General features: G+C 61.7%; 46 protein-coding genes, 1 tRNA gene, 1 pseudogene and 1 riboswitch (1 of these 49 running past the window's edge). Of the genes and pseudogenes, 26 read left to right on the forward strand and 22 right to left on the reverse strand.

The genetic code is table 11. The annotated features are described in order from the left end of the window. Window positions 1-357 precede the first annotated feature (357 nt). The 5 genes and pseudogenes from ACNKH3_RS02705 to ACNKH3_RS02725 all read left to right on the forward strand — a co-directional run bounded on the left by ACNKH3_RS02705 (window position 358) and on the right by ACNKH3_RS02725 (window position 2,866). On the forward strand, window positions 358-969 hold the full coding sequence (locus ACNKH3_RS02705; RefSeq protein ID WP_420208153.1) for a DNA cytosine methyltransferase: 612 nt from the start codon (window positions 358-360) through the stop codon (window positions 967-969). A 130-nt stretch (window positions 970-1,099) separates the two neighbouring features. Then, entirely contained in the window at window positions 1,100-1,279 is a 180-nt protein-coding gene (locus ACNKH3_RS02710; RefSeq protein WP_420208191.1) for a hypothetical protein, read from the forward strand. Continuing rightward, a pseudogene (locus ACNKH3_RS02715) lies at window positions 1,219-1,362 on the forward strand (DNA cytosine methyltransferase); the annotation flags it as partial. The gene ACNKH3_RS02710 and the pseudogene ACNKH3_RS02715, both read left to right, overlap by 61 nt. 3 nt (window positions 1,363-1,365) lie before the next feature. Further along, the gene (locus ACNKH3_RS02720; protein ID WP_420208192.1) at window positions 1,366-1,497 is read left to right on the forward strand and encodes a hypothetical protein; all 132 of its coding nucleotides are present in this window, start codon (window positions 1,366-1,368) and stop codon (window positions 1,495-1,497) included. Window positions 1,498-1,588: 91 nt separating this feature from the next. Beyond that, complete coding sequence (locus ACNKH3_RS02725; protein WP_420208154.1) at window positions 1,589-2,866, forward strand: MFS transporter; 1,278 nt, start codon at window positions 1,589-1,591, stop codon at window positions 2,864-2,866. A 20-nt stretch (window positions 2,867-2,886) separates the two neighbouring features. On the opposite strand, the gene ACNKH3_RS02730 is transcribed toward ACNKH3_RS02725, so the two are convergent. After that, window positions 2,887-4,692 (reverse strand): DEAD/DEAH box helicase, encoded by a 1,806-nt coding sequence (locus ACNKH3_RS02730; RefSeq protein WP_420208155.1) that lies wholly within the window; start codon window positions 4,690-4,692, stop codon window positions 2,887-2,889. A 388-nt stretch (window positions 4,693-5,080) separates the two neighbouring features. Between ACNKH3_RS02730 and ACNKH3_RS02735 the strand changes: the two genes are divergently transcribed. Further along, the gene (locus ACNKH3_RS02735) at window positions 5,081-5,635 is read left to right on the forward strand and encodes a YcbK family protein (protein WP_420208156.1); all 555 of its coding nucleotides are present in this window, start codon (window positions 5,081-5,083) and stop codon (window positions 5,633-5,635) included. A gap of 8 nt (window positions 5,636-5,643) precedes the next feature. Here the strand turns inward: ACNKH3_RS02735 and ACNKH3_RS02740 are convergent, their stop codons facing one another. The 7 genes from ACNKH3_RS02740 to ACNKH3_RS02770 all read right to left on the reverse strand — a co-directional run bounded on the left by ACNKH3_RS02740 (window position 5,644) and on the right by ACNKH3_RS02770 (window position 15,705). Then, a complete protein-coding gene (locus tag ACNKH3_RS02740) occupies window positions 5,644-6,465 on the reverse strand; it encodes a hypothetical protein (RefSeq protein ID WP_420208157.1) in 822 nt (273 codons plus the stop codon). A 150-nt stretch (window positions 6,466-6,615) separates the two neighbouring features. After that, a riboswitch (cobalamin riboswitch) is annotated at window positions 6,616-6,851 on the reverse strand. Window positions 6,852-6,927: 76 nt separating this feature from the next. Continuing rightward, window positions 6,928-8,658, reverse strand: a complete 1,731-nt coding sequence (locus ACNKH3_RS02745; RefSeq protein ID WP_417916055.1) for a diguanylate cyclase domain-containing protein — start codon at window positions 8,656-8,658, stop codon at window positions 6,928-6,930. Beyond that, window positions 8,645-9,337 carry a response regulator gene (locus ACNKH3_RS02750; protein ID WP_417916056.1) on the reverse strand — a complete coding sequence of 231 codons (693 nt, stop codon included), beginning with the start codon at window positions 9,335-9,337 and terminating at the stop codon, window positions 8,645-8,647. The genes ACNKH3_RS02745 and ACNKH3_RS02750 overlap by 14 nt, the downstream gene beginning before the upstream one ends. Window positions 9,338-9,376: 39 nt before the next feature. After that, a complete protein-coding gene (locus ACNKH3_RS02755; protein ID WP_417916057.1) occupies window positions 9,377-10,537 on the reverse strand; it encodes a response regulator in 1,161 nt (386 codons plus the stop codon). Between the two features lie 5 nt (window positions 10,538-10,542). After that, on the reverse strand, window positions 10,543-14,373 hold the full coding sequence (locus ACNKH3_RS02760) for a PAS domain S-box protein (RefSeq protein WP_417916058.1): 3,831 nt from the start codon (window positions 14,371-14,373) through the stop codon (window positions 10,543-10,545). Between the two features lie 25 nt (window positions 14,374-14,398). Beyond that, window positions 14,399-14,548 carry a hypothetical protein gene (locus ACNKH3_RS02765; RefSeq protein WP_417916059.1) on the reverse strand — a complete coding sequence of 50 codons (150 nt, stop codon included), beginning with the start codon at window positions 14,546-14,548 and terminating at the stop codon, window positions 14,399-14,401. Then, a complete protein-coding gene (locus tag ACNKH3_RS02770) occupies window positions 14,530-15,705 on the reverse strand; it encodes an iron-containing alcohol dehydrogenase (RefSeq protein WP_417916060.1) in 1,176 nt (391 codons plus the stop codon). Before ACNKH3_RS02770 ends, ACNKH3_RS02765 begins: the two co-directional genes overlap by 19 nt. A 226-nt stretch (window positions 15,706-15,931) precedes the next feature. On the opposite strand from ACNKH3_RS02770, the gene ACNKH3_RS02775 reads away from it, so the two are divergent. From ACNKH3_RS02775 to ACNKH3_RS02790, 4 genes are all read left to right on the forward strand, one after another. After that, window positions 15,932-17,653: a prephenate dehydratase domain-containing protein gene (locus ACNKH3_RS02775; RefSeq protein ID WP_420208158.1), complete on the forward strand. Its 1,722-nt coding sequence runs from the start codon at window positions 15,932-15,934 to the stop codon at window positions 17,651-17,653. Between the two features lie 162 nt (window positions 17,654-17,815). Further along, complete coding sequence (locus ACNKH3_RS02780; protein WP_420208159.1) at window positions 17,816-18,478, forward strand: zinc ribbon domain-containing protein; 663 nt, start codon at window positions 17,816-17,818, stop codon at window positions 18,476-18,478. 66 nt (window positions 18,479-18,544) lie between these two features. Beyond that, window positions 18,545-18,621: transfer RNA gene (locus ACNKH3_RS02785), tRNA-His, on the forward strand. A 212-nt stretch (window positions 18,622-18,833) separates the two neighbouring features. Then, window positions 18,834-19,808: a zinc-binding dehydrogenase gene (locus tag ACNKH3_RS02790; RefSeq protein ID WP_420208160.1), complete on the forward strand. Its 975-nt coding sequence runs from the start codon at window positions 18,834-18,836 to the stop codon at window positions 19,806-19,808. Here the strand turns inward: ACNKH3_RS02790 and ACNKH3_RS02795 are convergent. Beyond that, entirely contained in the window at window positions 19,805-22,870 is a 3,066-nt protein-coding gene (locus ACNKH3_RS02795) for a cache domain-containing protein (RefSeq protein ID WP_420208161.1), read from the reverse strand. The genes ACNKH3_RS02790 and ACNKH3_RS02795 overlap by 4 nt on opposite strands. 119 nt (window positions 22,871-22,989) lie before the next feature. Here ACNKH3_RS02795 and larB point away from each other — a divergent pair, with 119 nt between their 5' ends. From larB to ACNKH3_RS02835, 8 genes are all read left to right on the forward strand, one after another. Next, complete coding sequence (larB, locus tag ACNKH3_RS02800) at window positions 22,990-23,754, forward strand: nickel pincer cofactor biosynthesis protein LarB (protein ID WP_417916371.1); 765 nt, start codon at window positions 22,990-22,992, stop codon at window positions 23,752-23,754. A 143-nt stretch (window positions 23,755-23,897) separates the two neighbouring features. Further along, on the forward strand, window positions 23,898-26,474 hold the full coding sequence (gene secD / locus ACNKH3_RS02805; RefSeq protein ID WP_420208162.1) for a protein translocase subunit SecD: 2,577 nt from the start codon (window positions 23,898-23,900) through the stop codon (window positions 26,472-26,474). 7 nt (window positions 26,475-26,481) lie between these two features. Further along, entirely contained in the window at window positions 26,482-27,657 is a 1,176-nt protein-coding gene (locus ACNKH3_RS02810; protein WP_420208163.1) for a DNA cytosine methyltransferase, read from the forward strand. Beyond that, a complete protein-coding gene (locus ACNKH3_RS02815) occupies window positions 27,651-28,562 on the forward strand; it encodes a NotI family restriction endonuclease (protein WP_420208164.1) in 912 nt (303 codons plus the stop codon). The genes ACNKH3_RS02810 and ACNKH3_RS02815 overlap by 7 nt, the downstream gene beginning before the upstream one ends. 19 nt (window positions 28,563-28,581) lie before the next feature. Then, window positions 28,582-29,913 (forward strand): methylenetetrahydrofolate--tRNA-(uracil(54)-C(5))-methyltransferase (FADH(2)-oxidizing) TrmFO, encoded by a 1,332-nt coding sequence (gene trmFO / locus ACNKH3_RS02820; protein ID WP_417916346.1) that lies wholly within the window; start codon window positions 28,582-28,584, stop codon window positions 29,911-29,913. Then, a complete protein-coding gene (locus tag ACNKH3_RS02825; RefSeq protein WP_417916347.1) occupies window positions 29,910-30,530 on the forward strand; it encodes a hypothetical protein in 621 nt (206 codons plus the stop codon). The genes trmFO and ACNKH3_RS02825 overlap by 4 nt, the downstream gene beginning before the upstream one ends. 129 nt (window positions 30,531-30,659) lie before the next feature. After that, window positions 30,660-31,253, forward strand: coding sequence for a Maf family protein (locus ACNKH3_RS02830; RefSeq protein ID WP_417916348.1), 594 nt, complete (start codon window positions 30,660-30,662; stop codon window positions 31,251-31,253). A 119-nt stretch (window positions 31,254-31,372) separates the two neighbouring features. Continuing rightward, the gene (locus ACNKH3_RS02835; protein ID WP_420208165.1) at window positions 31,373-33,607 is read left to right on the forward strand and encodes a HEAT repeat domain-containing protein; all 2,235 of its coding nucleotides are present in this window, start codon (window positions 31,373-31,375) and stop codon (window positions 33,605-33,607) included. Here ACNKH3_RS02835 and tilS read toward each other — a convergent pair. The 8 genes from tilS to ACNKH3_RS02875 all read right to left on the reverse strand — a co-directional run bounded on the left by tilS (window position 33,549) and on the right by ACNKH3_RS02875 (window position 44,702). Then, the gene (gene tilS, locus ACNKH3_RS02840; protein ID WP_420208166.1) at window positions 33,549-34,622 is read right to left on the reverse strand and encodes a tRNA lysidine(34) synthetase TilS; all 1,074 of its coding nucleotides are present in this window, start codon (window positions 34,620-34,622) and stop codon (window positions 33,549-33,551) included. The genes ACNKH3_RS02835 and tilS overlap by 59 nt on opposite strands. Then, window positions 34,619-35,080 (reverse strand): response regulator, encoded by a 462-nt coding sequence (locus tag ACNKH3_RS02845; RefSeq protein WP_420208167.1) that lies wholly within the window; start codon window positions 35,078-35,080, stop codon window positions 34,619-34,621. Before ACNKH3_RS02845 ends, tilS begins: the two co-directional genes overlap by 4 nt. Then, entirely contained in the window at window positions 35,077-37,218 is a 2,142-nt protein-coding gene (locus ACNKH3_RS02850; protein ID WP_420208168.1) for a sensor histidine kinase, read from the reverse strand. Before ACNKH3_RS02850 ends, ACNKH3_RS02845 begins: the two co-directional genes overlap by 4 nt. 19 nt (window positions 37,219-37,237) lie before the next feature. Then, window positions 37,238-40,189, reverse strand: coding sequence for a CheR family methyltransferase (locus ACNKH3_RS02855; RefSeq protein ID WP_417916095.1), 2,952 nt, complete (start codon window positions 40,187-40,189; stop codon window positions 37,238-37,240). Between the two features lie 14 nt (window positions 40,190-40,203). Then, complete coding sequence (locus ACNKH3_RS02860) at window positions 40,204-42,453, reverse strand: response regulator (RefSeq protein ID WP_420208169.1); 2,250 nt, start codon at window positions 42,451-42,453, stop codon at window positions 40,204-40,206. Further along, window positions 42,450-44,033: an MASE3 domain-containing protein gene (locus ACNKH3_RS02865; protein ID WP_420208170.1), complete on the reverse strand. Its 1,584-nt coding sequence runs from the start codon at window positions 44,031-44,033 to the stop codon at window positions 42,450-42,452. The genes ACNKH3_RS02860 and ACNKH3_RS02865 overlap by 4 nt, the downstream gene beginning before the upstream one ends. Then, complete coding sequence (locus ACNKH3_RS02870) at window positions 44,030-44,419, reverse strand: response regulator (protein WP_417916092.1); 390 nt, start codon at window positions 44,417-44,419, stop codon at window positions 44,030-44,032. The genes ACNKH3_RS02865 and ACNKH3_RS02870 overlap by 4 nt, the downstream gene beginning before the upstream one ends. 118 nt (window positions 44,420-44,537) lie before the next feature. After that, window positions 44,538-44,702: a hypothetical protein gene (locus ACNKH3_RS02875; RefSeq protein ID WP_417916091.1), complete on the reverse strand. Its 165-nt coding sequence runs from the start codon at window positions 44,700-44,702 to the stop codon at window positions 44,538-44,540. 274 nt (window positions 44,703-44,976) lie between these two features. Between ACNKH3_RS02875 and ACNKH3_RS02880 the strand changes: the two genes are divergently transcribed. After that, window positions 44,977-46,002, forward strand: coding sequence for a ferritin-like domain-containing protein (locus tag ACNKH3_RS02880; RefSeq protein ID WP_417916736.1), 1,026 nt, complete (start codon window positions 44,977-44,979; stop codon window positions 46,000-46,002). A gap of 13 nt (window positions 46,003-46,015) precedes the next feature. On the opposite strand, the gene mfd is transcribed toward ACNKH3_RS02880, so the two are convergent. Further along, complete coding sequence (mfd, locus tag ACNKH3_RS02885) at window positions 46,016-49,534, reverse strand: transcription-repair coupling factor (RefSeq protein WP_420208171.1); 3,519 nt, start codon at window positions 49,532-49,534, stop codon at window positions 46,016-46,018. Window positions 49,535-49,672: 138 nt separating this feature from the next. Between mfd and ACNKH3_RS02890 the strand changes: the two genes are divergently transcribed. The 6 genes from ACNKH3_RS02890 (at window position 49,673) to yjgA (ending at window position 54,340) form a co-directional block, all read left to right on the forward strand. After that, the gene (locus ACNKH3_RS02890; RefSeq protein WP_420208172.1) at window positions 49,673-50,827 is read left to right on the forward strand and encodes a nucleotidyltransferase family protein; all 1,155 of its coding nucleotides are present in this window, start codon (window positions 49,673-49,675) and stop codon (window positions 50,825-50,827) included. A 93-nt stretch (window positions 50,828-50,920) separates the two neighbouring features. Next, the gene (locus tag ACNKH3_RS02895; protein ID WP_420208173.1) at window positions 50,921-51,445 is read left to right on the forward strand and encodes a nitroreductase family protein; all 525 of its coding nucleotides are present in this window, start codon (window positions 50,921-50,923) and stop codon (window positions 51,443-51,445) included. Then, window positions 51,442-51,990 (forward strand): hypothetical protein, encoded by a 549-nt coding sequence (locus ACNKH3_RS02900; RefSeq protein ID WP_420208174.1) that lies wholly within the window; start codon window positions 51,442-51,444, stop codon window positions 51,988-51,990. The genes ACNKH3_RS02895 and ACNKH3_RS02900 overlap by 4 nt, the downstream gene beginning before the upstream one ends. 2 nt (window positions 51,991-51,992) lie before the next feature. Continuing rightward, window positions 51,993-53,216, forward strand: a complete 1,224-nt coding sequence (coaBC, locus tag ACNKH3_RS02905; RefSeq protein ID WP_420208175.1) for a bifunctional phosphopantothenoylcysteine decarboxylase/phosphopantothenate--cysteine ligase CoaBC — start codon at window positions 51,993-51,995, stop codon at window positions 53,214-53,216. Continuing rightward, window positions 53,213-53,773 (forward strand): HPP family protein, encoded by a 561-nt coding sequence (locus tag ACNKH3_RS02910; RefSeq protein ID WP_420208176.1) that lies wholly within the window; start codon window positions 53,213-53,215, stop codon window positions 53,771-53,773. Before coaBC ends, ACNKH3_RS02910 begins: the two co-directional genes overlap by 4 nt. A gap of 3 nt (window positions 53,774-53,776) precedes the next feature. Next, window positions 53,777-54,340: a ribosome biogenesis factor YjgA gene (yjgA, locus tag ACNKH3_RS02915; protein WP_420208177.1), complete on the forward strand. Its 564-nt coding sequence runs from the start codon at window positions 53,777-53,779 to the stop codon at window positions 54,338-54,340. On the opposite strand, the gene galE is transcribed toward yjgA, so the two are convergent. Next, window positions 54,319-55,347 (reverse strand): UDP-glucose 4-epimerase GalE, encoded by a 1,029-nt coding sequence (gene galE / locus ACNKH3_RS02920; RefSeq protein ID WP_420208178.1) that lies wholly within the window; start codon window positions 55,345-55,347, stop codon window positions 54,319-54,321. The genes yjgA and galE overlap by 22 nt on opposite strands. A 63-nt stretch (window positions 55,348-55,410) precedes the next feature. Between galE and ACNKH3_RS02925 the strand changes: the two genes are divergently transcribed. Beyond that, window positions 55,411-55,752, forward strand: coding sequence for a hypothetical protein (locus ACNKH3_RS02925; RefSeq protein WP_420208179.1), 342 nt, complete (start codon window positions 55,411-55,413; stop codon window positions 55,750-55,752). A gap of 10 nt (window positions 55,753-55,762) precedes the next feature. Here ACNKH3_RS02925 and ACNKH3_RS02930 read toward each other — a convergent pair whose 3' ends face one another. The 3 genes in view from ACNKH3_RS02930 to ACNKH3_RS02940 are tightly spaced (at most 35 nt apart) and all read right to left on the reverse strand, a layout consistent with a single transcriptional unit that may run on beyond the window. Next, window positions 55,763-56,368: an acyltransferase gene (locus tag ACNKH3_RS02930; RefSeq protein WP_420208189.1), complete on the reverse strand. Its 606-nt coding sequence runs from the start codon at window positions 56,366-56,368 to the stop codon at window positions 55,763-55,765. A 35-nt stretch (window positions 56,369-56,403) separates the two neighbouring features. After that, complete coding sequence (locus ACNKH3_RS02935) at window positions 56,404-56,616, reverse strand: Gfo/Idh/MocA family oxidoreductase (protein ID WP_420208180.1); 213 nt, start codon at window positions 56,614-56,616, stop codon at window positions 56,404-56,406. Next, a protein-coding gene (locus tag ACNKH3_RS02940; protein WP_420208181.1) for a DMT family transporter crosses the window boundary here: on the reverse strand, window positions 56,617-56,660 show its final stretch. It continues 847 nt past the right edge of the window; 44 of the gene's 891 nt are visible here — the last part of the coding sequence; the start codon falls outside the window, past its right edge — the gene reads right to left on this strand; the stop codon is at window positions 56,617-56,619. It abuts the gene before it with no gap.

The following is a 56,660-nucleotide window of genomic DNA, read 5'->3' on the forward strand; positions in this document are numbered from 1 at the left end:
TTGAATATCATTGTTTTGTCAAAGGAATTTCTTGGTTCGAGGCAAAGACTGCCATCATCCGTGACGCTGTTCGGGCGTATTTGACGAAACCGATTTATACGCTTGAGCCTATCAATCTTTATGCAACTGCGTAACTCCTAAAAATAAACGACAAAAAATTTATAACGGAACAAATTGTCAGGACAGATAAGTATGGAAATACTTTTTATTACTATTTGAAAGATGAGTCTGCAAGAAAATCTCCTGTCATAACAGATATATTAGATAATATTGCTGATATATTTTTTGCCTGCAAACAGCGTCAGCCAAAACAACGAACGGTTTCCATTCCTGTTATTCCTCCGATGAACAAAACGAATGTTTCTGATACATAGAGAAAAAAGTTCCGACTACACATTTCTTGGTCTTTTTGCAGGTGCTGGAGGACTGGATTTAGGTTTTGAATTGGCAGGATTTATTCATTCAGAATCAAATGAGATTTTAGAATGCGCTGTTGACACGCTAAAGATAAACCGTCCAGATTGGAACGTGGTTCATGGCGATGTCAGAGAGTATGCTCCAAGCTACAGGAACGGGCTGGATGTCTTGCTGGCTGGATTTCCCTGCCAAGGATTTTCTTTGGGCGGACACAGAAACGAATCTGACGAACGAAATTCTCTTTATAAAGAGTTGATCCGCATTGCCCGCATCATGCGGCCACGGGCGATTGTCATGGAAAACGTCCTTAATCTGCGAACGATGAAACATCCTGAGACAGGAAAGCCGTTTGCGCAGCAGATCGCCGACGATTTTGCTGCTGTTGGCTACAGCGCAATGTTTAATTTTTTAAAAGTTTCTCAATATGGCGTTCCGCAGACGCGCAGAAGATTCATTTTGATTGCCCATCGCGACAGTTCCTTAAAATTTTTTAATTTCCCAAAACCTGAAACAGAAATGTCTGTACGGAATTTCATATTTGATTTAGGGTAGGATGACTCTGTTCAAATTCCTAATCACAATCCAAAATGGGGATTCAAAAGCTATGCGCATACAGAAACAGGCAGCGGGGAAGAGTTTTCTGGCATTGCGCTGCCTGTCCGCTTAAGCAGAACAGCATCAGATGGACATCCTGTACGAGATTTCGACTCCCCCTTTCCAGCAATTGACACAGCGACAGTTTGGGGATGGGCTGCTGGAGATATTGCCGCAGAACGGATTGAAAAAGACAGATGCAATGGAATGTTCATTAGAAATCCTGAAGCGACAGCAAGGCTCTGGCGGATCAGCGCGAAAAGAATAAGGGCTTTCACCGCCAGAGAATATGCCCGCATTCAAACATTTCCTGATGACTGGGTGTTTTCAGGCAGCAACAAAAGAGAGCTGCAATTGCAGATAGGCAATGCAGTGCCGGTCATCTTCGCCAAAAAGATTGCCTTGAAGGTGCGGCAGGCATTGGAGGCGGCAGATGGAAAACGAAAAATTGCTTTTGAAGCAGGAGAACAGCTCCGGCTGTTCTGACATCTTCCCTCCAGCTTTCGCATAGTTGCGCTGAGCCGAAGCGGCTGAACAGCGCAACTATGCGGCACACTTCTCCTTCTGCCCGCCCCTGATGCAGAGCAAAAAAACAGACGCGCCCTACGCCGCCGGGCATCTCTCCTCCTACTGCCGCCTGCTGGGGAACAACGCCAACTACCGCCGTTATTGGCTCTCCGGCAGCATCAGCCAGATCGGCGACTGGTTCAATTACATCGCCATTTTTGTCCTGCTCAGTCAGCTCACCGGCTCCGGCAAAGCGGTAAGCTGGTTTCTGATCGCCAAGCATCTGGCTCCGGCCCTCTTCGGCCCGGCAGCAGGCGTGATCGCCGACCGCTACAGCCGCAAAGCCATTCTGATCAGCTGCGACCTGATCCGAGCCGCGCTGGTGTTGGGCTATCTGCTCGTGGAAGACAAGTCGCAGGTCTGGCTCATCTATCTGCTCGCTTTCACGCAGGAGGCGGTCTGGACTTTCTACAACCCGGCCCGGCAAGCCTCGCTGCCGAATTTGTGCAGCAAGGAGGAGCTGGGCATCGCCAACGGGCTGTCCGGCGCGTCGTGGTCGGTGATGCTGGCGGTCGGCGCGGCCTTGGGCGGCTTTCTTACTGCCCATCTCGGCTGGCAGGCGGCGATAATTGCCGACAGCCTCAGCTTTCTCCTTTCCTCGGCAGTCATGACTGCGGTCGTTCTGCCGCACCACGAACGCGCAACAGAACCAGCAGCCTTTTCCATCGGACGGCTCACGGGCTGGCATGATCTGCGCGAGGGATTTTTATACGTGCGGTCAGAGCCGAAAATCGCCGCGCTGCTGCTGATCAAAAGTGGCTGGGCCTTGGCGGGCGGAGTGCTGGTGATGCTGGCGGTCTTCGGGGAGCAGGTCTTCGGCGCAGGCGGAGAGGGCGGAAAAAGCGGGATATTGTTCTCAATGCGCGGGCTGGGCGCAGCTGTCGGCCCGATTCTCGCTTGGCGGCTGGTCGGGGAAAGCGAAGCGGCCATGCGGCGGGCGGTTGGCGCGGCGTTTTTTCTTTCCGCCGTCGCCTACCTTTTCTTCAGTCAGGCACCGGACATGCTCTGGGCCGCGCTCTGGGTCTGCTGCGGGCACGCCGCAGGCTCGGTGCAGTGGGTTTTCAGCACCACCCTGATTCACCGCAGCGTTGAAGACCGCTTCCGGGGCCGGGTCTTTTCAGCAGAAATGGCCATGCTCACCTTGGTGATGAGCCTGTCCATCTGGCTCACTGGCGCGGCGATGGACGCAGGCATCAGCCCGCGCCGCATCGTTTTTGGCTTGGCCCTGCTCTACATCCTGCCCGGCCTCGCCTGGAGCTGGCATCTGCAAAAAAACAAGGGGAGCTGAAAAGCTCCCCTTCGCTGTTCTTACCGGTGCTGCTCGCGCTCCCGGCGGAACTTTCTGCCGCTGTCCGCCGCCCTGTCGCCTCGATAGGCGGGCCGCTCGTCCTGCACCACCCGCACCGTCACCGGCTTGCCGTTGAAGTCAGCCCGCTCAAAGGCGTTGACGATCTGGGCGATGTACCGACTTTCACCCTCCAGCATGGCAGTGTTGCGCTGAATTTCAATCTTGCCGACTTTGATCCGCCCGCAGCCCGTCACCTCGTTGATCGTGCTGATCAGGTTTTCCGGGAGAATGCCGTTGCGGCGGCCCACGTTCAGGTGGAACTGGGCGAAATCTTTGCTCTCGCCCCGCTCGCCTGCCGTCGGAAACGACCGTTTGGGCCGCTCCTCTCTGCCGCCTTCTGACCCGCCGCGTGCTGCAAACGGTCTTTTCGTCTCCCGTCCGCCGCCAAAGGTTCTGCCGGGGCCGTCGCTGCGCGGAGGAGCAGCGCGCCGCTCGCCCGCCTTGGGATTGAGATCCGGCGCGTTCTTGTAATAATTCATGAACCTGCCGAACTCCAAGGCTATGATCTTTTTGACCAGCTCCTCGCGGCTCAGGTGCTCCAGCTGCCCGGCAACTTCCGCATACAGCGGCCCGACCTGCTCCTCGTCCACTGCCGCGCCGCTGATGCGCCCGATCAGGCTGACCAACTGCTTTTGGCAGATTTCCGGTCCGTTCGGAATTTGCCGCTGCTGGAACTGCCGCTTCAGCCTGCTTTCCAGCTGACGGATTTTGTACAGCTCGCGGGAATCCACCAGCACCACTGAGATGCCGGTCCGCCCGGCGCGGCCAGTGCGGCCGCTGCGGTGGGTGTAGTTGGCCGTGTCATCCGGCAGGCTGTAGTTGATGACGTGCGTCAGATCGCTGACATCCAGCCCGCGCGCGGCGACATCAGTTGCCACCAAAAGCTGGAGATTGCGGCTGTGGAATTTCTTCATCACCAGATCACGCTGGCTCTGAGTCAGGTCGCCATGCAGCGCATCGGCCTTGTAGCCGTCCTGAATCAGCTTGTCCGCGATTTCCTGCGTGTCCATGCGGGTGCGGCAGAAGATGATGGCATAAATCTCCGGGCAGCTGTCCAAAACTCGCTTCAGGGAGGCGAAGCGGTCTCTGGGGTGAATCAAATAGTATTCGTGGCTGATGGTCTCCGAGCCGGCGTTGCGCGTTCCGACGGTGATCTCCACCGGCTTGCTCATGTACTTGCTGGCGATGTCCGCCACTTCTCTGGACATGGTGGCGGAGAAGAGTAAGGTGTTCTTCTCCTTCGGGGTCTCGGCCAAAATCCCGTTCAGCTCCTCCTGGAAGCCCATGTTCAGCATCTCGTCGGCCTCGTCCAAGACGACGAAACGCACGGCGGCGATGTCTGCCAGATTGCGGCGGATCATGTCGCGCAGCCGTCCGGGCGTGGCGACGATGATATGCGCCCCGCGCCGCAGCTCGCGGCTCTGCTGCTCAATGCTCGCGCCGCCGTAAATGGCGACGATGTTGATACCGTTGATGTGGCGGGCAAAAGATTCCAAGTCCCGTGAGACCTGCATGCATAATTCTCTGGTCGGACAAAGGACCAAGCCCTGCGTCCGGCGGCTCGCCGGGTCGAGGAGCTGGATCAGCGGCAGGCCGAAGGCGGCGGTCTTGCCGGTGCCGGTCTGGGCCAGGCTGACAATGTCCGCGTGATTTTTCAAAATAAGAGGAATGGCCTGCTCCTGAATCGGAGTAGGCTCGGTGAAGCCGAGATCGGTAAGCGCGCTGATGATTTCGCTGCTGATGCCAAGATCTGCGAATGTGCTCATAAAAGGTGTTTCCTGTTTCAACTGAATGCAATTAGTGGAAAAAAGCAGTCCTGCGGGGAGGTCTGCTGCAAGACGCGGGTTGGGGCGGAATGGATGACCAAATGGACGGAAGATGAGAAGATGATAAAGATACACGGAAATCCGCCGCAGAACAAGCTGTTTTTTCGTTCCGCCTCTATTTTTCCGCCGCGTCGGCTGCGGCCTTGCGGCGCAGAGAAGGTTGACAGCGGGCTGAATATTCGGTTTAATAAAATTATTGAGTCATCTTTTGCTGCATCGTTCCAGACATAGCGGAATCATGGCATAATCGCCAGTCCCACAAAAGGCTTGTCCCTGCCGGAGCGATGCGTTTTCTGTCCGCAACCACTTTGAATGAGAGACCGCCATCATGGATAGACGTTCTTTTCTTGCCCTCGGAGCCAAGGCTGCCGCCGGAATCCTCCTCGCTCAAACTGTTCCCGCCCCGGTCTTGGCCTCGTCCCGTCCCCGCGCCGAAAAAGGCTTCAAAAATCTAGCTTTTTATCATACCCACACCCGTGAATGCCTTGACATCACCTACGCCCGCAACGGGGTGCATGATCCCAAAGCCCTTCACCAGATCAATAAATATCTTCGTGACTTCCGCACCAGCGAAGTGCACCCTATCGACCCGGACATACTTGACATCCTCTGGCAGATTCAGCAAGATATCGGCTGCGACAGCACCTATGAGATCATTTCCGGCTACCGTTCGCCGCAGACCAATCAGAAGCTGCGCGGCAGAAGCGGCGGCGTGGCCAAGCGCAGCCTGCACATGAAAGGCCAGGCACTCGACATCCGCCTCACCGGCAAAAACACCAAATTGGTGCGCGACTGCGCGGTGGCTTTGGAAAAAGGCGGCGTGGGCTACTACGCCGCCTCAGATTTTGTCCACATCGACACCGGCAGATTCCGCGTCTGGTAGGCTCGGCCTCAGCAGGCCGCCTCAGCCAGCGGAGCAGGCGTTTCAGCTACGCCAATGCGGCGGGCGGCCTCCATCAGCCTGCGGTCGTTGCAGTTGAGAATGACCGCGTCCAAGCCCGCCTCTGCCAGCAGCGGCAGCAGACGCTGGTGATGGCAGGCTGGAGCAGCCGGGTGCGAGGCGGACGGGCTGGACAAAGCTGCAATGCTCCGCGCCTCCTTCCTGTTCAGAAGGACAAGGCTGGTCAGCCAGTCAAGCGTCGGCTCAATATCGGGCAGGCCCTGCCAGTTAGGCCGGAGGATCGGGTCAAGATACAGCCGGGCCAGCGGCAGGCCGCTTTTTTCAGCAGCATCCAGCACCTCGGCAGCCAAGAGCAGACGGTCATCCGCAGAACAGGCGGTCAGGCCGGGACGGGTCAGCAGCACGGTCAGACCTGCGCCGCAGTCCCGCGCCAACGCCATCTTGTCAGGCAGGCTGGCCGGATCAGCAGTCACGGCGTTGACAGTCAGCTTTTCTCCATGCCGCAGCAGCAGCTCCGGGCGGGCCAGCACCTGCGACGCTGTGAAGAGCGGCAGTCTGGCCGCAGCCAGCACAGTCTCCATCGCCCAAGCAAGGAGGCCACTGTCCTTTCCTGCTGGGCCGAGGTTGAGATCCAACGCGTCAGCTCCGGCCTCGGCCTGCCGGACGGCCATCGCCGCTAAAGCGCGGCTGTCCCGCGCCGCCAGCGCACGGTGGAAGACCGGGTTGAGAATGTGCATGTCCTGCCCGATCAGGAGCAGGGGCCTTCTTGCCGCTCCGCCGTGCGGGCGGAGGCTTTCTTGGAATAAATTCATGATGATCTCCTTGCAGTGACGATGACGGCAATCTGCTGCCGGACAGGCTGGACAAGGAGGGGGGAGGGGCTGCGGCGGCATAATGCGCGGGCCGCCAGCACAGCGTGAAAGCAGTGCGGCATGACGTTTTTCCTTTCCTCGAAGGGAGTGAAACGGATGGTGCGCGTCGGCAGGTTTTCGGACTTGCGGACTTGGCAGGCAACGCGCCTGCGCCCTACTGACCGCCGCTTCCCGCGCCGAGGATCGGCGCAGTGCTGTTCCTTGCTGCGCAAGGAGACGGTGTTCGTTTCCGCTTACCGCTGCGGGACAGTTCCGGTCTCACACCGGATTCCCTCTTCAGCCGCCCGGCCAAACTGCGCCGGGCAGCCTCCACGCTTCCCTTGAAGCGTGCCGACAGCCATTTTGTGCAAGCTACTTTATATGGTGGGTGCGCTTCAGTCAAGCGCAAAATGCGGGGGCTGATCAGAGATCTTCCTCTGTGTCGACAGCGAGGCAGCAGCGGCCCTTGCCCAGCCGTTTGGCGGTGTACATGGCCTTGTCAGCGCAGCGGAGCAGTCTTTCCGGATCTGCGCCATGTTCAGGAAAAACAGCGATGCCGATGCTGGTGCGCAGGCCGCAGCCGCCAGGCAGGCAATTCAGCCCGCCAAATTCGTGGAGCATTCGCTCGGCAACGCCCGCCGCCTGCTCGACCGAGCTGACATCTTCAAGAATGGCGCAGAACTCGTCACCGCCGAGCCGGGCCGCCATGTCCTCGGCCCGCAGACAGCAGAGCATTTTCTCCGCCACTAATTGCAGAAAGCGGTCTCCGGCCAGATGGCCGAGGCTGTCGTTGACGGCCTTGAAGTTGTCCAAATCCAAATAGAGGAGCGCGACCAGAGTTTTTTTCCGCCGGGCGCGGGAGAGCGCGCCGCGCAGCCGCTCGTCGAACATGGCCCGGTTGGGCAGCTTGGTCAGCGGGTCGTGCATGGCCTGATAGCGCAGAATCTCCTCGGCTTTCTTGCGCTCGCTGATGTCGGAGAAGAGGGCGACATGATTGACGATGCCGCCGTCCGGGCTGCGGATCAGGGCGATGGAGAGCCAGAGCGGATAGACCTCGCCGTTGCGGCGGCTGTTCCACAGCTCGCCCTGCCAGCGGCCTTCCCGCATCAGCTCCTCCCACATCTGCCGATAAAATTCGCGGTCATGGCGGTCGGAATGCTGAAAAGAAGGCCGCTGGCCGATGACTTCCTCGCTCCGCCAGCCGGTGATGGCGGTGAAGGCCGGGTTGACCATGATGATCCGGTTCTCGGCATCGGTGATCAGCATTCCCTCGGAGCTGGTCTCAAACACGGTGTGGGCCAGCCGCAGACTGCGCTCCGCCTCTTTCTGCCCGGTCAGGTCGCTGATCACGCAGACAAAACCGCTGCATCTGCCGTCGCTGTCCCTCTGCGGGCTGAGCCAGTGGCCGCCGGGAAACTGGCTGCCGTCCTTGCGCACAAAGACCTTGTCGGCGTAATGCTGCTCCAGCGCGCCGCTGCGGAGCTGCTCCGCAGCCGCCCGCGCCTTGGCGGCGCAGTCCGGGCGGAGCATGTCCCAGAGGCGCATTCCTTGGAACTCCTCCTCGCTGTAGCCGAAAATCTGGGCGTACATGCCGTTGACCTTCTCATAGCGGCAGCTGATGTCCAGCACGCCGATGCAGACTCCGGCGTTGTTCAGCACCGCCTCGGTGCGGGCCTCGCTCTCCAGCAGGGCGGCATGGGCGCGCTCAAGAGCGCTGATTTTTTCTTTCAGCTCCTGATTGCGGCGGGCCAGCTCCAGCTGAGTTTTGCGCAGCTTGACATGGGTGGAGACTCTGGCGATCAGCTCGGACGGCTCGTAGGGCTTGACTAAAAAATCCGCGCCGCCGGCCTTGAAGCCCCGGATCCGGTTGGCCACGTCGCGCAGGGCGGTGAGGAAAAGCACCGGGATGTCCGCCAGATCTGGATCGGCCTTGAGCTGGGCGCAGACCTCGAAGCCGTCCATTTCCGGCATGCTGATGTCTAAAAGGATGATGTCGGGCTGATCGGCGCGGCAGCGGGACAGCACTTGGGTGGGATTGGTCAGAGACAGCGGGCGGAAGCCATGGCCTTTGAGGATGGCTTCCAAGAGAAGGAGGTCGCTGTGCCGGTCATCGACAATCAGAATGCGGGGCGGCGGCGCGTCAGGTGTGGCCAACGGTCTCATCCTTGCGGGTCATGGCCTCCATGATCAGCGCCATCAGGCTGGCCTGAATACGCTTTTTCGCTTTTTTGCCCGTCGGTATTTCGGTGAAGCGGATGCTGGCCCCCTCGACGACGATCAAAGAATAGGCCGCCTCCTCGCCGCTCTGGCCCCGAAACGAGGCATCGAAGACCTCGCCGTTCTCAATGTAGAAAAAGCCCTTGTCCTGATCCGGGGCGGTGATCTCGAGCAGGCAGGTCTTCTGCTCCAAAGCGATCATCTGGAGGAAGTTGGCCACCGAGATGCCTTTCATCATTCCGTCCGCTGTTTTGGGCTTGGCCAGGGCGTTCTGAATCGCCTCCACCAGCTTGTTGATGGTGAACGGCTTTTTCAGCAGCAGCTGGCCGGTCTGCCCGAACTGCTTCTCGATGTCCGGCGTGGAATGGGCGGTCATGATCACGCAGGGCGTTTTTGGAAACGCGTCATTGACATAGGCCAGCAGGGTCAGCCCGTCGATTTTCGGCATTTGCAGGTCAGTGATGATCAGATCCACCGGCTTGCGGTTGAGCACGCCGATGGCCTCCTCGCCGTTGTTGGAGAGGATGATGTCAAAATCCTGCTGATATTTTTTCAGACTGATCCCCAGCAGGCGCTGAAAGCCCAAGTCGTCATCCACTATAAGCACATTTTTCATGTTCCATGCTGCCGAAAAAGTTGGTCAGAAAGGCGCGGATCAGTCGTCCTTGTCCCGCCGTTCAAAATCCAGCAGCGAGCAGATCAACTGGTCGAGCTGCTCCGCCGCTTTGATCACAGGACGGCCTATTGTCTCAAATTCCTTGTTGTTCCGCAACATGCTGCCAATAGCGTCAATGCCGAAGAGGATGGTGGCGAGGCTCTCGCGCACTGCCTGCCGGTTCTGCTCCAGCACGCTGTTGATGGCCGACTCGGCGGCGTGGCAGCGCCGCGCGGGCTGCTCCCGGCTGTCTGGCGGCAGCAGATGCGCTGTGCCGCCGTCCTCGCCGTCCTCGTCAAAAAGGGGCAGATGGACAAAGCGGGGCAGTTCCGGGGCCGAGCCGAGCAGGCATTCGTCGCAGGCCGCGCCGCTGCGGCTGATGATGTCCGCGCTGCTCCTGCCGAGCATTTCTGAAAGCTGCATTCCGCACAGAGCCTGAGCCGCCCGGTTGGCCCAGATGATCCGCCGCCGCCCGCTCTCAATCAAAATCCTTTCCGGCAGGCTGTCCAAGATGGTCAGCAGGCCGCTGTTCTCCCGCTTCAGCCGCTCCTGCTCGCTCTCCACCTCCATGCTGCTTTGCCGGAGGGACTGGATCAGGCTCTCAGACTGCTTCCGCTGCTGCTCCAGAAGCTGCTTGATCCTCAGCTGGACCATGATCCGGGCATTGAGGATCTGGAGGTTGATCGGCTTGCTGATGTAGTCCACCGCGCCGAGGCTGAAGCCGCGCTGCTCGTCATCCTCGCGGTCGCGCGCGCTGACAAAGATCACCGCAATTTTACGGGTGACTGGATTTTCTTTCAGCCGCTTGCAGACCTCGTAGCCGTCCATGCCCGGCATGTTCAAGTCGAGCAGGATCAGATCCGGCTGCCGCTCCGCCGCCAGCACCAAGCCGTGGATGCCGGTGGAGGCGATGGAGACCGTGTACTCCTTCTCCAGCGTTTTTTTCATCAGCTGAAGGTGGAACACGTCGTCATCAACAAAGAGCAGGTGATAATGCAGCGTGTTGATTGTTTTCGCCGGAAACTTATGCGGAATGATCGTCTCTTTCGACATCGAATTGCCGCAGAACTGGCAGACAATCGGCGTGCTGTCAATCTGCTCCAGCAGCTCGTCCGGGACATTGTTCCGCCCGCCGCATTCCTCGCAGAAGATCAGTTTCATCGCTGTCAGCCTCCGCTCCGGGCGAGAAGAGGCCGCAGCCCCTCTTCCAGCTGGTCAAGCAGTCCGCCGTAATCTGCCGCTTCGCCTGTCTTGCCCTTCAGCTCCACCTGCCGGGCCAGCTCCGCCGCCTCCTTGAGGCCGATGCCGAGCAGCACGCCCTTGGCCTTGTGGCCGGCGGCGGAAAGGGCGGCCAGCTCGCCGGAGGCCAGATCTTTCCGGGCCTGCTCCAAGGTCTCTTTGATCGAGTCGGCGGAAATCTGCACCATCTGCTCGACCTGATCCGGCTCCAGCTGATACATTTCACTGAGATGCGCCGCGACCTTCGCCACCAGCTCTCCGTTGTCGTTTCCGTTTTTGTTCATTGTCGCCGCGTCCTCGGTCTGTGATTGCTCCGCCGCGCAGGCGCAGCTGATCATTTTTTCGTTCCGGCAGCACCGCTGCCGCCAGATCAGTTCGTATATCTGCCTGAAGATGACATTGTAGATGTCCTTGATTTGGAACGGCTTGACCGCGTATTCATCCATGCCCGCCTCCAGGCAGCGCTGCCGGTCCTCATGCAAATTGTGCGCGGTCAGGGCCACCACCGGCAGATGCCTGCCTTTGAGCCGGCAGCGCAAAGCATCGCGGAAATCATCCGGCAGCGTCATGCTGTCAAGACAGCAGGGGTCCTGCTCGCAGGCGCGGATGATTCTGGTCACTGTCAGCCCGTCCATGACCGGCATCTGCACGTCCATCAGCACCAGATCGAACGGCTCGCTCTCTTCGGTCAGCAGCTTGAGCGCCTCCAGCCCGTCCTTGGCCTCCGCGACCTGATGCCGGTCGCGGATGAGCGTGGCCTTGGCCACATACCGGTTTGACTCGCTGTCGTCCACCACTAAAATGCGCAGCGGCTTGATCTTGCTGTCATCACCGGGCTTCAGCGTCTTCGCCTCCTCCTCGCCGACTTTGCCGCAAAGAACAGTGAAGGTGAAGACGCTGCCTGCGCCCAGCTCGCTCTCGGCGCGGATGCCGCCGCCCATCAGCTCGCAGAGCCTGCGGCAGACAGTCAGGCCGATGCCGGGGCCGGGATTCTTCCGGCTGAGACTGGTGTCAATCTGATAAAAGCTGTCAAAGATATTTTCCAGCTGATCCGGGGCGATGCCCATGCCCTGATCACGGACGACAAAGGTCAGCCGCACCTGTTCCGCGCTGAAATCCTCCGCAGACGCCGTCACGGAAATTTTGCCGCGTTCGCTGAATTTTATGCTGTTATCGAGCAGCTTAACAAGAATCTGGCGCAAACGCAACGCATCTCCGGCGACAAATTCAGGAACCTCGGACCCGGCGGCCCAAGTCAGGCTGAGTTTTTTCTCCTCGGCCTGACAAGCGACCATCTTCACCGCGTCACAGATGACTGACCGCAGCTCAAAGGGCGCGTTCTTCAGCTGCGGCTTGCGGACCGGATCCATGTTGGCAATATCGAGGACATCGTCGAGCAGCAGCATCAGCAAATCAGCGGCCTTTTTGACCCGGTCGACATAGTCTTCCTGCTCCTCGTTCAGGCCGCTCTTCAGCGCCAGCTCGCTCATGCCGATGATGGAGTTCATCGGCGTGCGGATCTCATGGCTGATGTTGGCGAGGAAATTGGTCTTGGCCTGGCTGGCCTGCTCAGCCCGCTCCTTGGCCAGCTGGAGCTGCCGCTCCTCCTCCTTCTGACGGCTGATGTCCTTGGTCAGCCAGACCGCGCCCTGCTCCGGCAGGCCGGGGTCAATCATCTTGCCGGTCAGCGAGCACCAGAAAAAGCTGCCGTCCTTGCGCCGCATGAGCTGGTCGGCGTGAAAGACCTCATCCCGCGAGAACGCCTCCTGCGCGGCGGCAAGAGTCGCCCGGTGCGCCGCCTCGTCTTTGAAAAGCGAGCTGATCGGCGGCAGCTCCGACCCTTCCTCCCAGTCCGCGTGGCCGAACATCTCCGCCGCCGCCCGGCTGGCCCAGGCGAAGCGGTCATGCACCACGTGGGCGATGCCGATGGCCGCGTGCTCGACCATCAGCTCCAGCTTGGCCAGCTGGGCCTTGAATTTCCGCTCCAGCTCCAGCCGCTGGGTGATGTCATTTTTGATGGCAAGATAATAGCTGATCCGGCCTTTGTCATCATATAACGGGCAGACAGTCTGCCCCTCCCAGTACATCGAGCCGTCCTTTCTCCGGCTGCGGAGGAAGCCCTTCCAAGTGCCGCCGCCGCTGATCCGCCGCCATATCTCCCGGCTGAGAGGGGTGTCCCGCTCGCCCGCGCAAAGCGCCGCAGGCTCCGTGCCGCAGATCTCCTCCCGGCTCCAGCCGGTCAGCTCGGCAAAAGCCGGGTTGACATAGGCGATGCGGGCCTCGCGGTCGGTGATCACAATGGCGCTGGTGCTTTGCTCCACGGCCTGCGAGAAGAGGAAAAGCTGCTCCTGCTCCCGCTTCCGTTCGGAAATGTCCGAAAAAAAGGAGAAGCAGACATTGCCGCTGCCGGGCGCCGCGATGCAGGAGGAGTTGATCAGCACCGCCGCTGTCCCGCCGTCAGCCAGCCGCAGCCTGCCCTCCTGGCAGATGTCCCGCAGCCGCCGCACCTCCGTCAGGCCGCCGTCCTCTTCCGGCAGGAGAAACTCAGCAGGCAGGCGGCCCACAATCTGTTCAGCCTCCAAGCCCAGCAGGCGGCAGAGGCTCTGGTTGACCTCCAGAATGCGGCCTGTTGCAAAATCATTCAGCCAGAAGCCCTGCGGGTTGCGGTTGATGATTGTCTCATACTTCTCCTTTTCGACGATCCGCCGCTCGGCCTCGCGCTTGAGCGTTTCAGCGGCGAGCAGCGCCTGGCTGTGCCGCCGGTTGACCATCCAGAGCAGGCAGAGCATGACGCAGAGCATCGCGCCGAGCATGACCAAGTAGCCGGAATAATCGGAGGAGGCTGGATGATAGTTGCGGTGAAACCAGTCCCGGCTGACCACGTGAATCAGAGAAAGGTCACGGCTGACAATGGGATAATGAAAAATGTAATATTCGATTCCGGCGGCGTTTTTCTGCCGGAGGAAGCCGGAGGCAAGCAGTTCCTCCCGGCTGTAGCCTGGGAAGTCGAGCAGCTCGACAGCCAGCTGCGGCGGCGGGTTCTCCGGCAGAAAGCCTTTGGGCAGGGGCTGGAGGGAGGCCAGCGAGCTGTCCATGGTGTTGAAAAGAATGTTGCCGTCAGTGCTGAGTCCGATGCGGCTGTCCGCAGGCAGAGGCGGCTCTTTGGTGAACGAGGTGGTGAAGGTGTGAAGATAGAAGAAGCTCGGCCTGATCTCCAGCACCGCCACACCGATCCGCAGGCTGCCGTTTTTGATCGCCTGGGCGTAGTAGAGGCCGGTGCGGCCTGACCTCGAATCGAGCATCGCGTAGAAGCCGCTGCCGGTGCGCAGGGTGTTGCGGACGTAGTCGCGGCTGCCGTAGTTGCTGCCGACCTGCTCCTTCCGGCTTGAATAAAGACAGGAGCCGTCGAGGCTGACCAGAAACACCGTGGAGACATTCTCAATCGCGGCGATGGCCTCCAAACTCCTTTCCACCATTCCAGCGGCGACATCAGTCGCCGCCTCGCCGTTGAGATGCCGGTCCAAGGTGTTGATGATCACCGGATTTTTCACCAGCAGGCTGGAGATGCTGCTCAACTGGTTGTAAGTCTGGCGAAGGGCCTCGCCTTCCTGCGCCAGCGTGTAGCGGTAGATGCGGATGTCCTGAGCAAGATGCTGCCGATGGTTGTAGACGACAAACAGCCCTCCCAGAAGGACCAGCCCGACCAGACCTGCCGCCATGACGGCGTAGCGGATGAACAGTGTGCGGTTTTTCTTCATGCTGACTCAGGTTCCGGTCCGCGCCTCAGGCGGCGGCCAAGACGCGGACAACGATCAACGCTCCTTTCCGCAGCGCGCAGACAGGCGGCGGTCTCTGCTGACTGTACATTGTAGGCTGCTCCTTGGTCTTGTAAAGAAAAAAGGAGCCAGCCCGGCTCAGGCTGCTGGCCGCCACGCCCGCTCATACACCGCGACAACTTCATCCAGCGTCGGCCGGCGCGGATTGTTGGCCACCGGGCGAGCCACAGTCAGGGCGATTCTTGCCATCTCCGGGATTTTGTCTTCTGGGATGCCTATTTCTTCCAAAGTGGCCGGAATGCCCACATCGGCGTTGAGATCAAAAAGCGCGTCCACGCAGAGCTGGGCCGCTTCGCGCAGGGACAGGCCGTCGGTGTTCTGGCCGAGCACCTCAGCCAGCGTGGCAAATTTTTGCAGATTGCCGGTCAGGTTGTATTCGATCACATACGGCAGCAGCACCGCGTTGGCCAAGCCGTGCGGGATGCCGAACATGCCGCCGAGCGGATAGGCCATCGCGTGCACCAAGCCCACGCCTGCGGTGGCCAAAGCCTTGCCGCCGAGCAGCGACCCCATCAGCATGGCAGCCCGCGCCTCCAGGTTGCCGCCGTGGGTGCAGGCCGCTGGCAGGTTCTCAGCAATCAGGCGGATGGCCTCCAGCGAGTACATTTCCGAGATCACATGCGCCTGCGTCGAAGTGTAGGCCTCCAGGGCGTGAGTGAGCGCGTCTATGCCGGTGTAAGCCGTGACTTTCGGCGGCAGGCTGAGGGTCAGCTCCGGGTCGAGGATGGCCGCGTCCGGGTAGAGCGGATCGCCGTTCATGCCGCCCTTGGAGCCGGTTTCCTCGTTGATGAAGACAGCGGTGAAGGTCACTTCCGCGCCTGTGCCAGCCGAGGTCGGCACCATAATTTTTGGCACGCCTGCCTTCTTGATCAGGCCGAGACCGAGATAATCAGCGGCCTTGCCGCCGTTGGTGAGAAGTATGGCCACGGCCTTGGCCACGTCCATGGCCGAGCCGCCGCCCGCGCCGATGACGCAGTCGCAGCCGTTCTCCTTGGCAAGGGCGCAGGCGCGGTCAGCGAGTTTCAGGCCCGGCTCCGGGTCAACCTGATCATAGACAACAAAGGGAATGCCCTCTTGCTCCAGCGGCTCAGTCAGCTTGGGCAGCATTCCTGCTTTGACCAAACCGGGATCAACCACCACCAGGGCCTTGCTGCCCTTGAAATCTTTGACGGTCGCGCCGAGTTCTTTGACAGCTCCGGCTCCGAAACGGATGCGGGTGGGCTGGGTGACGGTGAATGACTGGGTGTGCATCATGGCGGGGCACCTGATAATGTTCAATGAGAATGAGACGGCGCAGGACAGCCTTTGCGGCAGCGGCCTGCCAGATGTTAAGTATCCTTGGAATTGGCGAAAAAATCAACAGCGGCGATGGAAATTGAAAAAATACCGGCGGAATTTTCACCTTGTGAATGCGGGACAGAGGATTATAATGAATATTCCGAGCTGTTGAACCTCCGCCTTTCCGATTCCGCCGTCCGCCATGTCGCAAACATCCCCCAACCTGATCATCGGCACCCTTGGGCCGAAGCATTCTCATGCTTGGCAGGCCGCTGTTCTCCACGCTTTGGACGCGGCGCCTGCCGCCGAGCTGCAAGCCTTTCCGCACACCGCCGGGCTGCTGGCCGCTTTTGCCGCTGGGGAAATTGACCGGGCGGTGATTCCGGTCTACAACACCCGCGAGGGCGGCGGCAAGCAGTATTTCGGCCTTTTCCGGCAGATCAGCGAAGGCTGGTGGATCAGCAACGTGGTATTGCCGGTCAGCCTCTCGCTCGGCGTGTTCGCGCCGGAGATCCAGCCGCAGGAGCTGCGCGGCCTGCTCGGCAGGCGGGCGGTCTTCCGTCAGTGCGAGGACTACATCAGCCGCACTTTTCCCGACATCGCCCTGACCAGCGTCCACGACCTTGAGGCCGCCTTGGCCCGCCTCCAGGCGCAGGGCGGCGATGAAACGCTGCGGCACGGGGTGATTGACACTGGCGAGATGCTGGCCGCACACGGGCTGCACGTCGCCGAGCGCGAGCTGGCTCCGCACAGCCGCACCCGCTACGCCGTGCTGGACCGCGAGCTGGCCAAGCCCAGCGGCTACGACTCCACCGCCCTGCTGACTCGCCCGCTGGACGACCGGGTCGGCCTGCTGGTGGACATCCTCGGCGAGTTCTCCCGGCGCGGGATCAACATTCTCGACATGAGTTCGGAGAACGATCCGCAGACACAGAAGCTGCAAGTGTATCTGGAGGCGGAAGGCCACATCGAGGACGAAGCGATGGCCGGAGCCGTCGCCCAGATTGAAGAGCGCATTGTCGGCCAGAAAAATTGCATCCGCCTGCTCGGCTGCTTTCCGCGCGTGGACATGCGGCCCAAACACATCCGCTCGGTCGGCTTCATCGGCACCGGCGACATGAGCGCATGGTTTGCCGAGCGGCTGGAGAACGAGGGCTACCGCGTTTTCATGAGCGGGCGCAGCACCGAGCTGCGGCCTGAGCAGATGATTCCTGATGTGGACGTGGTGCTGATCTGCGTGCCGATCTCGGTCACGGCGGCCACAGTGCGGCAGTACGGCCCGCTGCTTGCTGACGGCAAGGCGCTGATCCTGCTGGCAGGTGAGGCCGAGGAAACCTTGCAGGCCGCGCTGGAGGCCACCAGCAGCGGGGTGGAGGTGATGCTGGTGCACAACCTCTGGGGGCCGCAGGCGGCGGCGATGAAGGACAAGAACGCGGTGGTGGTGCGCACCCGGCGCAGCGGCAAATTCTGCGCGGAATTTGAGGCGTTCCTTTACAAGCACGGCGCGAGCATCCAGTATGATTCCGCCGCCCGCCACGACCTGCTGATGGGCATCGGCCAGAAACTTCCGACAGCGGTTTCCGTGGCCTTGGCCATGACCTTGGCGGAAAACCAGATCACTGCCGAAGAGATCGCGGGCCACTGCACCCTGACTTCACTTTATCCAATCTTGGCCATGGCGCGGGCGCATTCACAGAATCCGCGCACCTATGCCGAGATCCTCTCCATGCGCGGCGAAAGCGGCAAGATCGTCCAAGATTTCGCCCGCAACTTGGAGCAGGTCACAGCAATGGCCGGACGGGCCGAAATTCAGGAGCTGTGCGGCCTGATGGAGCGGAACCGCAGCCATCTCACTGAACGCTTCCTGCGCAGCCGGATGGAGCAGGCCAAGGCGGTGGATCAAGTCCTCGGCGCGATGCTCTGAGCCGCTTGGTTGACGGCGGCGCTGTTCGTGCTTAGGGTGAGCCGATGCCGGAAATTCCACAGAAGCCGCTGTCAAAAATGCCCGGCGTTCTGATATAATGCCCTTGTCATCCTGTGACAATTCTGAGAATTTTCATTCATTTCATAGAGGAGCCGCCTGATCATGCTGGAAAGAGTCCTTGCCTATCTTGACCAAAAACACGTTTGTCCGCATTGCAAGACAGAGCTGACCCTCTGCCACGCGCCGCCCATGCACGTAGGCGACGGTCTGGGCTGGGGTTCAGAATTTCTTTTCATCTGCCTCAACGATGATTGCCCAATGTTCGTCAATGGCTGGAATTTTATTGAAAATCAGTACGGCCATTCTGGCTCCTACCGGCACATGAAGCTGCCTGACAGCCAGGAAAGCTACAGCATGATGGTGGGCAGCAAATTTGCCTTCACCGGCTGCGCGGTCGACATTGAGGATTTGCGGCGGCAGAACACCCGCTATCAGGCCGAGAAGGCGGCGGCAGGCCAGCTCTGCGGCTGCGTGGCGGCCAAAGATCTCAGTCCGGTCATCCATCTGCTGACCGACAACGCGGCGGACATCACTCTCCGCCGCAAGGCCGCCGACCTGCTGGCCGAACTGAACGACATCGCCTGCATCGAGCCGCTGCGCAACCATGCCTTCACTGATCCGAGCTTGGAGCAGGCGGTCAATCTGGCGGTCAGCCGCATTCTCGCCAGTCATTTTCTGCGCGAATGCCCGTACTGCGCCGAGCTGATCAAGGCCCGCGCCCAGCTCTGCAAGCACTGCGGCAAAGAGCTGAGCGAAGCGGAATAAGCTGAAGCGGCTTTTTTCCTCTTGCCAAAAAATGGCGGCAGGGTATAATTGCCCCGTTGTTTTGTGGTGAGCGTAGCTCAGCTGGTGGCAGCACCGGGTTGTGGCCTCGGAGGTCGTGGGTTCAAGTCCCATCGCTCACCCCATCTTTTGAAGAAATCAGGCGTTGCAGGCTTCCGGCCAGCAACGCCTTTTTTTGTCGGCCCATGCCGTGCCGCCGCTGAATATTCTCTTGAATTTCCTGCGGCTTTCCGTTAATCTGCCTCGCAGCATCCGCTTTCCTCCGGCCCGGCTGGCCGTCCTTGGAGAGCGGCGGGCGCGCCTGCCCTGAATTTCATCCTTTTGAGCGGTCAACATTATGAAAGCTGCTGTTGTGCACGGGGCCAATAATCTCCGCGTGGAAGAATGTCCCGACCCCTCTGCCGGGCCGGGCGAAGTCGTCATCAGAACCAAGGCCGCAGGCATCTGTTCCGAAAGCGTCCGGGCGCTGCTTGGCCAGATTGATCAGCCGCCGCCCTTCATTCCCGGCCAAGAGCTGGCAGGCGAGATCAGCGAGGCCGGGCCGGGTGTGCGCGGCTTTTTCCCCGGCGATCCGGTGGCGGTTTATTCCGCCGGCCTGCTGGGCCGCAGCGTCAACGGTGCCTTCGCCGAGCTGGTGCGGGTGCCGAAGGAGATTGTCGAGGCGGGCGGGCTGGTCAGGCTGGATGAGGAGATTTCTTTTGAAGACGCAGTGATGGCCGAGCCGCTGGCCTGCACCTTCACCGTCGCCCGCGCCAATGGCATGAAGGAAGGGCAGACAGTGCTCATCGTCGGTGGCGGCTCAGTCGGCCTGATGCACCTGAAAACCGCCAAATGGTCGGGCTGCAAGGTCATCGTGGCGGACAAGAATGCCGCCCGCTTGGCCTTGGCCGGACAGATGGGGGCCAGCCATCTGGTCAACACCGGCCAAAACGGCTTGAGCGAGGAAACAATGCGGATCACAGGCGGACGCGGCGCGGAGGTGGTCATACTTTCTGTCCGCATCCCGGAGCTGACAGCAGACTGCCTCAGCTTGACCGCTCCAAGCGGAGTCTGCAATCTGTTCAGCCTGTCGCCGGAAAGCGAGGCGGAGGCGGCCCGGCGGCAGATCCGGCTCACCGCCAGCTGCGGCGCAGCCGCCGGAGATTTCCGCAAATGCCTCCAGATGATCAAAGAGGAGGCGATCATCGTCTCCGACATGATTTCACACCGCTTCACGCTGGACGAGTTGCCGACGGCGGTGGAGAAGGCGAAAAATCAGGAACTGATCCGTGGCGTGCTCACCTTCGGCGAGCAGCTCGCCCTCGCCTTTTAGGCCGCGCAGACGCTTTCCGCCTCCAGGCCGGGCTGCCTGCGGATCAGCGTCAGGGCCGGTTCAAAATTGAAACTTTCAATCCAGCCCTCCAAGCGGCTGAACTCGTTCTGCTCCATCACCATCCGGAGGCTGTCCCGGTGCGACTCCAGAAATTCCAACGAGGAGTAATCGGACTGCTCCAGCAGGACAGCCAGCTGCCGCAGCTGCCGCCGCGCCGTCGCCCGGTCGCAGCTCTGCGGCAGCTGCGCCGCCGGCTCGCTGCCGCAGAGCTGCTCCGCCGCCTCCAGGCGCGTGTCAAGATAACTGACCACCGCTGTCACCTGTTCGGCCAGCTGCCGGAGCTGGCCGCTGAAATCGGCGGGCCGCCCGGCATTCAAAGCCGCCTCGATCTGCCCGGCCAGCTGCTGGATGCCCGGCATCCCGATGTTGCCCGCCACGCCTTTCAGGCTGTGCGCGGCGTACTGCGCGCCCTTAAGGTCGCAGGCCCGGATCAGCTCCTCCATTTTGGCGCTGATGCCGCGCTGCTCCCGGCAGAAGCTTCTGAGCAGCTTCAGACACAGCTCCTCGTTGCCTTCCAGCCGCCGCAGTCCGCCGGCCAGATCCAGCCCGGCTGGCTGCGCCGCCGTCCCGGCCTCCTCCAGCAGCAGCTTCAGGCAGCAGGCCGCCCTGCCCCCTCCCCTGCCTGGCTCCTGCGGCGGGCAGGCATCTTGCGACCGCTCGCGGATCCAGCGGTTCAAGGCTGCGAAGAGGCTGCGGCGGCTGACCGGCTTGGCGATATGGTCGTCCATGCCCATGCGGAAGCATTTGTCCCGTTCTTCGCTCACTGCATGGGCGGTCATGGCTAAAACAGGCAGCGACAGCCTGCCCAGCTCCTGACGGATGCGGCGGGTGGCCTCATAGCCGTCCATCACCGGCATCTGGATGTCCATCAGCACCGCGTCGTAGTCCCGCGCCGCCACCGCCGCCACCGCCTCCTCGCCGTTGCTCACTGTCTCCACCAGCAGGCCCGCCTTGGCTAAAATCTCCTGCGCCACCTGCTGATTGATCAGATTGTCCTCGACCAGCAGAATGCGGGAGCCGCGCAGACGGCGGCTGGCCTCGGCCAGCTCTCCGCCCTCCTCCTGCCCGGCCCCGGCACTGCTCTCCACCGGCAGCAACAGCTCCAAGCCAAAAGAGAAGACGCTGCCTGAGCCGACTTCGCTTTCCACAGCCAGCTCCCCTCCCATCAGGCTGACCAGCTGTCTGCTGATGCTCAGTCCGAGGCCGGTGCCGCCGTATTTCCTTGCCGTGGAGTTGTCCGCCTGCGTGAATGATTCAAAAAGCTGGGGAATTTTTTCGGGCGGGATGCCGATGCCGGTGTCGCTGACCGCGAAGCGCACCGCCGCCCGCTCCCAGCTCCGCTGCGTCAGCGAGGCGCTGACCGTGATCTCTCCGGCTTCAGTGAATTTGACCGCGTTGCCGATCAGATTGGCCAGCACCTGATGCAGGCGCATCGGATCGCCGATCACCTGCCGGGGCAGGTCAGCGGCAAGGGCGAGGCGGAGACGGATGTTCTTGCGGCTGCTGTGCTCGTTGAACATCAGCATCAGCTTGTCAAAAAGTTCAGGCAGATTGAAGGGCGCCTTCTCAATTTTGAGCATTCCGGCCTCAATTTTGGAAAAATCAAGGATGTCGTTGATGATCTCCAGCAGGCTGCGGGAGGAGAGCAGGATTTTTCTGACATAGTCGCGCTGCTTGTCCGTGAGGCTGGTTTCCAAAGCCAGCTCGGCCAAGTTGATGATCCCGTTCATCGGCGTGCGGATCTCGTGGCTCATGTTGGCCAGGAATTCCGATTTTGCCGCCGTGGCGGCCTGCGCCCGGTCCATGGCCTTGGTCAGCTCCTGATTGGAGGCTTCCAGCCGCTGCCGGTAGGCGAGAAACAGCAGGCGGACTTTGTGGGAGAAGAGCAGGGAAATGCAGAGCGCGCCAAGCAGGATGAAGCAGAAAATCGCTAAAGAGACATGAATTTTTTCCTCCAGCAATTTTTTGTGCCGCTCCTTGGTCCGGCTGATCAGGGCCTCGTGGTCGCCGTAGTCAAAACTGGCGGCCACAATCCAGTTCCAGCGCTTGTAAAGGCTGAAATAGGTCATTTGCGATACCTCCTGGCCCTCCAAGCCTTTTTTGCCCTCGTAACTGACAAAGACCTCGCCGAACTCCTTCAGGCTGGCCAGCAGCTCCTCCCAGTTCCGCTTTCCCGCCTCGCCGCTGTTCAGGAGCAGGGCGGCCAGGCCGGAACGGTCCGCCGGGCTGACCGACGGCAGGCCCGCGCCGCCGTCCTGCAGGGCGTTCAGATCGATGATCGTCAGCCGCTCATCGCCGGTACGGCCATCGTGCTGCCGGATGGAGTTTCCGGCCTGCCGCTTGACCTCGCGCTCAATCTCGTCCAAATATTCGCCCGCGCCGATGTACCAGTCAAACGGGGGAAAGGGGACGATGTAGGCCGCAGCCTGCGCGGGCCTGCCGTCGCGGTCCCAAAAATACTCGTACAAACCGCCGCCTTTGCTGGCCAAGGCCGCCATGTCCTGATAGACATGCAGCCGGTTCTCATTGCTGTTGTCATAGACGCTGCGCCCCTCCAGCTCCGGCTCCGGCGGCCAGAGCCTGCTGATTCCGGCCAGCGAGCGGATGAAAAAAAAACTCCGTCCGCTGTTGAAACGGAACGGGCGCACCGCCTCAATGATCAGCCGCTCCAGCTGCGTCCGCTCCATGCCTTTGTTCTGCTCATACAGGTGCAGAGCCATCTCGCTGATTTGCAGCACCTGATTTCTCAAATTGTTCTGAAACTGCGTCTGGGCCATCCGCTGCCGCACGTCCATGCTGTGGACAAACTGCTGCACCGAGTCGCGCACGCCGTCTTTCTTGTCCTGAAGCGACTTTTTCTCCATCTGCGCCAGCTCGATCTGGAGGCTGATCCGGGCATCCCAGTAGGTGTGGGCGACGATGCCCAGCCACATCAGCAGGCCGACCAGGCTGGAATTGAGGATGATCAGCTTGCCGATGTTCTCCTCGGTGAATATTTTCATGGTAACATTGCCGGAGAATGAGTATTTATGATGCCCAGCCGCCCGGCGCGCCGAAGACAAAACTGTCCCGGCGCGGCGGCCCTTTTCCGCGTTCTCTTTTCTATTATCCTGCGCCGTCCATGAATGAACAACAGCTTTCTGCGCTGCTGAACCAAGTCCGCAGCGGCGGCATCAGCCCGGAGGCGGCGCTGGAGCAGCTCCGTCTTCTGCCGACAGAGGAGCTGGACTCAGCCCGGCTCGACCACCACCGGCTGCTGCGCACCGGCCTGCCGGAAGCGGTTTTCGGTGAAAGCAAGACGGGCAGTCAGCTTGCGGAGATTCTCCGGGCCATGCTCCGCCGCCCGATGCCGGTCTTGGCCACGCGGGTTGATCCGGCCAAGGCGGCGCAGGTTTGTGCTCAAATCGAGGGGCTGCGCTATCACGAGACCGCCCGCCTGCTCACCGGCAACGAAGATCAAGCACCAAAAGGCGGCGGCAGAGGCACGGTGGCAGTGGTCACCGCAGGCACCTCCGATCTGCCTGTGGCTGAGGAGGCCCGCCTCTGCCTGGAACTGTTCGGCCACGAGACCGCAACCGTTTATGACGCAGGCGTGGCCGGCATCCACCGCATTCTGGCGCATTGCGGGCTGCTCCAGCGGGCCTCTGTCGTCATCGTCGCCGCAGGCATGGAGGGCGCGCTGCCCTCGGTGGTCGCTGGCCTGACTCCGGCCCCGGTGATCGCGGTGCCGACCTCAGTCGGCTACGGCGCGGGCGCGGGCGGCTTCGCGGCCTTGCTGGGGATGCTCAACAGCTGCGCCCCCGGCCTGGCGGTGGTCAACATTGACAACGGCTTCGGCGCGGCCTGCATGGCGGCGGCGATCAACCGGAAGCCGCCGCAGGACTGAGCCGCCGGAAAAGGTGAAAAAAGCCGCTCCAGCCGTTGCAAGACCGGCTCTCCTGTCGTATAGTTTCTTTTCTTCAGAAAAAGTCCGCGCAGGCGGACGCGCTCCCGCACTTTGCCCTGTCATACCGTCTTGGTGAAACGCCCATGAACAGCTCCTTGAAATGGAAGGGCGGCCTGCTCGCCGCTGTCGTCCTCTTTTCCCTTGTCACCCTGCTGCCGTCTTTTCACAAGGGCCTGCCGGACTGGTGGAAGAAATATTTGGCTCCCAAGGGCCTCCAGCTCGGCCTCGACCTTCAGGGCGGAATGCACCTTGTTCTGCGGGCGGACATTGACCGGGCGGTGCGCAACTCTCTTGACCTCGCCGCGTCCGATCTGAAGGACGGCCTCAGCGACCAAGGCATCTCAGCGGTGCGGATGGACTCGCCCAATCCTGAGCAGGCCATGCTGACCCTGCCCAACACCGGGGCCGTGGACAAGGTCAAGCAGATCGTCAAAGATGATTTTCCTAACCTCGACGTGGAGATTCAGGCCGAGGCGGGCAGTTTTCCCCGCATCACTCTGCGCCTGAAGGCGAAGGAGGTTGACTTCATCCGCCAGAACGCGGTGGCTCAGTCGCTGGAGATCATCCGCAACCGTATTGACCAGTTCGGCGTGGCCGAGCCGGTGATCATCCGCCAGGGCGAGAACGAGATCGTGGTGCAGCTGCCCGGCGTGAAAGACCCGGAGCGGGCCATCGGCCTGATCGGCCAGACCGCGCAGCTGGAGTTCAAAATGGTCGCGGACGAAGCGGGCCTTGATCTTGGCCAGCTCGTCAGCCAGGCTGTCGCCGCCGGGCAGTGGCAGGATGGCGGCAGCGTCCGCCAGCTCAATCTCGCCTTGCAGGCCAGTCTGCCCAAAGGCACTGAGATCGCCTTTGAGCGCAATGTGGATAAAAAGACCAAGCAGGAGCTGAAAACCCCGCTTCTGCTGGAAAGCCGGGTGATGATGACCGGCGAGATGGTCAAGACCGCCCGCATGGGCTTCGGCGGCACCTTCAACGAGCCGCTGGTGAGCATGGAGCTGACCGGGCGCGGCAGCAAGATTTTCGCGGATGTCACCAGCAAGAACGTCAACCGCCGCTTCGCCATCGTCCTCGACGACGTGGTGCGCTCGGCCCCGGTGATCAGAGAGAAGATCCTTGGCGGCTCGGCGCAGATTTCCGGCAGCTTCACCACCGAGGAGGCCGCTGACCTGGCCATTGTCCTCCGGGCGGGCGCGCTGCCTGCGCCGGTGGAGGTCATCCAGAACATGACCGTCGGTGCCAGCTTGGGGCAGGACTCCATCAGCAAGAGCTTCGCCGCCGGCTTGGTCGGCTCGGCGCTGGTGCTGGCCTTCATGGTGGTGTATTACCGCACCTCCGGCCTGATCGCCAACGTCACCTTGGCCCTGAACATCCTCCTCCTCTTCTCTGGCTTGGCGATTTTCGGCGCCACTCTGACCCTGCCCGGCATCGCGGGCATCATCCTCACTGTGGGCATGGCCGTGGACGCGAACGTCATCGTCTTTGAGCGGATGCGGGAGGAATACGCGCTGGGCAAATCAGTCCGCTCCTCAGTGGACGCAGGCTTCGGCAACGCCTTTTCTTCCATTGTCGACTCGCAGGTCACCACCCTGATCACCGCCATGGTGCTCTTCCTTTTCGGCACCGGCCCGATTAAAGGCTTTGCCGTCACCCTGACTCTCGGCATCATCTTCAACCTCTTCGCCGCCCTCTTCTGCACCCGGCTGATCTACGATTGGCTGCTGGCACGGCGCAGCCTGCGCGAGCTGAAATTCTTTTCTTTTGTCAGCAAGCCGAATTTTGACTTCATGGGCGTGCGGAAAATCGCTTTCGGCATCTCGGCGGTGCTGGTCTTCTTCGGCCTCTTCTCCTTTGTTGAAATTCTGCGCGGCGACGCGAACCTCGGCATTGACTTCACCGGCGGCGCGCTGCTCCAGTACAAGTCCGAGCAGCCCTTCAATCTCGATGCTGTGCGTTCCGAGCTGGGAAAAAGCGGCCACGGCTCGGCGGATCTCCAGCAGGTCAGCGATGAAAACCGCCTGATGGTCAAGCTGAAGACCTCGCAGGAAACCGTGGGCAATCTGGCCGACGAGATCACTGCCGCCCTCAATCAAGGCGGCAAGGCGGCTTTTGTGTTAGAGAGTCAGTCTGAGATCGGCTCCTCGGTCTCCGATGTCCTCCGCAATGAGGCCATTGTGGCCATTCTCATCTCTCTGGCCGGCATTCTGATCTACCTGACCATCCGCTTCGATTTCCGGTTCTCGGTGGCCGCCGCCGCCGCGACCTACCATGACGTATTCGTGGTGCTCGGCATCTGCTGGCTGCGCGGCATGGAAATCAACCTGCTGGTGATCACCGCTCTGCTCACCTTGGCCGGCTACTCCCTCAACGACACTGTAGTCACCTTCGACCGCATCCGCGAGAACATAGGCAAGCATCCTGAGAAGGGCCTGTTCAGCCTGATCAACCCCAGCATCAACGAGACGCTGGGCCGGAGCATCATCACCGCGCTGACCACAGCCATGACCCTGCTCGCGCTCTTCCTCTTCGGCGGCTCGACCATTCATGACTTCGCTTTCGTCCTCCTTACGGGCATCCTTGTCGGCACCTACTCCTCCGTCTTTGTCGCCAGCCCGCTGCTGACGGTGAAGCGGCGGCAGGTCGAGGCTGCTGCGGCCTGATTCCGGCATGGCGGCGCGAACGCTGGCTGACCTTTTCGCCGGGGCGGGCGGCCTGTCCTGCGGGCTGGAAATGGCAGGCTTCCGTCCGCTGCTGGCGAATGAGCTGAACCCCACCGCCGCCGCGACCTACCGCCTGAATCACCCTGACACCGCGCTGCTGGAGGGCGACATCCGCCAGATCAGCGCGGCGGAGCTGACGGCGCGGCTGGGCCTGAACGCGGGCGAGCTGGATCTGCTCGCCGGAGGGCCTCCCTGCCAAGGCTTCTCCATCAACGCGCCAGTCCGCTCGTTAGATGATGACCGGAATCATCTTTTTAAAGAATTCATGCGGGCAGCTGAGACGTTGCGGCCCAAGGCGGTGCTGATAGAGAACGTGCCCGGCATCATCTCGCTGGGACGGGGCACAGTGGTCGAGCAGATTTACCGGGAGCTGGCCCGGCTTGGCTACAAAATTGCGCACCGCATCCTCTTTGCAGGCCATTACGGTGTGCCGCAGCTGCGTTTCCGCACCATTTTCATAGCTCTTCGTTCAGAAAAGGCGGACATTGCCTTTCCGCCGCCGGAATATGCGGCGACGGCTGCGGCAAATTTCACCGGCGCACGGGAGCTTTGCCTTGACATCCTGCCTCTGTTCCATCAGCGGCTGAAACCGCAGACCACAGTCTGGGATGCCATTTCTGATCTGCCGGAAATCAACCCTGAGCAGCAAGAGGAAATGCTGCCGTATGCTGCGGAACCGGCCAATGATTACCAGAAATTTCTGCGGCATGGCAGTTCTCAGATCTGCAATCATCGCTGCAACCGACTGAGTACTATCAATCTGGACCGGCTGCGGCATATTCCGCAGGGCGGCAGCTGGCGCGACATTCCTTTCGAGCTGCTTCCGGCAGGTTTGCAGCGCGCCCGCCGGAGCGACCACACCAAACGCTACGGCAGGCTTGATCCGAACGGCCTGTGCTCCACAATTCTGACCAAATGCGATCCGCACTGGGGCAGCTTTTTTCATCCGACCCAAGACAGGGTGATTTCTGTCAGAGAGGCGGCGAGAATGCAGTCTTTTCCAGACCGATATCATTTCACTGGATCGTTGACTCAGCAGTATGAGCAGGTCGGCAATGCTGTGCCGCCGCTGCTGGCCTGCGCAATTGGCCGGACGATCATCAAGATGCTGGAGCAATGCTGATGAAAAAGGACTTAGTTGAAATTTTTGGCTATGCCCCTGATGATCTTTCCTTTGCGGCAAGGTCATTGTGGAATTTGGGCGCATGTCCATTTGTCAGCAAAGCCTGCATTAAAATCAATCACGACCAGAGCATTGTTTACGGCACCTGCGCAGTGACTTCACCTCATGGCGATGTCATCATTTGTCCAAATCGTTTTTATGCGGATAACTACGCCGTGCTGCGGCAGGCGGCTGAAGATGCGTTCGGCGACATTCCTTTTTTGCTCTTCAGCGAATATATTGAACAACGCGGCAAAATCAGGGACTGCGTTGTTGCTCTTGGCAAGAATTCAGGAAAGGAGATTCAGGCGGGGCGGAGCCTTTCGATAGACTGGGTGCTTGCCCGGCTTGCAGACGGGCAGCTTGCTGAGTACATTGGCGTTGAAGTGCAGAGTTTGGACATCACTGGAAACTACAGAGACGCTTGGCATGGATATAAAAATTTGCCGATCACCAAAAAACAGCGTGAAGATATTCCTTCCTCAAATCACGGTCTGAACTGGGCCAATGTCCACAAGCGGCTTATTCCCCAGCTCATCCGCAAAGGAATTATTTGCTCGCGTTCAAACTTCGTCAAAAAAGGGCTGTATTTCATCCTTCCTGAAGTCGTTTTCAAAAAATTTGAAGATGTTGTCGGCGCAGATATTTCTCATGCCGCACAGGCCGCTTCTGACACGCTGACCGTCTTTACGTATCAGTTAGGTATCGCTAAACAGGCAGGATGTCAGCGAAAACTGCTGCCTGTGCGGAAGTTTCGCTTCACCTTGGCTGATTTCTCCAACCGTTTCATCTCCGGGCCAAATCTTCCTTCCGGCGCAGAGCTTGACGCAGCGGTCAAGCGAGTTCTTGGCCTGTTGCAATCATAGTGATTTTTTTAACAACAAGATGACAGCGGCAATTCAAATCATCGGCGGCGGGCTGGCTGGCTGCGAGGCGGCTTGGCAGGCGGCGCAGCGCGGCTGCCACGTGGAACTGTACGAGATGAAGCCGACGCGCTTCAGCCCGGCGCACGAGTCCGAGCTGCTCGGCGAGCTGGTCTGCTCCAACTCCCTGCGCTCCAATGCGCCGGACACAGCGGTCGGCCTGCTGAAGGAGGAAATGCGGCGGCTGTATTCCTTGGTCATCCGGGCGGCTGAGGCCAGCGCTGTTCCGGCAGGCACAGCACTGGCGGTTGACCGGCAGCAATTCGCTGAATACCTGACTAGGGTCATGGACGCGCATCCGCGCATCACCGTCATCCGCGAGGAAGTCACAGCCCTGCCGGAGACGGACAGGCCGCTGATTCTCGCCACCGGGCCGCTGACCTCAGAGGCCATGACCACCAGCCTGATCGCCCTGACCGGAGAAAAGCATCTCGCCTTTTATGATGCCATCGCCCCGATTATTGCGGCGGATTCGCTCAACATGGAGCGGATCTACCGCAAATCGCGTTGGGATGACGATACGCCGGGCGATTACCTCAACTGCCCGATGGATGAGGCGGAGTACAACGCCTTCATTGAGCTGCTCGGCAATGCCCAGGCTGTGCCGTTGAAGGCGTTCGAGGAGCCGAAGTATTTTGAGGGCTGCTTGCCGATTGAGGTGATGTGCGCACGCGGCAAGGACACTCTGCGTTTCGGGCCGATGAAACCGGTCGGCCTCGCTGATCCGCGCTCTGGCAGGGAACCGCACGCGGTTGTCCAGCTGCGGGCCGAGAACTGCGACGGCACTGCGTACAATCTCGTCGGCTTCCAGACCAAGCTCACCTATGCCGAGCAGCAGCGGGTCTTCCGCACGATTCCCGGCTTGGAGCAGGCGGAGTTTGTCCGCCTCGGCTCCATCCACCGCAACACCTTTATCTGCGCCCCGGTCTTGCTCGACCAGTTCTTGCAGATGAAAAAGCGGCCCGGCCTCTTCCTTGCCGGACAGCTCTCCGGGGTCGAAGGTTATGTGGAGTCAACGGCGATGGGCCTGCTGGCGGGCATCAACGCCGCCCGCTTGGCGCTGGGGCAGGCAATGGCCGCGCCGCCCGCTGGCACTGCCCTTGGCGCGCTGATCCGTCACCTCACCGAAACCGATCCGGCTCATTTCCAGCCCTCGAATGTCAACTTCGGCCTCTTCCCGCCGCTGCCGGGCCGGGTGCGCAAGAAAGACCGGGGCGGCCAGCGGGCCGAGCGGGCCCTGCGCCTGCTGGAGGAATGGAACGCAAGCATTTCATCAAATAGGGCAGGAACATGAAATTTCAATGCGGCACCTGCGGCAAATACTATCTGATCGAGAATGCAGAGGAGATCGGCAGCAAACAGATGCTCCGCTGCGTGGACTGCGGCAATGTCTTTGCGCTGCACAAGAATCTCGCCTTTTCCTCCTCCAGCCGGAATTCCAAGCTGCTCTGCAAACGCTGCGGCAGTTTGATTGACGAGGCGGGCGGCACCTGTTCGGTTTGCAATCCGGCCCTCAAAAGCCTGCGCGAGGAATTCATGATCGACAACCGCGAGTATGAATTCTTTGAAGTGCGGAAAGGTAAAGTCCGGCCCAAAGGGAGAGCGGGCAGGCGGAGCAAGGCCGCTCTGCTGGCCGGAGCGGCTGTGCTGGTCATTGTCTTTGTTGTGCTCGCTGCCGCGCTGCTGCCCGGCAGCAGGCGGGACGCGCTCAAAACCGCTGTCCTCAAACCGCTCGGCATCACGAGCAAAGCTGAGACGCAGGTGGTGATCTTACGTTCCGGCCAAACCTATTACGCCGAAAAGGTCGAGCATTTGGCCGGGACGGCGAAAATCACCGAAAAAAGCGGCGGCGTGGTCGCTGTGGCGGAAAAAGACATCGCGCAGATCGCCAAGGCGGTGACGGAAGAATGATCATCCGGCTGATTTTCAAACTATTTTTTCTGAAATCAAAATGTGGCTGCCGCTCATCATCACTGCCGCTTTAATGGATGGCCGGAGCATGTCCGGCGCAGCCTGTCTCCATATCTCATCTCCTTGCCCATGTTCACCGCGCTCAAGCCTCTCATCCTCGCCTCAGCCTCGCCCCGGCGGAAGCAGTTTCTCCGCCATCTCGGCCTTGATTTCACCTGCCAGCCTGCTGACATTGACGAAAGCCCCCTCTCCGGCGAGCGGGCTGCTGATTTCGCCCGGCGGCTGGCGGCGGAAAAAGCTGCGGCTGTCGCCGCCAGCCGCCGGGAAAGCTGGGTGATCGGCGCGGACACGGTGGTCACGCTCGACAGCGAGATCATCGGCAAGCCCGCTGATGCAGGCCATGCCTTGGAAATCTTGCGCGCCCTGCGGGGCCGGACGCATCAGGTCATCACCGGGCTGGCCTTGATCTGCCAGCGGGAAGGCTGTTCGGAAATTGTGGCCGAAACCAGCGAAGTCACCTTCGCCGACTTCCCTGACGCAGTGCTGGCCGCCTACATCCGCACCGGCGAGAGCTTTGACAAGGCCGGAGCCTACGGCATTCAGTCGGGCGGGGCGTTTTTAGTGCAATCCATGCGCGGCTCCTGCTCCAATGTGATCGGCCTGCCCCTCAGCGCCTGCGTCGCCCTGCTCCTGCGGCGCGGGGTCATTGCGCCTCTGTCCTGAAAAACGGGGTTGTCTTTTTGCGGAAAATAATGTTATCCTGAGTACAAGGCTCAGCGGGTTCCGCCCCCGGGCGGCAGAGCGGCCAGAACGGGGAACTTTCATCCAAACGACAACGCCCTATGAACGCCATTTCATCCAAAGCACGTCCTGCGGAGCCGCAGGCAGCCGCAGCCAAGGCTGCCCCGGAGGAGAGCGGCGGCAGCACTTTGCCGGAAACCCTTTGCGCCCTGCTGGCGGAGAAGAAAAACCGCCAGATTGACGTGATGCTGGAGCAGCTCGCCGCCGGGCTGCGGGTTGAGAATCCCCGGATGCGGTTGAAGGCGGCCTGCTATCTCACCGACGTGCTGGAGCTGCTCATCGTCCATCAGGAATGGCAGCGGATGGACAAACTCCTGCCTGCGGCGGAGACCGCGCTGGCGGCGGCGGTGGCGAACGAGGTCGGCGCCTGGCAGCTGATCACCGCCCTGTCCACCTTTGCCGCCTATCAGATTGAGATGGGCCGCTACGCCTCCGCCCGCCGCGCCCTGCTTGTTTTCGCAGCATCGTCCGCACTTCCTGCCAAAGCTGAAAAACTCCGCGAGCGGGTGGAGCAGCTGATCGGCGATCTCGCCACCCGCCCTCTGCTGGAGCTGCTGCTGGTCGAATATCTTTTTGACAAGGAGAAAGGCCATGATGCCGGGCGGCTTTTCGCCGTCTTCGGGCGGGCGGCGGCGGAGTTCCTGCTGGAGCCTCAGAATCTCAAGCAGTGCGAGGACAAGGCCGACGCGCTGCTCAAGCTCTTCAGCGAGATTGGCGCGCCGGCGGAGAAGAGCCTCTGTCAGCTTCTCCGGCAGACCGGCGACTGGTACCTGATCCGCAACATCATCCGCCTGCTCGGCGAGAAGGGCAGCCCGGCCTGCTTCGCCGAAATCACACCCTTTCTTGACCATGAAGACATACGGGTCAAAGGCGAGGTGCTGCGGGCCGCCAGCCGGATTGACGCGCCCGGCAAAAAGGATTTTTTCCTCCGCGCCCTCAAAACTGCGCCGAGGCAGCTCACAGAGCTGGTGGCGGCCCTGCTCGGCGACATTCCCGACAGCAGCTTGGTCGCGCCGCTGGCTGACCTGCTTGATGAAGCCGCGCTGATCAAAAGCAAGACCGGGCTGAATTTGCAGACCACCATCTGTCAGGCTTTGGGCAAGATCGGCTCGGTCAAGGCGGTGCCGACCCTGAAAAAGGTCATCGCCGCCAACGCGGGCGCGGCAGGCGGCCCGGCGGAGCAGCAGCTCCTGCGGGCGGCGGAGCAGGCCATCCAGCTCATCAGCCACGGCGGCAAACATAAGCGGTCCGGCCTTGTCTCCTCAGACGTGCCGACCCAGAACAATCCCTTTGCCGCGCGCGAGGCGGGCATCATCCGCACCGCCATGTCCGGCGACCGGGCTGCGGCGGCCCGCCATCTCTTCGAGCTGATCGCTGAATGCGTGCAGGAGGGCGATCTGCTCAACGCCGAGCGGCTGAAAGAGCGCTTCAGCGAAATCAATCCCAACGCCATCGCCGAAATCATCCAGTCCGCCGAGCTGATCGAGGAGGCGAAAAGCGGGGTGCAGGTGCGCGGCTATCTGGACATCTGGTCCAACCTGCTTCATGAGCTGAGTTCAGAGGAGTTCAGCGCCATCTACCACGAGCTGGAAAACCGCATCTTGGAGCCGGAGGAAATTCTTGTCCGGCAGGGCGAGCGCAACGACGAGCTGTTCTTCATCAATCATGGCACGATCCGGGTCTATTACAAGAAGAACGACCGAAAAATCTACATCAAGAGCCTCAGCGACGGCGATTTGGCGGGCGAGAATTTTTTCAGCACCTCGGTCTGGACTGTGAGCATGAGCGCGGTGACGGAGAGCCGGATTTCCATCCTCAAACGCGCCTGCTTCGAGCGCTGGAAAGAGGCCTACCCCGGCTTGGAAGAGAAGCTGAAAATTTTTTACAACAGCACCAACAATATCCGCGACCTGCTTCAGCGCAAGGGCCTCAACCGGCGGGTCTTCGAGCGCTACACTCTCTCCCGTAAAGTTGATTTTCAAGTCATGGACACGCCGGGCAGGCCCATCGGCCAGAAATTCAAAGGCAGGCTGGCTGATGTCTCAAGGGGCGGCCTGTCGATGGTCTTCCGCATGTCCCAGCAGAAGCACATCCGCGTGCTTTTAGGCCGCACCATGCAGATCACCATTCCGGTGGCCGGAAATCCGCCGGAGCTGAACGTGCATGGGCAGGTGCTGTCCATCCAGCCTGCGGACGAGGAGGCGGGCGAGTACAAAATCAGTTTGGTTTTTGACGAGGAGCTGGAGCAGGAGGAGCTGCAGACGGTGCTCGGTTAGGGGCGGGCAGAAGCCTTCCCCGCCAGGCCCGGCGGCCCGCCGGATAGGAAAATTCGACCCTGTCGGCGAAAATCCCGGCCCGCAGGCCGCCGCTCAGATGCAGCTCGCTGCGGTTTCGGCCCTGCAAAGCCGCCTCGGTGAGCAGAAGAATTTGCTCATAATCAGCCCGGCTGCCGAGCCGCCAGAGCAGCTGTTCCATCACGCGCCGCTGTAAAGCCGGACGCAGGCTGCGGAAGGGCTGCCGGAGCAGCTTCGTCAGTCCGCTGCCTTCTTCCCGCACTGTTTCATCCCACGCCTTGCCTGTCAGCTCCTCCAGCAAATCCTCATCCGCTGTTAGGCTGTCAGCGGTCTTCAGCAATGCGCTGCGGATGCCCGGCTCAAAACGCTCCTCCAGAAAAGGCAGCAGCTCATGCCGCACCCGGTTGCGGAGGAATTTGCGCTCGCTGTTGGAGGAGTCATAACAAAAGGCGATGCCGCGCCGCTCCAGCCAAGCGAGCAGCTCCTGCTTGCTGAAGCGCAGGAGCGGACGGATGATGTCGCCGTTTCTCATGCTCATGCCCGCCAGCCCTTTGCGGCCGCTGCCGCGCAGCAGCCGGAGCAGCAGCTCCTCAGCCTGATCGTCGGCGGTGTGGCCGACAGCGATCAGCTCCGCGCCGCAGCTGCGGGCCGCTTCCCGCAGAATCGCATACCGCAGCTCGCGGGCGGCATGTTCAATGGAAAGGCGTTTTTCGACGGCATAAACGGCGACGGATGCTTGCCGGGGAAGGAAAGAAATGCCGAGCTGCTCTGCCGCCGCCGCGACTGTCTCCCGCTCCTGCGGCGTTTCCAGCGGACGCAGGCCGTGGTCAATCCAAACCGCAATCAACTCAATCCGCAGGGCGCGCCGGGCATCAGCGAGCAGATGCAGCAGAGCCATGGAATCCGGCCCGCCGGAGACCGCCGTCACAACGCCCTGCCCTGCCCTGATCCCGCAGGGACTGGCAAGCAGCCGCAGGAAGCGGCTTTCCAGCCTCATCGGCCTGCGGTGTCCGGCAGCATCACTGTGTCAAACCAGTAGCTGTGCAGCCGCCGCACCGCCTCCATGTAGCCCTCAAAGCTTACCGGTTTGGCCACATAGCTGTTGGCCCCGTATTTGTAGCAGCGTTCCACGTCGCGGGGATCGGAAGAGGTGGTCATCACAATCACCGGAATGTCCTTCAGGGCGGGATCGCTTTTCATCTCCTCCAAAACTTCGCGGCCATCGGTGCCGGGCAGATTCAGATCCAGCAGCACCAGCGCGGGCCGGGGCGCGGCGCCCGGCGCGGCAAAGCGGTTGCGGCGGTGGAGATAGTCCAAGGCCTCGTCGCCGTCCTCGCAGCGGATGACCCGGCTGCGCAGCTGGCCTTTGCGGAAAGCGCGGAGCACAGTCTCGTAATCCACGTCGCTGTCCTCAACCAGCAGGATGTCCTGTCCTTCGTCAGGCGGATTGATCACAGTCCTGCCCTCCCCTCGCCGCCGTCCTGCCAGAAGACGCTGTCCGGCTCGCCGGACAGGGTGAAGCAAAAGATGCTGCCTTCCCCTTCCGCGCTTTCCAGCCAAATATGCCCGCCATGCCGCTCGATGATTTTTTTGACGATAGCCAGGCCCGCGCCGGTGCCGCCGCCGAACTTGCTGCCGTTGTGCAGTCGTTTGAACATGGTGAAAACCTTGTCGATATGTTTGTCGCGGATGCCGATGCCGTTGTCGCAGACATAGAAGACTGACTGGGCGGGATCGTTCCAGCGGCGCAGCGCGCCGACCTCAATCCACTTCTCCTGCTTATCGTTGTATTTCAAGGCATTGCTGATTAAATTGTAATACACCTCGCGCATCCGCACCGCATCGCAGGCCACAGTCGGCAGCGGCTTGGGCAGCAGCACTGCCGCCTGCTCACGCTCCAAGCTGAGCTGAAGAGTGGCCAGCACATCCTCGACCAGCCGGTTCAGATCCACCGGCCTGCGGGCCAGCTCCAGCCGGCCCACCCGCGAGTAGGTCAGCAGGTCGTCGGTCAGCGTTGAAAGCCGCCCGGCCAGATCGCCCATGGTCTTCAGCTTGTTCCGCCCCTCGCTGTCCAGCAGGCTGCCGTAGTCCTCCAGCAGGAAGGTGCTGTAGCTCATGATCCCGCGCAACGGCTCCTTGAGGTCGTGCGAGGCGATGTAGGCGAAGTCGTCCAGCTCCTTGTTGGAGCGCACCAGCAGCTCAGTCCGCTCGCGCAGGGCATCCTCCATCTCCTTGCGGGCCTGAATGTCCTCAATCACCGAAATGTAATATTTCGGCCTGCCCTTTTTGTCCCGCACCAAAGAGACCGTGTGGCTGACCCAGACTGCGCTGCCGTCCTTGCGCAGATACTGCTTCTCCATCGTGTAGGTGGACAGGGCGGGGTCAGCGGCCAGCTCCTGAGCCTTGGCCATGCTTCGTTCCGCATGGGCCGGATGGGTGACATCCTGAATGCGCCGGGCCAGCAGATATTCCGGCCCGCAGCCGAGGATGGCGCAGAGTTTGCGGTTGACCATCCGCCACGTGCCGTCGGGATTGACATGGCCGATGCCGACCGCCGCCTGTTCGAAGGTGGCCTGAAATTCCTCCTTGGATTCATGCAGATGCCGCTCGATCCGCGTGCGCTCAGTGATGTCCGCCGCCGCCGCCAGCACCCCGACGCTTCCGTCCCGCCCGCAGCGCAGCGTCCGGCCTGACCACTCGACAATCCGCTCTTCGCCTTGGACTGTGCGCAGGCGGAACTCCTGTCCGTCAATCTGTCCGGCTTCGCCGGCGAGCAGCCGCCGCAGGCAGACCTCCGCCGCGTCCTGATCATCGGGGTGAATGCAGTGGTTGACCCAGAACAGCCCGGCCAGCCCCTCCTGCTCCGCGCCGAGCATCTCGCAGCCCTTGCGGTTGACAGACTGAATCCGGCCTGCCGCGTCCAAAGCGACGATCATGGTTCCGGCGATGTCAAGATAGTTCTGCGCCCGCAGCTTCTCCTCTTCCAGCCGCCGGAAAAAAGGGTTGAAGCGCAGAAGCACGGTCATTCCGGCCAGCACCAGCAGCAGGGCTGCGCCGCCCGCCGCCGCTGCCGCCCGAAAATAAGGCCGCCGCACTTCGGCCAGATCAATTTTGGCCACCAGGCCGAGACGCAGCTCCGGCAGATGCTGATAAGCGGCCAGCACGGTATTGTTCCGCCAGTCTGTTCCAATCAGGGAACCGGTCTCTCCGGCCAGCGCCCGGCGCATCGGCTCCGCCAGCGGCGAGTCCAAGGGCAGCGCGTCCGGGATGCCGCCGGCCTGCCGCCGCAGGCCGGGCCAGAAGACAATTTGCCCCTGCTCCACGCGGGCGGCTGCGAATTCGCCGCTTTCGCCGAAGCAGCGCTTCTGCTGATGCGCCTTGAGGACTTCGGCCAGCGGATCGTCGGCGCCAGCGGCGAAGCGGACAAACTCCTGCATCAGGGCCGCATGGCTGCTGACAATTTCCTCCAGCCGCTGGCTCTCCAGCCGCAGGGTGGTGCGGTAGAGCAGGCAGGCGGTCAGCGCCGCAAGAAGACAGAGGGCCGTGCTGAGGACCAGCGCGGCAAGAGTCAGGGCTTTCTGCTTGTCAGTCATGATGATGTGCGTGGTCCGCTCAGAACTGATGGCGCGCCACTTCGGTGAAAGTCAGCACCACGCCTTGCAGCCTGCTCTCTTTGACATTCAAGACGCTGGCGTTGACGGTGAGAAAATACTCCTGCCGGCTGTCGCGTCCTTTGAGGCGGATGACCATCGGCTCCTTTTTTTTCGCCTGCCCGACGGCGGCGCTGATGAATTCGCCCGGTTCGGCAAAGGCTGCTCCGTCCAAGTCAGTGAAGCAGAACTGAACCGAGCAGAGCGGCTGCCCCTCCAAGTCTTTGGCCGCCGCGCCGAACAGTCCGGCGGCGATCTCGTTGGCGAAGCAGATCAGCCCCTCCTGCGTGACCATCATGGTCGGCGCGGGGCTGGCGGCGAGAATCTGCTCCAGTATCTCGCTCGACTGGCGCAGGGCTTCCTCGGCCTTTTTCTGGCCGCTGACATCCACCAAGGAGATCACCATGCCGCTGACCTCGTTGGTCTCGTCGAGATAGGGAATGAACTGCACTAAATACCAGCAGCCCTCGCCGTGCCGCACCACTTTCTCTCGTTTCTGCCGGGTGGCGAGCATCCTGCCGAACTCAGTCTCCACGTCGCCGAGCAGCGGCGCGGACATGTCGCTGATTTTCCGGCCCACGTCCTGCTCCATCAGGTTGATGGCCCGGCAGACCGGCGGGGTGTATTTGCGGATGCGGAGCTGCCGGTCCACAAAGATGAAGCCGATGTCGGTGCTGCAGAAGAGGTTGTCAATGTCGTTGTACAGCTCGGTCAGCTCAAGAATTTTGCTCTGGTATTCAGTGTTGACCGTGCTCAGCTCCTCGTTGACCGAGTTCAGCTCCTCGTTGGCGCTTTGCAGCTCCTCGTTGGAGGCCAGCAGCTCCTCGTTGGAGGCCAGCAGCTCCTCGTTCGAGGTTTGCAGCTGCTCGTTGGCCGCCTGAAGGCTTTCGCGGGTGAACTGAATCTCCCGCTCCAAGTCCAGCACATGCCGCCGGATCTCTTCATCCGCCGCTTTAGCTCCAAGTTCTTCTTGAGATGCGCCTGCCGAAGCCTCAGCGAAACTGCTGTTCGGCATCCGCTCCAAGGCGATCAAAATGCGGTCCTCGTCGTCCGGCAGCAGCACCGCCCGGAGGAGGTAGCGGCAGTTTTTGCCGCCGCCGCTGACCCGGATGCCGTCGTAGAGCACCTCGCCGCCCTCCTCCTGCCGGCAGGCCCGCAGCGCGCTGGTGACGGGCAGAAGCAGCTCCGGCGCCAGCATCCTGCTGATGCTGAGGTTCATCCGGCCTGGCTGCGGCTGGAGGAGCAGGTCGGTGTGGCCAAAGGTCTCAATGATCTCGCCGCCGCCGTTGACCACCAGACAGGCGGCGGCCAGCCTGCTTATGATCTGCTGGTAGTACGCCTCGCGCAGCTCCAGCCTGCGGGCCATGTCTAAATGCCGCCGCGAGGAATCAGCTCCTGTCGGCGGCTGCAGCTTGCCTGCGGGCGCGGTTTTCACCGCCAGCCGCAGCCGCCGGGCCAGCGGCAGATTGCCTTTGCCGGTGTGCCGGTAAATTTTGATCTGCCGGTCCACCGCCGCGAAGCTCTCCGCCGCGTCCATCACCGTCTCGTTGCTGCCGAGGAAAAGGAAGCCGCCTTCCCGGAGGGCGAAATGAAAAATGCTGAGGACTTCCTTCTGCTGGGGCGGCAGCAGGTAGATGAGCAGGTTGCGGCAGACCGCCAGATCCAGCCGGGTGAAGGGCGGGTCGCTGAGGAGATTCTGCCGGGCGAAAATCACCAGCTCTCGGATGTGCCGCCGCACCACGTAGCCGTTCTCAACCCGGCTGAAGTAGCGTTCCAGCAGCTCCGGCGGCATGTCGGCGGCGATGCCGTCCGGGTAGAAGCCGCGCGCCGCCTTCTCCACCGCGTGTTGGTCCAGATCAGTGGCGAAGACCTTGATTTTGATCTTGCGCTCCGCATGACGGCGGGCGAGGTGGTCATGCAGGAGCATGGCGATGGTGTAGGCTTCCTCGCCGGTGGAGCAGCCTGCGTCCCAGATCCGGATTTCGCCCCGGCCCTCGGCCTGCTCCAGCATCTGCGGGATAATTTTCTCCCGGAAAAAGTCAAACTCGCGCCGGTCGCGGAAAAATTTGGTCACTCCGATCAGCAGGTCGCGGCAGAGCTGGCTGACCTCGCCCGGCCTCGGCAGGAGGAATTCGGCGTAGTCGTGCAGCGAGGCGCAGCGGGCGATGGCCATGCGCCGGGTGATGCGGCGGATGACGGTGAAGGGCTTGTAGCGGGTGAAGTCTATTCCCTGCTGGGTGCGCAGCAGGGCGATGATCCGGGTCAGTGAGGCTTCCTCGTCTGCGGCCACCTGCTCAATTTTCTTCCGGACAAAGGGGTGGCGGACATACTCGGCGATTTTGGCGGGCATCTCCGCCGCCGGGCAGATGTAGTCGGCCAGCCCGGTGGCGGCGGCGCTGCCCGGCATGCCGTCAAAGCCCGCGTCAGCGATCTCCTGCACCAGAATCAGGCCGCCCGCCTCGCGGATCGACGGCAGGCCCCGGCTGCCGTCGCTGCCGGTGCCGGACAGCACCACGGCCACCGCCTTGTCCTTGCGGTCTTCGGCCAGGCTGCGGAAAAAATAGTCAATCGGCAGATGCAGGCCCTGCTGGCCGTTGAACGCGTCGAGCAGGAGCCTGCCGTTGAAGAGGTTGAGACAGGTCTGCGGCGGCTGAAGATAGACGCAGTCCGGCTCGGCCAGCATCCCGTTTTCGGCCATGCAGACCGGCATGGCGGTGTGGCTGGCCAGCAGCTCGCCCATCATGCTCCGGCAGTTGGGCGAGAGGTGCTGCACGACGATGAAGACCATGCCGCTGTCCGGCGGCATGGCGCTGAAGAAGCTGGTCAGAGCCTCAAGACCGCCCGCCGAGGCGCCTATGCCCACCACATGGGTCTCCGGCGGCAGCCCGCCGTTCTGAAAAGGAAAGCTGTCCATGTCGTCCGCAGGCTTCAGGCCGCTCTGGAGGTCTCAAGCTGGCGCTCGACAGCGGCGAAGAAGTCCTCCAGCACCAGCGGCTTGCTCACATAGTCGTCCATGCCTGCGGCCAGCATCCGCTCGCGGTCGCCACGCAGGGCATGGGCGGTCATGGCGATCACCGGCACGTGGCCGCCCCAGGCCGCCTCGCGCTCACGGATGATTTTGGTGGCCGCCAGCCCGTCCAGCACCGGCATCTCCACATCCATCAGCACCAGATCGTAATTTTTTCTGGCCAGCATGTCCACGGCCTCCTGGCCGTCAGCCGCCTCCTGCACCAGCCAGCCGCGCTGCTCCAGCAGATATTTGGCCAGCACCCGGTTGGCCTCGACATCATCCACCAGCAGCACAGTCATGGGCTGGCCTTCAGGCCGTTTCCTCCTCGCCGTCCGGATGTGCGGCGGCGGCGCGGCGGCGCTGTCCGGCTTGGCCGCCGTGGGCAGGACAAGAGTGAAGAAGAAGCAGCTGCCTGTGCCGGGCTGGCTGTCCACCTCAATGACGCTGCCCATCAGTTTGATCAGCTGCATGGAGATGGACAGGCCGAGGCCGGTGCCGCCCTTGCCTTTATGCGACTGCTCGAAAGCCTCGAAAATTGCCGCCTGTTTTTCCTCCGGGATGCCGGGGCCGGAGTCGCTGACTATAAAACGCACCGAAACCGTGTCCGGCGGCTGCGCGGGCAGCGGCTCCAGCAGCTCGACCGTGAAGACCACGCAGCCCTCGTCGGTGAACTTGACCGCGTTGCCGATCAAATTCACCAGCACCTGGCGGAGGTGGCCGAGATCGCCGACCACGTGATGCCGCAGCCGCCCTTTGCAGCTGAAATGCAGGTACAGCCCCTTCTGCTCGGCCAGCACCTGCATCTCCTCCCAGACCGCCTTCATGCTGTCCTCCAAGCAGAACGGCGCGGGCGAAAGGGTGATTTTGCCCGCCTCGATTTTGGAGAGGTCGAGAATGTCATTGATCAGGTCAAGAAGCCGCCCGGCGGAACTGCGGACTATGCCGAGAAAGCGCCGCTGCTCCTGCTGAAGCTCCGTTTGCAGGACGATGTCGGTCATGCCGATGATGGCGTTCATCGGCGTGCGGATCTCGTGACTCATGGCGGCGAGAAAGCGGCTTTTGGCCTTGTTGGCCTGCCGGGCCTCCTCGGCCAGCCGCTTGGCCTTGCTGGCGGCGGTCATCAGGGCCATGTTGGCGTGCTCAGTGCGCTTTTTCGCCTGCCGCAACGCCTCCTCAGCCTGCTTCCGTCCGCTGATGTCGCGCAGCATTTGCAGCAGAAGCTGCCGCCGCTCAAATTCGACCACCGCGCTGCTGACCTCCACTGGAATTTTCAGCCTGCCCTGCCGGCTGAAAATCGCTGTCTCGACCACGCCGCCGCCGTCTTCGTCCGCTGCGGCGAAAAACTGCCGCACCTGCTCCGCCGAAAAAACGCTGTCCAAACGCACGCCGGTCAATTCATCGGCTGGCAGGTTCAGCAGCCGGGCGGCCTGCTCGTTGGCCTCGACGATGATTCCGCTTCTCAGCTCGCTGACAAGAATAGCGTCGCTGGCGCGGTTGAGCAGCAGGCTGTACTTGCGTTCCGAAACTTCCAGCTCGCTGGTGCGGCGCTCGACCTGGCTGATCAGTTCGGTTCTGGCGTTGAGCAGCACCTGCTCCGCCGCCTTCTCCCGCTCAATGTTCCGCACCGAGCAGAGGAGCAGCTGGCTGCCCGGCTCGCGGTGATCCTCGATCATGTCCATCCGCAGCCGCGCCCAGAACTGTTTTGACGGCGTGACGCGGAGGAGGACATCGGCCTCGGCGATGGCCTGCGCGCCGGTCAGCACCGCCTGCCGCGCCGCCGCGTAGCCGCTGAAGGACTCCGGGCTGATGAAGGAGTCAAGGGTCCGTTTGACCAGCATCTGCTCGGACAGGCCGAAATAATCTTGGATCAAGCTGTTGATCTCCAGCATCTGGCCGTCCGGGCGGAGGACGAGAAAGCCGATGGGCGCGCGGGTGAACAGGTCGGCGAGATGCCGCCGCGAGGCTTCCAGCTCGGTCTGGGTGCGCCGCAGCTCCTCGTTCTGCATCTCCAGCTCAATATGAAAGATGTTCAGCTCTTCAACCAGACTTTTCACGTCCGGCGCATTGGCGGAAAAAGTTTTGCGGTCCAGCCCGGCGAAAACCTCCTCGGCCCGCTGCCGCAGCTCGCTGCCCCGCGCAGGGCCGCTTCTGTCTGAAAAATACGTCATCGTCTTCCGGCGGATAAGGTGAAATAAAAGGTGGTGCCCTTGCCCAGTTCCGATTCCAGCGTGATCTTTCCTCCGTGCCGCTCGATCACCTGCCGGGCGATGGTCAGGCCGACCCCGGTGCCGCCCCCATATTTGTCCTGGCCGTGCAGTCTTCTGAAGATACCAAAGATTTTTTGAAAATGCTTCTCAGGAATGCCGATGCCGTTGTCGCGGACGAAAAAAACCGGGGCCTGGCCGTCCCCGAAAGGGCCGCCCGCAGGCAGGCAGCCCACGGCGACCACCTTTTCCGCCTTGTCGTTGTAGATGATGCCGTTGCTGATCAAATTGTGGAGCGCTTCGCGCAGATATTCGCCATGACAGACCACCTCGGGCAGAAGCGGGGGCCGCTCGATCCGCACATTGCGCTGGGCGGTCATGTCAGCCAGCCCGTCCAGCACCTCGTCGAGCAGCGCGTCCATGCTGACCGGGCGCAGCTCCAGATCAAGCCGGGCGATGCGGGAATATTTGAGCACGCCGAGCACCTGCCCGTCCAGGCGTTTGGCCAGCCGCATGATGCCGTCCAGCATCTCGCGGCCCTCGCCGTCAATGGCATCGCGGTAATCTTCGGCAAGAAAATGGGCAAAGTTGTACATGCCCCGCAGCGGCTCGCGCAGGTCATGGGAGATGCTGTAGGCGAACTCGTTCAGCCGCTGATTGGTGGACTCCAGCTCCTGATTTTTCGCCTCCAGCGCCTTGGCGCGCTCGCGCACATCATCCTCCAGCGCGGCCCGCCGCCGCTCCAGCTCATAAAAAAGCAGCGTCTGCGGCGCGGTGATGCCGGTGCGGATGAAGGCCCGGAAGACGCAGTAGGTGGAGCCGAGATTGAACAGATGGCCCAGCATGTTGGCCGGGCCGTTGACCTTGGTGTAAAAAATGAACATCAATCCTGCCGCCGTGGTCAGCAGCCAGGCGGCGGCCAGCAGGCGCAGCACATGCCTGTCCATTTTCTCCCGCTTGAGCCAGGTGAGCCAGGCCGCCAGAGCGAAGAGGACAACTGCGCTGATTTCAGCAGTTTTTTTGAAAAGAGTCAAACCCTGCCCTTCAATAAAGCAGTCAGGGAAATGTCCGGTGAAAATCAGCGCCGTGAAGAGTGCTGTCAGCAGCCCCCAGATGGCTGCGGGCAGAAAAGCGTTGATATTCTGCTGCGGGCGGAAAAGACAGAGCGAGGCGGCGACAAAAGCGAAGGCGTGCAGCAGGCGGGCTGTTATCCAAAGCTGGGTGGGCAGATTGGGCAGGGCATCGGGAAAAACGCCCATGCCCTTGTAGGCCAGCATGTGCAGGAGGTTGAGAAAGCCGAGGAACAGCGAGGACACGCCCAGCACGCAGAGATAGCTGTTCCTGAGGAGCCGCCGCGCGCTCCACGTGATGAAAAAAATTCCCCAGAATACCGCGACATGATAAATTTCCGCCAAGCTATGGAAAAGCAGAAAATTGTAAAGGCTGACCCAGCAGAGGCCGGCAAAAGAGGCCAGCAGCGCCGCCAGCACGCAGAACTGCTCATGACGGCTGCCGGCCACGCCCGGCGGCGTTTCCGCGCTCATGGCTGCGGCAGAATGCGGCGGATGCAGGTGATCACCTCGCTGATGTCAAAGGGCTTGGTGACATAGGCCGCCGCGCCCATCTTCAGCGCCTGCCGCTCTGACTCCTCGCGCACCAGCACGGTGAAGATGACCACCGGGATGCCGCGCAGCTCAGGATCAGCCTTGAGCTGCGCCAGCACCTCGAAGCCGTCCTCGCCGGGCATGAAGAAATCGAGCAGAATCAGATCCGGGCGGACAGCTTTGGCCATGCGCAGCCCTTCGCAGCCGTCTCCGGCCAGCGAAGCTGTGTAGCCGTTGCGCGTCAGCACTAACTGCAGCACCCGGCGGTTGGCGAAATCGTCGTCAATCACTAAAATTTTCGGAGACCTTGCATTGAGTTCCGTCATGAGGCATCATTCTCTCAGCGGATTTTTTTGGTTCCGAGGGACCAAACTGCGGCAGCAGAGCAATCCCTCCCTCCATCATACGGCAGCCTGAGAGGAATGGCAACCGGCATCGGCTGCGTCAGCGGACGGGCGCAAGCCAGGTCAGGCCGATGCCGACGCAGAGCAGAACCAGGCCGAAGACCGCCAGCAAAAACACGGTCACGGCGGTCTGGCCGCAGCGTTTGCCAAGCGCGGCGTTTTTTTTCGGCGCGGCGGTTTTCGTGTCGGCGTTGTCGGCAGTCAACTGTGCAGGTCTCCAGTCGGATCATCAGATTGTCAGATTGAACGGGATGAAGCCCGTCCGCCGCGCTTTCAATTAACAAAAAAAAACACTTCTGTCAAACCTGCGGCGCCGGGAAAAGCGCAGCCTGTCTGGCCTGTCAAACCTGCGGCGCCGGGAAAAGCGCAGCCTGTCTGGCTGCCGGGCAACTGGCCAATATCGCTTGAGGACTTCGCCTTGACCTTTGCCGGACGGAAAGGCTATATTGTGCGGAACATCAACTGCCAGGAGAAACGCCATGACCAGCCCGGAAGCCCGCAACGTATGGACCAAACAACTTGTGCAGGAGCACGCCCAGGCCGCCGCCGCCGTGGAGCTGTACACCCTGCCGCTCTATCTCACCGCGATGGCCTCAATCAAAGACCGGCGCAGCGAGGCCGCCCGGATCATCTTCAGCGTGGCGGCGGAGGAGATGCTTCATCTCCAGCTGGCCGCCAACCTCTGCGCCGCGCTGGACGCGCCGCCGAACTTCAGGCCGCCCCGCTACGGCGAGGACGTGCCGCACATCAAGCCCTACGACCCGGAGACTGGCGAGCGGGCCTTTCTCAACGCCTCGCTGGGGCCGCTGGACGACGAGCGGCTGAACATCATGCTCGACATTGAGAACCCGGAGGAGCTGCCGCTCAATCAGGCGGTCGACCATTCCACGCCGCAGCATCCCTACAGCTCCATCGGCGAGATGTACGACGGCCTGATGGTCGGCATCAAGCAAGTCGGCGTGGAGCAGTTCGGCTGGAACACCCGCTGTCAGCAGGCGCGCTGGCCGAAGCAGCAGTTTCCTCAGATCATCGCCAGCTACGCTGACGCGCGCAACGCGGTGCAGGCTGTGACCAATCAGGGCGAGGGCCATATCCTCGGCGAGTTTTTGCAGTCGCCGCCGTGGACGGAGAAGAATTTTCCCATCCCGCCCTATTACCGCCTGATGCACGATCCCAAAGATCCGGAGCCGTATAACGGCTACGCCCATTTCGGCCGTTTTCTCAAACTGAAGAACGAGGCCCTGCCGGAAGTCTTCACCGGCGTGGAACGGCCTGACGACCCGGCGAACAGGCCGCTTCAGCAGAACTTTTTCCAGCTTCTGCTGATGCTGGAGACGCTCTGGGCCAATGGCGGGGTCAATTTCGGCGGCGGCGACGCGCTTTGGGCCGCTGTGCAGGGGGTGATGCAACAGCTGATCGCCAATGCGCGGACCTGCTGGAAGGCTGGAGTGATTCCAAACTGGTTTGAGCTGGCGGCTGTCGGCCAGGAAAACAGGAGGGCGTGAGCAACGGTTCAAGTCAGCTCGCGCATTCGGCTCTGTTCAATGTGGTTTTTAAAAAAAACGCCAGCACCGCCGCAACAGAGCTGAAGACATCCGCCTGCGCCTGCACAGCCACAATCAGCCGCCCGTCCGGGGTGAGGCGCACCGGCTCTGGTTCGGGCTTCTTCCCCTTTGGCAAAGGCTTGGTCGGCTGCTTGGGCCGGAAGCGTTCGACAAAGGCGAGCAGGGTTTCCGGCGCGACTGTGGTCTGCTCGCTGAAGCTGAAGACCAGCCCGACTGGGGCCAGCTCCACCTTGCTGATGCCGAGCTGGCGCAGCTGCTGCTTCAGGCCAAGCAGGGCGAAGAGGTTCTCCGCTTCCGGCGGCAGCGGGCCGAAGCGGTCAATCAGCTCCTCTTTTAGCTCGGCAAGCTGCTCAGGCTGCCCCCCGCTGCCTACGGCGGAGAGACGGCGGTAGAAGCGGTAGCGCAGACTTGTGTCGCGGATGTAGGCATCCGGCAGGAACGAGGCCACCGGCAGCTTGATCTCCGGTTCCGGCAGCGGCTTGACTCGCTCGCCGCCCTGCGCGGCCTGCTGCTTCAGTTCCGCCACAGTCTCTTGCAGCAGCTCCAAGTAGAGATCGTAGCCGACTGCGGCGATGTGGCCGGACTGGGACTCGCCCAGCAGATTGCCGCCGCCGCGCAGCTGGAGATCGTTCATGGCCAGCTTGAAGCCGCTGCCCAGCTCCGAGCAGTCCATCAGGGCGCGAAGCCGCTGCTCGGCCTCGCTGGTCAGCTGCTCCACGTCGGGTACCAGCAGGTAGGCGTAGGACTGCCGCGTTGCCCGGCCCACCCGCCCGCGCAGCTGGTAGATGTCCGCCAAGCCGATGCGGTCGGCCCGGTTGATGAGGATGGTGTTGGCGTTGGCAATGTCGAGGCCCGACTCGACGATGGTCGTGCAGACCAGCACGTCAATCTCATGGCTGATGAAGCTGACCATGATCTCCTCCAGCTCCGGGCCGGGCATCTGGCCATGCGCCACGGCGATGCGGGCGGTGGGGACGAGCTGATGCAGATGCTCGGCCAGCGTGTGGATGGACTGAATGCGGTTGTGGATGAAGAAGACTTGGCCGCCCCGCGCCAGCTCCTGCTGCACCGCCTCGCGGATGACCAAGTCGTCCTTGCGGGCAAGGAAGGTCTTCACGGCCCGGCGATGGCGCGGCGGGCTGGAGATCACGGACAAGTCGCGTATCCCCAGCAAGGACATTTGCAAGGTGCGAGGGATTGGGGTCGCGGTCAGCGTCAGCACATCTATATTGGCGCGGAGCTTCTTCAGCCGCTCCTTGTGCGAAACCCCGAAGCGGTGCTCCTCATCCACAATCAACAGGCCGAGATTGCTGAAAGCAAGGCTGTCTGAAAGCAGCCGGTGCGTGCCGACTATCAGGCTGATCTGGCCGGACTTGAGGCCCTCGGCAATCTGCTTCTGCTCCTTTGTGGTGCGGAAGCGGCTGGTGCAGGCCACCTCAATGTTGAAGCCCGCAAAACGCTCGCGGAAGGTGGCGGTGTGCTGCTCGGCAAGAACCGTGGTCGGCACCAAGACCGCGACCTGAAAGCCGTCCTCAATCGCCTTGCAGGCCGCCCGCACCGCCACTTCTGTCTTGCCGTATCCCACATCGCCGCAGACCAGCCGGTCCATCGGCTTTGCCGCTTGCAGGTCGCGCAGCACATCGTCAATCGCCGCTGCCTGCCCCTCTGTCTCGTCATACGGGAAGGACTCGGTCAGCTCCTTGTATAACACACCGGGCGGCTGAAAGCTGTGGCCCTGCCGCAGCTCGCGTTGGGCGTAGATACCAAGCAATTCCTGCGCCTTCTCCCAGACCGCCTCAGTCACCTTCTTCTTCGCCGTCTGCCAGCGCGAAGAGCCGAGCTTGTCTAATTTGGGCTGCTCGTCGCTGAGGCCCTGATAGCGGCTGACCAAGTGGAGCTGGTCCACCGGCACATAAAGGCGGTCGTTGCCGAGGAACTCCAGCAGGAGGAAGTCACCGCGCTGCCCGGCAAAGTCCATATTGACCAAGCCTAAGAAGCTGGCAAGGCCGTGGTCGCGGTGGACAGCCACGTCGCCTACCGCAATATCCTCCAGCGCGAGCGCGTCCTTCTGCCCGCTGCGGCCCTTTCTGCGGCTGCTCTGCGGGCCAAGCCGCTTCTCGCCGAACAGCTCGGCAGCGGAGAGGATGTGCAGCCCTTCCTCCGGCAGATCAAAGCCCTGCGAGAGCGGATGCTCGACCAAGAGCAGCGTGCCTTTCGGGCACGCGCTCAGGTCAAGCGGCGAGGCTGTCCGGCCCGGCTTGAGGCCGCAGCCAGTCAGCATCTCTTCCAGATGATCCGCCTGCAGGCTGGAGCGGCAGGCAAGGACAGCGGTCTCGCCCGCCCGCAGCCAGCCGGTCAGCCGCTCGGCCAGCGGCGCGACCACGCCGCGCTTCTTGCGCTCCAGTTCGATCTCCTGCCGCAGCGTGCCGTGGCCGCTGTCTTGCTGCGGCTCAGGGCGAAGATCAATGCGCGGACGCTCAAAAATCTGCCGCTCCAGCTCAGTTTGACTGAGGAAGAGGCGTTGCGGCGGCAGGGCGAAACCTTCGGCGGCAGCCTCAGTCCGGTTGTGCTCAATCCGCTCCCAGAGCAGGCTGATTTTCTGGTTGACTGCATCTGGCTCCTGCACTACGCAGACCGCGCCGGGCGGGAGGTAGTCGAACAGAGTCTGCGGCTCCGGGCAGACCAAGGGCAGGAGGAACTCAATGCCGGGAAAGCGGATTTGCTCGCCAAGCTGGCGCAGCGCGTCGGCATTGCTGAAGCCGAAGATCTCGGCGCGGACGGATAGCTCTTGTCGCCATGTCTCGCTGCGCGGAAAGAGGATGTCCGAAGCAGGCAGGATGACAGCCTCGTCCAGCTCTTCCTCGGAACGCTGCGTGAGCGGATCAAAGGCGCGGATAGACTGCACTGTGTCGCCGCAGAAGCTGAGGCGGAGTGCCTTGCCCTCCAGCGCGGGCCGGAACGGCGGCGGAAAGAGGTCAACAATGCCGCCGCGCACAGCCAAGTCGCCCGGCTGCTGCGCCAGCTCGCAGAGTTGATAGCCGTTGCGGATCAGGGCGGCGATCAGGCCGTCACGGTCGCAGCTTTCGCCAGACATGACCAGCTCGCAGCTGCCGCTAAGAAGCGGGCCGGGCAGCACCCGCCGCAGAGCCGCCTCCGCCGAGGCGAGGAGGATGCAGGGCTGGCTGCGCTCATGGAGGAAATGCAGCGCGGCAATGCGGGCCGCAACCGTGGCCGGATCAGGGGCCAAGCGGGCGTAAGGCGGCATCTCAAAGGCCGGATACACCAGCACCGGCGCGGCGGTGAAGAGGCTGATGTCCCGCGCCAACGGCTCGTCCGCCGGGACGATGCAGCAGACGGTCTCCTGCCGCTCCGCCTGCAAGCGGGCGAGGAGCAGGGCGGTGCTGCCGCAGTTCAGGCCAGTGATTTCTCTGTTTTGTCCGATCTTCAGACCGTCGGCGATTTGTTTAAGCATGATGCCAAATACCTACCATGCAGCCCGGCAGAAGTAAACCGGAAATACATGAAACTGTCCCGCGAAGAGTGAAACTCTGGTACAATACGGAGCTGCGCGGCATGATGCGTACTTTGCAGCACTATCTGACACGACGACATGAGACAGACAGCACAACTGACGCGGCGGCGGCTTCTCGCCCTCTGCGCCTGCGACGCGGCGGAGCAGGAGACGCTCGTCCGGCTGGATCAGGCCGCCGCCGCGTTCCGGCAGACAGCGGATGATGCCGACTGGAATCTGCTGCTGCATGAGGCCGAACGGGAGGGCATGGCCCCGCTGCTGCATAAGCACCTCGTCGCCGTCGGCTGGGCCGGCGCGCCGGAGCCGTTCCGCCGCGCCCTGCAAAGCCTGCGCCTGCGGAGCCGTCATGCCTGGAGCCTCCGCAGCAGGGCCGCCGCCGAGATCATCAGCGCCTGCGCGGCAGAGGGCGTAGACCTGCTGGCGGTCAAGGGCATCGCCTTGGCTGGCGCGGTGTACAGCGAGCCGGGCCTGCGTCCGATGCGGGACATTGACCTGCTGCTGCGGCATGAGGACGCGGCCCGCGCCGAAGCGCTGCTGCTGTCACTTGGCTGGCAGCAGGAGGCCGGGCATGACATTCCCCCTGACTACTACCACCTGCCGCCGTTGGTCAAAACAATGGACGGGCTGCCGGTGACTGTGGAGCTGCACCGCAATCTGCTGCCGCTCCACGCCCGCTGCCCGCGCTGGCCGCTGGAAAAATCCTGGCCTTCCTCGCGTCCGATTGCAATCGGCGGCGCGGCCTGCCGCACTTTGTCTTGGGAGGACACGCTCCGCTCAGTGTATCTGCACGGCTTTCAGGCGCCGCTGTCCTACGAGCCGTTCCGCCTGATTCACGTTGCCGATCTGGTCACGCTGGCGGCCAAATTTTTGGACGAAATTGACTGGGAGCAGGCGCGGGCCGAGGAGCCTGTCCTGTCTGCCGCGCTGTCCCGCCTGCATTTTCTCACCCCGCTGCCGGACAGGGTGATCAGCCGTCTTGGACTGGACATCAGCCGGAAACCGGCGGGCATCGGTCTGCCCTACAGCGGCTGGCCTTTGCGCAAGCTGGCGAAAACACGGCGGAGCGGCCTGCTGCGGCTGGCGCTGGACACCATCTGGCCGCCGGAGTGGTGGCTGCAAGTCTATCACGGCCATCTCAGCGGGCTGCCGTACTGGCGGGCGCGCCTGCTGGAGCATCCCCGCATGGTCTGGCGCTGGTTCAAAGACTGCCGCCGCGCCCGTTTGAAAAAATAAAACGCAACAGCCGGGCGCCGTGCTTGAGTGCGGCTTATTGCCTGGAATACTAAAAGCAGCAGCGGGAGCGGCTGCAAGCCGCACAACAGAAAAATGAACCAGTCTCTGCTCGAACTCATCAAAACCCGGCGCAGCATCCGGGAATTCACCGATGAACCAGTGGAGCGCAGCTTGATCGAGCAGATCATCTGCGCAGGCATCTGGGCGCCGTCCGGCCTCAACAACCAGCCATGGCGTTTCGTCATCATCCGCGACAACGACATCCGAGAGCGGCTTGCCGCACTGACGCATTACGCCCATATTGTCAAAACCGCGCCTGCTCTGATTGCCGTTTACCTTGATCAGGAAAAGATGTATGATCGGGTCAAGGATCATCAGGCTGCCGGAGCCTGCATTCAAAACATGCTCTTGGCTGCTCATGCGCTGGGGCTGGGCGCGGTCTGGCTTGGGCAGATTTTGGCCAAAAAAGACCGCGTCAACGAGGTGCTGGGCCTGAGCAGTCAGCACGAGCTGGCCGCCCTGCTCGCTCTTGGCCAGCCCCGCCGCCGGGATCAGCAGTCGCAACGGCAGCCGCTGTCAACCTTTATTTTAAACGAATTCGGAGGAACCGCTCCATGAATCAACGCTGCACCGTCCTGAGCGCCGCCGCCCTGCTTCTCTCTCTGTCCGGCTGCGTCCTGCCCGGCATTTCCATGCGGAATGATTATTCCGCCCTGCCTCCGATCCAGACCTTCGCTGACGACATCCATGACATCATGATGCCTGCGGAAATGGAATGGGACCGCGCCCGCTCGATGACCATCAAGACTGAATCCTTTCATGGCGGAGTCTGGCATTACAGCGGCAAAGTCGAGACCATGTCGCTCAAGGACTACATGCTGAACGCCATGCAGGACTCGAAGTGGAAATTAGTCGGCGAGGCCGCTTCATCAGACATCATGTTTGCCTTTGTCAAGCCGCACAAAACCTGCATGATGGTCATCTCTGAAGGCGATTTCCGCAATCGCACGCATTTGACCCTTTATGTGACCATTGACAAGACCGCTGCGGTCAAGCTCAATCCTTTTGGAGAGCCTGCCACGCCCTTGATTCCGCCGCAAAAGCAGGCCGCGCCGCCGACAGAGCAGCAGGCAGTGCAGCCGCTGGACGATCTCAGCTACTGAGCATGAGCGGCTCGCCGCTGCGCGGCAAAACCATCCTCTTCGGAGTCTGCGGCTCCATCGCCGCCTTCAAGGCCGCAGGCTGGGTGAGCGCGCTGCGGCAGGAAGGGGCGCAGGTGCATGTGGTGCTGACCGCCGCTGCGGCCCGCTTTGTCACGCCGCTCACCTTTGCCGCGCTTTCCGGCAATCCGGCGCATGAGAACATGTTTGCCGCAGGTATGGAGCATATCAGCCTGCCTGCGGCGGCGGACGCAGTGCTGATCGCTCCGGCCACAGCCCAGACCATCGCCCGGCTGGCGCAGGGATTTGCCGACGACCTGCTCTCGGCCTCAGTTCTGGCCTGCTCCGCGCCGGTGCTGATCTGTCCGGCCATGAATGCACGAATGCTGGCTCATCCGGCCACGCAGCGGAATTTAGCTGCGCTGCGTGAATACGGCTATCGGATTGCGGAGCCGGACTGCGGGCGGCTGGCCTGCGGCGAGGAGGGCGCGGGCCGCTTGGTCGAATGGGACACGGCGCGGGAGGCTCTGCTCGGTCTGCTAGCCAAGCAGGATCTGGCGGGCGAGCGGGTGCTGATCACCGCCGGGCCAACCCAAGAGCCGCTCGATCCGGCCCGCTTTCTCAGCAACCGCTCCAGCGGCAAGATGGGCTACGCCTTGGCGCGGACAGCGCGGCGGCGCGGGGCCGAGGTCACGCTGGTGTCCGGCCCGGTCGCCTTGGCTCCGCCGCCTGACATGAACGTGGTTTCGGTGCGCACGGCCTTGGAAATGGCTGAGGCGGTCAGCCGTCACGCTCAGACCGCCTCCATCGTGGTCAAGGCGGCGGCAGTGGCAGATTTCCGCGCCGCCGCCTTCTCCGCTCAGAAAATCAAAAAAACAGCCATTGAGCCGCTGCTGGCCTTGGCGGCAAATCCTGACATCCTCGCCGCCTTGGGCAGCAGACGGCGGACTGATCAGCTGCTGATCGGCTTTGCGGCGGAAAGCGGGGGCCATGAGGCCGAAGGCCGCCGCAAGCTGCTGGCCAAAAACGCTGATCTGATCGTGGTCAACGACATCCTCGGCAGCAGCACCGGCTTTGAGGCCGACACCAATCAAATCACCCTGATCACGCGGGATTCGTCAGAAACCTTGGAGCTGCTCTCCAAGGAGGAGACGGCGGACCGCATCTGGGACAAAGCGCTTTCTCTGCTGCAAGAGAGAAAAGCGGCAGGCGCGGAGACAACAGCATGAAACAGCGCGTCAGCGGCTATTTGGCCAAAATGAAGGGCGTGGAGGGCGCAGGCCATCCGCCGCACGAGAACCTTTTCGAGAATATGTTCTGGTCGTGGCTCGGCGGTTTTCTCGGCATATCTGCCGTGTCTTGGCTGCACTACGGTTTTTTGCCAGAAAAAGAGCTGATTTTGATCATCGGCTCGTTCGGCGCGTCAGCGGTGCTGATCTACGGCGTGGTGAAAAGCCCTTTCGCCCAGCCAAGAAATCTGCTTGGCGGCCACCTGATTTCCGCTGTGATCGGGGTCGCCTCGTACAAGCTCTGCGGCGATGTCATCTGGCTGTCCGCCGCGTTGGCCGTGGCCACAGCGATTGCCGCCATGCACCTGACCAAAACTGTGCATCCGCCCGGCGGCGCGACCGCGTTGATTGCGGTCATCGGCGGCGACAGCATTCATCAGCTTGGCTTTTTTTACGTTGTCGCTCCGGTCGGCCTTGGCGCAGCAATCATGCTGCTCATCGCCCTGCTGGTCAACAATATCCCCGCGAGCCGCCGCTATCCAGAATTTTGGTTTTAAAACATGGAACTGAGCAGATCGGAACAAAAACGCAGAGTCAAGCAGCTGGAGGATCTGGCTGAGGAGCTGGCCGCTCTGCCCGCCGCCGTGCTGGCCGCTCTGCCTGCCGGAGAGGAGCTGCGCGGCCAGCTGCAAGAGGCCGCCGGGCTGAAGCACGACGGCGCGAGAAAGCGGCTGATCAAGCACATCACCAAGCTGCTGCGCGAGGAGGACTCGCCGGAGCCGCTCTACCAGTTTCTGGCCGGGCGCAAAGGCGACGCGCTGCTGCGGAAAAAGCGGCAGCATGAGCTGGAGCATCTGCGCGACGCGCTGATCGAGGAGGCGTTTGCCGCCAAGCAGCGGGCCAAGGAGCGGCAGGAGGACTTCAGCGAAAACTGGCGGTCCCAGCTGGCGGCGGATATCGCGGCCAAGCTGCCCGGCACGGACGCAGGTGAGCTGGCCCGGCTGGCCTTTTTCTTCGCTGTCAGCCGCAATCCCCGCCACAGCCGCGAGCTGTTCCGCATCCTCCGCGCCGCGCAGGAGCAGCTTGGCAGGGCGCATGGCCCTCAGCCCGCGTCGCTTCTGTAGCCATTCGGATTCTTCGACTGCCAGTTCCAGGTGTCCGCGCACATCGCCGCAACATCCCGCTCCGCTTTCCAGCGCAGCTCACGTTGAGCCAGCGAGGGGTCGGCGTAGCAGCAGGCAATGTCGCCGGGCCGCCGTGGGGTGATGCGATAGGGTATCTTCCGGCCAGAGGCTTTCTCAAAAGCCGCGATCAGCTCCAGCACCGAGCAGCCGTGTCCGGTGCCGAGATTGTAGGCCGCCACGCCCGGCTGCTGCGCCAGCTTTTCCAACGCCCGCAGATGGCCGACCGCCAAATCGACCACATGGATGAAGTCGCGCACGCCGGTGCCGTCTGCGGTGGGGTAATCGTTGCCAAAGACCGCGAGCTGCGGCAGCCGTCCCACCGCCACTTGGGCGATGTAGGGCATCAGATTGTTGGGAATGCCATTGGGGTCTTCACCGATTTCGCCGCTCTCATGCGCCCCGACCGGATTGAAATAGCGGAGCAGGGCGATGTTCCATGCCGCATCAGCCCGGTGCAGGTCGCGCAGGATGTCCTCGATCATCGCCTTGGTGCGGGCGTAGGGATTGGTGCAGGTGCCAAGGGGGAAATCCTCGCGAATCGGCACCGATGCTGGATCGCCATACACTGTGGCAGAGGAGCTGAAGACCAGATTTTTCACCCCGTGCCGCTGCATGGCCTGGCAGAGGTTGATGGTGCCGGTGAGGTTGTTGTGATAATACAGCAGCGGCTTCACGGCGGATTCGCCTACTGCCTTGAGACCCGCGAAGTGAATGACCGCCGCCGCGTCCCGGCTCTGGCGGAAGATATCGTCCACCGCCGCCGGATCGGTGAGATCCGCAGGAAAAAAACGCAGTGAGCGGCCTGCCAGCCGTTCGACCCGCCGCAACGCCTCTTGGCAGGAGTTGGACAGGTTGTCAATGACAGTCACTGCATGGCCGCTTTGCAGCAGCTCCAAGCAGGTGTGGGTGCCGATGTAGCCAGCCCCGCCGGTGACGATGATGTGCATCTGTTGCGCTCCTTGACTGCCTTTGCGGCAAGGTTTTATTTATTTTTTATAATTTATTCAATAATGACGACAAAAAAGACACAGCGCAGCCCGGAGCAGGGCGAAAAAGCGATGATCGCAGGCATCTTGGAAGGCAGCCCGGAGGCGGTCGGCGTGGCCGTGATCCGGCTGAACTGCGGCTGCCGCAAAATGGCGGCGGTGAGCTTGGCGGGCGAACCGGCCAGCAAAATCATCATGTACCGCGATCAGGCCGAATCCATCTGCGCCGAGTGCAAGCAGGACAACGGCGACTACATGCGCGTGATTGAGCAGTTCATCAGCTGGAACACGCCGGAGCCGGACGAAAGGACAAAGCGGACGATCAGCGCGAAGGTGCTGGGCACGGCGGAGGAGATGCCGAACTGACTGATTTTTTTTATCCATTGACAATATCCAGCTTGCCATTCGCTAGCCTGTACTTTTCTCCTGTATGCGGACAAACCGCCTCGCCGTCGCCGGTCAACGGCAGGTCAAGCCGCTCGCCGAAGCGGCTCATCCAGCCGATTTGTTTGGCCGGGCAGCCGACCATCAGGGCGAAGTCCGGCACATCCTCTGTCACCACCGCGCCCGCACCGACAAAGGCGTAGCTGCCGACCGTAATGCCGCAAACCACGGTGCAGTTCGCGCCCAGCGTCGCGCCGCGCTTGACCAGCGTCTGCCGGTATTCGTTTTTGCGCGGGAACTCGCAGCGCGGATTATAGACATTGGTGAAGACCATGGACGGACCGCAGAAGACGTAATCCTCCAGCGTCACGCCCTCATAGACTGAGACGTTGTTCTGAATCTTGCAGCCCTTGCCGACTTTCGCTTTCGGGCCGACGACCACATTCTGGCCGATGCTGCATTCCGGGCCGATTTCCGAACCGGCAAGGATGTGGCTGAAATGCCAGATTTTCGTGCCGTGGCCGATGACAGCGGCCTTGTCAACAATCGCGCTTGGATGAGCCTGCCAGTTTTTCTCCTCCGCCTGCTCGACCGCCACTGTCGCCCCGCTTTCCAATGCCTGCTGACAACGGTTCAGCACCTCTTTGAGCACTGCCGGGGATACCAGAGCAGATGGCCGACCATCAAAATGCGGCCCTGCTTTTCCGCCAGCGCGATCAGCTCCGCGCCCTCCGCCTCGCTTAGGCAGAGCGGCTTCTTGACATACACATCTTTGCCAGCCAGCAACGCCTCCCGCGCCAGCAGAGCGTGTGAAACCGCCGGGGTGGCCAAAGCCACGCTACGCACTCATCTTTCCGACGCGCCGCGTTGCACAATCAGCATCGCTGCGA

The sequence above is a fragment of the Candidatus Electronema sp. JC genome (assembly GCF_048287365.2).
In the GTDB taxonomy this organism is placed as follows: Bacteria; Desulfobacterota; Desulfobulbia; order Desulfobulbales; family Desulfobulbaceae; genus Electronema.

What these genes read in the sequence shown, in the direction of transcription:
- ACNKH3_RS02705 (WP_420208153.1), top strand. Translation starts at nt 358, where the DNA reads ATGTTTCTGATACATAGAGAAAAAAGTTCCGACTACACATTTCTTGGT.
- ACNKH3_RS02710 (WP_420208191.1), top strand. Translation starts at nt 1,100, where the DNA reads ATGGACATCCTGTACGAGATTTCGACTCCCCCTTTCCAGCAATTGACA.
- ACNKH3_RS02725 (WP_420208154.1), top strand. Translation starts at nt 1,589, where the DNA reads ATGCAGAGCAAAAAAACAGACGCGCCCTACGCCGCCGGGCATCTCTCC.
- ACNKH3_RS02730 (WP_420208155.1), bottom strand. Translation starts at nt 4,692, where the DNA reads ATGAGCACATTCGCAGATCTTGGCATCAGCAGCGAAATCATCAGCGCG.
- ACNKH3_RS02735 (WP_420208156.1), top strand. Translation starts at nt 5,081, where the DNA reads ATGGATAGACGTTCTTTTCTTGCCCTCGGAGCCAAGGCTGCCGCCGGA.
- ACNKH3_RS02740 (WP_420208157.1), bottom strand. Translation starts at nt 6,465, where the DNA reads ATGAATTTATTCCAAGAAAGCCTCCGCCCGCACGGCGGAGCGGCAAGA.
- ACNKH3_RS02750 (WP_417916056.1), bottom strand. Translation starts at nt 9,337, where the DNA reads ATGAAAAATGTGCTTATAGTGGATGACGACTTGGGCTTTCAGCGCCTG.
- ACNKH3_RS02755 (WP_417916057.1), bottom strand. Translation starts at nt 10,537, where the DNA reads ATGAAACTGATCTTCTGCGAGGAATGCGGCGGGCGGAACAATGTCCCG.
- ACNKH3_RS02760 (WP_417916058.1), bottom strand. Translation starts at nt 14,373, where the DNA reads ATGAAGAAAAACCGCACACTGTTCATCCGCTACGCCGTCATGGCGGCA.
- ACNKH3_RS02770 (WP_417916060.1), bottom strand. Translation starts at nt 15,705, where the DNA reads ATGATGCACACCCAGTCATTCACCGTCACCCAGCCCACCCGCATCCGT.
- ACNKH3_RS02775 (WP_420208158.1), top strand. Translation starts at nt 15,932, where the DNA reads ATGTCGCAAACATCCCCCAACCTGATCATCGGCACCCTTGGGCCGAAG.
- ACNKH3_RS02780 (WP_420208159.1), top strand. Translation starts at nt 17,816, where the DNA reads ATGCTGGAAAGAGTCCTTGCCTATCTTGACCAAAAACACGTTTGTCCG.
- ACNKH3_RS02790 (WP_420208160.1), top strand. Translation starts at nt 18,834, where the DNA reads ATGAAAGCTGCTGTTGTGCACGGGGCCAATAATCTCCGCGTGGAAGAA.
- ACNKH3_RS02795 (WP_420208161.1), bottom strand. Translation starts at nt 22,870, where the DNA reads ATGAAAATATTCACCGAGGAGAACATCGGCAAGCTGATCATCCTCAAT.
- larB (WP_417916371.1), top strand. Translation starts at nt 22,990, where the DNA reads ATGAATGAACAACAGCTTTCTGCGCTGCTGAACCAAGTCCGCAGCGGC.
- secD (WP_420208162.1), top strand. Translation starts at nt 23,898, where the DNA reads ATGAACAGCTCCTTGAAATGGAAGGGCGGCCTGCTCGCCGCTGTCGTC.
- ACNKH3_RS02810 (WP_420208163.1), top strand. Translation starts at nt 26,482, where the DNA reads ATGGCGGCGCGAACGCTGGCTGACCTTTTCGCCGGGGCGGGCGGCCTG.
- ACNKH3_RS02815 (WP_420208164.1), top strand. Translation starts at nt 27,651, where the DNA reads ATGCTGATGAAAAAGGACTTAGTTGAAATTTTTGGCTATGCCCCTGAT.
- trmFO (WP_417916346.1), top strand. Translation starts at nt 28,582, where the DNA reads ATGACAGCGGCAATTCAAATCATCGGCGGCGGGCTGGCTGGCTGCGAG.
- ACNKH3_RS02825 (WP_417916347.1), top strand. Translation starts at nt 29,910, where the DNA reads ATGAAATTTCAATGCGGCACCTGCGGCAAATACTATCTGATCGAGAAT.
- ACNKH3_RS02830 (WP_417916348.1), top strand. Translation starts at nt 30,660, where the DNA reads ATGTTCACCGCGCTCAAGCCTCTCATCCTCGCCTCAGCCTCGCCCCGG.
- ACNKH3_RS02835 (WP_420208165.1), top strand. Translation starts at nt 31,373, where the DNA reads ATGAACGCCATTTCATCCAAAGCACGTCCTGCGGAGCCGCAGGCAGCC.
- tilS (WP_420208166.1), bottom strand. Translation starts at nt 34,622, where the DNA reads ATGAGGCTGGAAAGCCGCTTCCTGCGGCTGCTTGCCAGTCCCTGCGGG.
- ACNKH3_RS02850 (WP_420208168.1), bottom strand. Translation starts at nt 37,218, where the DNA reads ATGACTGACAAGCAGAAAGCCCTGACTCTTGCCGCGCTGGTCCTCAGC.
- ACNKH3_RS02855 (WP_417916095.1), bottom strand. Translation starts at nt 40,189, where the DNA reads ATGGACAGCTTTCCTTTTCAGAACGGCGGGCTGCCGCCGGAGACCCAT.
- ACNKH3_RS02860 (WP_420208169.1), bottom strand. Translation starts at nt 42,453, where the DNA reads ATGACGTATTTTTCAGACAGAAGCGGCCCTGCGCGGGGCAGCGAGCTG.
- ACNKH3_RS02865 (WP_420208170.1), bottom strand. Translation starts at nt 44,033, where the DNA reads ATGAGCGCGGAAACGCCGCCGGGCGTGGCCGGCAGCCGTCATGAGCAG.
- ACNKH3_RS02870 (WP_417916092.1), bottom strand. Translation starts at nt 44,419, where the DNA reads ATGACGGAACTCAATGCAAGGTCTCCGAAAATTTTAGTGATTGACGAC.
- ACNKH3_RS02880 (WP_417916736.1), top strand. Translation starts at nt 44,977, where the DNA reads ATGACCAGCCCGGAAGCCCGCAACGTATGGACCAAACAACTTGTGCAG.
- mfd (WP_420208171.1), bottom strand. Translation starts at nt 49,534, where the DNA reads ATGCTTAAACAAATCGCCGACGGTCTGAAGATCGGACAAAACAGAGAA.
- ACNKH3_RS02890 (WP_420208172.1), top strand. Translation starts at nt 49,673, where the DNA reads ATGAGACAGACAGCACAACTGACGCGGCGGCGGCTTCTCGCCCTCTGC.
- ACNKH3_RS02895 (WP_420208173.1), top strand. Translation starts at nt 50,921, where the DNA reads ATGAACCAGTCTCTGCTCGAACTCATCAAAACCCGGCGCAGCATCCGG.
- ACNKH3_RS02900 (WP_420208174.1), top strand. Translation starts at nt 51,442, where the DNA reads ATGAATCAACGCTGCACCGTCCTGAGCGCCGCCGCCCTGCTTCTCTCT.
- coaBC (WP_420208175.1), top strand. Translation starts at nt 51,993, where the DNA reads ATGAGCGGCTCGCCGCTGCGCGGCAAAACCATCCTCTTCGGAGTCTGC.
- ACNKH3_RS02910 (WP_420208176.1), top strand. Translation starts at nt 53,213, where the DNA reads ATGAAACAGCGCGTCAGCGGCTATTTGGCCAAAATGAAGGGCGTGGAG.
- yjgA (WP_420208177.1), top strand. Translation starts at nt 53,777, where the DNA reads ATGGAACTGAGCAGATCGGAACAAAAACGCAGAGTCAAGCAGCTGGAG.
- galE (WP_420208178.1), bottom strand. Translation starts at nt 55,347, where the DNA reads ATGCACATCATCGTCACCGGCGGGGCTGGCTACATCGGCACCCACACC.
- ACNKH3_RS02925 (WP_420208179.1), top strand. Translation starts at nt 55,411, where the DNA reads ATGACGACAAAAAAGACACAGCGCAGCCCGGAGCAGGGCGAAAAAGCG.